Annotated in this window: 51 protein-coding genes and 1 other annotated feature (2 of these 52 running past the window's edge); of the genes, 9 read left to right on the top strand and 42 right to left on the bottom strand. The window is 52.2% G+C overall.

Annotated elements, in window-relative coordinates:
* The 9 genes from priA to BN3277_RS14420 all read right to left on the bottom strand — a co-directional run.
* Window positions 1-797 carry the beginning of a primosomal protein N' gene (priA, locus tag BN3277_RS14380; protein WP_059043746.1) on the bottom strand. The gene continues 1762 nt to the left of window position 1, outside the view, so 797 of the gene's 2559 nt are visible here — the first part of the coding sequence; the start codon lies at window positions 795-797; its stop codon lies beyond the left edge, outside the window.
* Entirely contained in the window at window positions 794-2014 is a 1221-nt protein-coding gene (coaBC, locus tag BN3277_RS14385; RefSeq protein WP_059043747.1) for a bifunctional phosphopantothenoylcysteine decarboxylase/phosphopantothenate--cysteine ligase CoaBC, read from the bottom strand. The genes priA and coaBC overlap by 4 nt, the downstream gene beginning before the upstream one ends.
* Window positions 2015-2106: 92 nt before the next feature.
* Window positions 2107-2331 (bottom strand): DNA-directed RNA polymerase subunit omega, encoded by a 225-nt coding sequence (gene rpoZ, locus BN3277_RS14390; protein ID WP_059043749.1) that lies wholly within the window; start codon window positions 2329-2331, stop codon window positions 2107-2109.
* 51 nt (window positions 2332-2382) lie between these two features.
* Complete coding sequence (gene gmk / locus BN3277_RS14395; RefSeq protein WP_059043750.1) at window positions 2383-2961, bottom strand: guanylate kinase; 579 nt, start codon at window positions 2959-2961, stop codon at window positions 2383-2385.
* Window positions 2962-2974: 13 nt separating this feature from the next.
* Window positions 2975-3235, bottom strand: a complete 261-nt coding sequence (gene remA, locus BN3277_RS14400; RefSeq protein WP_018751582.1) for an extracellular matrix/biofilm regulator RemA — start codon at window positions 3233-3235, stop codon at window positions 2975-2977.
* Window positions 3236-3290: 55 nt separating this feature from the next.
* Complete coding sequence (locus tag BN3277_RS14405; RefSeq protein WP_059043752.1) at window positions 3291-4178, bottom strand: YicC/YloC family endoribonuclease; 888 nt, start codon at window positions 4176-4178, stop codon at window positions 3291-3293.
* A 32-nt stretch (window positions 4179-4210) separates the two neighbouring features.
* Complete coding sequence (locus BN3277_RS14410) at window positions 4211-6106, bottom strand: bifunctional homocysteine S-methyltransferase/methylenetetrahydrofolate reductase (protein WP_059043754.1); 1896 nt, start codon at window positions 6104-6106, stop codon at window positions 4211-4213.
* Between the two features lie 193 nt (window positions 6107-6299).
* Entirely contained in the window at window positions 6300-7136 is an 837-nt protein-coding gene (gene dapF, locus BN3277_RS14415; RefSeq protein WP_059043756.1) for a diaminopimelate epimerase, read from the bottom strand.
* A 71-nt stretch (window positions 7137-7207) separates the two neighbouring features.
* Entirely contained in the window at window positions 7208-10012 is a 2805-nt protein-coding gene (locus tag BN3277_RS14420) for a calcium-translocating P-type ATPase, SERCA-type (protein WP_059043758.1), read from the bottom strand.
* A 201-nt stretch (window positions 10013-10213) separates the two neighbouring features.
* On the opposite strand from BN3277_RS14420, the gene BN3277_RS14425 reads away from it, so the two are divergent.
* Complete coding sequence (locus tag BN3277_RS14425) at window positions 10214-11983, top strand: Rqc2 family fibronectin-binding protein (protein WP_059043760.1); 1770 nt, start codon at window positions 10214-10216, stop codon at window positions 11981-11983.
* A 1284-nt stretch (window positions 11984-13267) separates the two neighbouring features.
* On the opposite strand, the gene BN3277_RS14430 is transcribed toward BN3277_RS14425, so the two are convergent.
* The 9 genes from BN3277_RS14430 to BN3277_RS14470 form a co-directional block, all read right to left on the bottom strand.
* Window positions 13268-14152 (bottom strand): PHP domain-containing protein, encoded by an 885-nt coding sequence (locus BN3277_RS14430; RefSeq protein ID WP_059043762.1) that lies wholly within the window; start codon window positions 14150-14152, stop codon window positions 13268-13270.
* A gap of 31 nt (window positions 14153-14183) precedes the next feature.
* Window positions 14184-15089, bottom strand: a complete 906-nt coding sequence (locus BN3277_RS14435; RefSeq protein ID WP_059044827.1) for a selenium metabolism-associated LysR family transcriptional regulator — start codon at window positions 15087-15089, stop codon at window positions 14184-14186.
* 115 nt (window positions 15090-15204) lie between these two features.
* Window positions 15205-15642, bottom strand: a complete 438-nt coding sequence (locus tag BN3277_RS14440; protein ID WP_059043764.1) for a hypothetical protein — start codon at window positions 15640-15642, stop codon at window positions 15205-15207.
* Between the two features lie 276 nt (window positions 15643-15918).
* Window positions 15919-16182, bottom strand: a complete 264-nt coding sequence (locus BN3277_RS14445; RefSeq protein ID WP_059043766.1) for a YlbG family protein — start codon at window positions 16180-16182, stop codon at window positions 15919-15921.
* Between the two features lie 92 nt (window positions 16183-16274).
* Window positions 16275-16712 carry a YlbF/YmcA family competence regulator gene (locus BN3277_RS14450; protein ID WP_059043767.1) on the bottom strand — a complete coding sequence of 146 codons (438 nt, stop codon included), beginning with the start codon at window positions 16710-16712 and terminating at the stop codon, window positions 16275-16277.
* Between the two features lie 108 nt (window positions 16713-16820).
* On the bottom strand, window positions 16821-18713 hold the full coding sequence (locus tag BN3277_RS14455; protein ID WP_059043769.1) for a helicase-associated domain-containing protein: 1893 nt from the start codon (window positions 18711-18713) through the stop codon (window positions 16821-16823).
* The gene (locus BN3277_RS14460; RefSeq protein WP_059043771.1) at window positions 18710-20404 is read right to left on the bottom strand and encodes a DNA repair helicase XPB; all 1695 of its coding nucleotides are present in this window, start codon (window positions 20402-20404) and stop codon (window positions 18710-18712) included. Before BN3277_RS14460 ends, BN3277_RS14455 begins: the two co-directional genes overlap by 4 nt.
* A gap of 94 nt (window positions 20405-20498) precedes the next feature.
* On the bottom strand, window positions 20499-20921 hold the full coding sequence (locus BN3277_RS14465; RefSeq protein ID WP_059043773.1) for a CBS domain-containing protein: 423 nt from the start codon (window positions 20919-20921) through the stop codon (window positions 20499-20501).
* Between the two features lie 45 nt (window positions 20922-20966).
* Window positions 20967-22136, bottom strand: coding sequence for a M20 family metallopeptidase (locus tag BN3277_RS14470; protein ID WP_059043775.1), 1170 nt, complete (start codon window positions 22134-22136; stop codon window positions 20967-20969).
* Between the two features lie 225 nt (window positions 22137-22361).
* On the opposite strand from BN3277_RS14470, the gene BN3277_RS14475 reads away from it, so the two are divergent.
* Together BN3277_RS14475 and ftsW are read left to right on the top strand one after the other, a co-directional pair.
* Window positions 22362-22703 carry a YugN family protein gene (locus BN3277_RS14475; RefSeq protein ID WP_059043776.1) on the top strand — a complete coding sequence of 114 codons (342 nt, stop codon included), beginning with the start codon at window positions 22362-22364 and terminating at the stop codon, window positions 22701-22703.
* Between the two features lie 12 nt (window positions 22704-22715).
* The gene (gene ftsW / locus BN3277_RS14480; RefSeq protein ID WP_059043778.1) at window positions 22716-23969 is read left to right on the top strand and encodes a putative lipid II flippase FtsW; all 1254 of its coding nucleotides are present in this window, start codon (window positions 22716-22718) and stop codon (window positions 23967-23969) included.
* 127 nt (window positions 23970-24096) lie between these two features.
* Here the strand turns inward: ftsW and BN3277_RS14485 are convergent, their stop codons facing one another.
* Window positions 24097-24459, bottom strand: a complete 363-nt coding sequence (locus BN3277_RS14485; RefSeq protein ID WP_016311598.1) for an Asp23/Gls24 family envelope stress response protein — start codon at window positions 24457-24459, stop codon at window positions 24097-24099.
* Window positions 24460-24596: 137 nt separating this feature from the next.
* Here BN3277_RS14485 and cax point away from each other — a divergent pair, with 137 nt between their 5' ends.
* Window positions 24597-25667, top strand: coding sequence for a calcium/proton exchanger (cax, locus tag BN3277_RS14490; protein WP_059043779.1), 1071 nt, complete (start codon window positions 24597-24599; stop codon window positions 25665-25667).
* Window positions 25668-25755: 88 nt separating this feature from the next.
* On the opposite strand, the gene BN3277_RS14495 is transcribed toward cax, so the two are convergent.
* The 5 genes from BN3277_RS14495 to BN3277_RS14515 all read right to left on the bottom strand — a co-directional run bounded on the left by BN3277_RS14495 (window position 25756) and on the right by BN3277_RS14515 (window position 30868).
* On the bottom strand, window positions 25756-26046 hold the full coding sequence (locus tag BN3277_RS14495; protein ID WP_059043781.1) for an Fpa/YlaN family protein: 291 nt from the start codon (window positions 26044-26046) through the stop codon (window positions 25756-25758).
* Window positions 26047-26228: 182 nt separating this feature from the next.
* Window positions 26229-26474: an HPr family phosphocarrier protein gene (locus BN3277_RS14500; protein ID WP_059043783.1), complete on the bottom strand. Its 246-nt coding sequence runs from the start codon at window positions 26472-26474 to the stop codon at window positions 26229-26231.
* Between the two features lie 82 nt (window positions 26475-26556).
* A complete protein-coding gene (locus BN3277_RS14505; protein ID WP_059043786.1) occupies window positions 26557-27672 on the bottom strand; it encodes an aminopeptidase in 1116 nt (371 codons plus the stop codon).
* A 148-nt stretch (window positions 27673-27820) separates the two neighbouring features.
* Window positions 27821-28723, bottom strand: a complete 903-nt coding sequence (locus BN3277_RS14510) for a hypothetical protein (protein ID WP_232436428.1) — start codon at window positions 28721-28723, stop codon at window positions 27821-27823.
* A gap of 147 nt (window positions 28724-28870) precedes the next feature.
* Window positions 28871-30868 (bottom strand): sensor domain-containing diguanylate cyclase, encoded by a 1998-nt coding sequence (locus BN3277_RS14515; RefSeq protein WP_059043787.1) that lies wholly within the window; start codon window positions 30866-30868, stop codon window positions 28871-28873.
* A gap of 473 nt (window positions 30869-31341) precedes the next feature.
* Between BN3277_RS14515 and rpsD the strand changes: the two genes are divergently transcribed.
* The gene (gene rpsD / locus BN3277_RS14520; RefSeq protein ID WP_059043789.1) at window positions 31342-31941 is read left to right on the top strand and encodes a 30S ribosomal protein S4; all 600 of its coding nucleotides are present in this window, start codon (window positions 31342-31344) and stop codon (window positions 31939-31941) included.
* 111 nt (window positions 31942-32052) lie between these two features.
* Here the strand turns inward: rpsD and tyrS are convergent, their stop codons facing one another.
* Window positions 32053-33306, bottom strand: a complete 1254-nt coding sequence (gene tyrS, locus BN3277_RS14525; protein ID WP_059043792.1) for a tyrosine--tRNA ligase — start codon at window positions 33304-33306, stop codon at window positions 32053-32055.
* A 68-nt stretch (window positions 33307-33374) separates the two neighbouring features.
* Window positions 33375-33651: a binding site (T-box leader), on the bottom strand.
* A gap of 172 nt (window positions 33652-33823) precedes the next feature.
* Between tyrS and BN3277_RS14530 the strand changes: the two genes are divergently transcribed.
* The gene (locus BN3277_RS14530) at window positions 33824-36943 is read left to right on the top strand and encodes a transglycosylase domain-containing protein (protein WP_082691458.1); all 3120 of its coding nucleotides are present in this window, start codon (window positions 33824-33826) and stop codon (window positions 36941-36943) included.
* 52 nt (window positions 36944-36995) lie between these two features.
* Here the strand turns inward: BN3277_RS14530 and BN3277_RS14535 are convergent, their stop codons facing one another.
* The 11 genes from BN3277_RS14535 to acsA form a co-directional block, all read right to left on the bottom strand.
* Window positions 36996-37187, bottom strand: a complete 192-nt coding sequence (locus BN3277_RS14535; protein WP_059043793.1) for a DUF4926 domain-containing protein — start codon at window positions 37185-37187, stop codon at window positions 36996-36998.
* An 11-nt stretch (window positions 37188-37198) separates the two neighbouring features.
* Window positions 37199-38281: an outer membrane protein assembly factor BamB family protein gene (locus BN3277_RS14540; protein WP_059043795.1), complete on the bottom strand. Its 1083-nt coding sequence runs from the start codon at window positions 38279-38281 to the stop codon at window positions 37199-37201.
* Window positions 38282-38292: 11 nt separating this feature from the next.
* On the bottom strand, window positions 38293-38652 hold the full coding sequence (locus tag BN3277_RS14545) for a tetratricopeptide repeat protein (protein ID WP_059043796.1): 360 nt from the start codon (window positions 38650-38652) through the stop codon (window positions 38293-38295).
* Between the two features lie 773 nt (window positions 38653-39425).
* Complete coding sequence (locus tag BN3277_RS14550; protein WP_059043798.1) at window positions 39426-40199, bottom strand: tetratricopeptide repeat protein; 774 nt, start codon at window positions 40197-40199, stop codon at window positions 39426-39428.
* A 407-nt stretch (window positions 40200-40606) separates the two neighbouring features.
* The gene (locus BN3277_RS14555) at window positions 40607-41215 is read right to left on the bottom strand and encodes a hypothetical protein (RefSeq protein WP_059043800.1); all 609 of its coding nucleotides are present in this window, start codon (window positions 41213-41215) and stop codon (window positions 40607-40609) included.
* Window positions 41216-41487: 272 nt separating this feature from the next.
* Window positions 41488-41877: a YxiG family protein gene (locus tag BN3277_RS14560; RefSeq protein ID WP_059043801.1), complete on the bottom strand. Its 390-nt coding sequence runs from the start codon at window positions 41875-41877 to the stop codon at window positions 41488-41490.
* A gap of 5 nt (window positions 41878-41882) precedes the next feature.
* Window positions 41883-42746, bottom strand: coding sequence for an RHS repeat-associated core domain-containing protein (locus tag BN3277_RS14565; protein ID WP_059043802.1), 864 nt, complete (start codon window positions 42744-42746; stop codon window positions 41883-41885).
* On the bottom strand, window positions 42686-43522 hold the full coding sequence (locus BN3277_RS14570) for an RHS repeat domain-containing protein (RefSeq protein WP_187380079.1): 837 nt from the start codon (window positions 43520-43522) through the stop codon (window positions 42686-42688). The genes BN3277_RS14565 and BN3277_RS14570 overlap by 61 nt, the downstream gene beginning before the upstream one ends.
* A gap of 398 nt (window positions 43523-43920) precedes the next feature.
* Window positions 43921-44415: a hypothetical protein gene (locus BN3277_RS14575; protein WP_059043804.1), complete on the bottom strand. Its 495-nt coding sequence runs from the start codon at window positions 44413-44415 to the stop codon at window positions 43921-43923.
* 554 nt (window positions 44416-44969) lie between these two features.
* Complete coding sequence (ltrA, locus tag BN3277_RS14585; protein WP_059041683.1) at window positions 44970-46388, bottom strand: group II intron reverse transcriptase/maturase; 1419 nt, start codon at window positions 46386-46388, stop codon at window positions 44970-44972.
* A 460-nt stretch (window positions 46389-46848) separates the two neighbouring features.
* On the bottom strand, window positions 46849-48573 hold the full coding sequence (gene acsA / locus BN3277_RS14590) for an acetate--CoA ligase (protein ID WP_059043806.1): 1725 nt from the start codon (window positions 48571-48573) through the stop codon (window positions 46849-46851).
* A 317-nt stretch (window positions 48574-48890) separates the two neighbouring features.
* Between acsA and BN3277_RS14595 the strand changes: the two genes are divergently transcribed.
* Together BN3277_RS14595 and BN3277_RS14600 are read left to right on the top strand one after the other, a co-directional pair.
* Window positions 48891-49523 (top strand): GNAT family N-acetyltransferase, encoded by a 633-nt coding sequence (locus BN3277_RS14595; protein ID WP_059043807.1) that lies wholly within the window; start codon window positions 48891-48893, stop codon window positions 49521-49523.
* Between the two features lie 27 nt (window positions 49524-49550).
* Entirely contained in the window at window positions 49551-50729 is a 1179-nt protein-coding gene (locus tag BN3277_RS14600; protein ID WP_059043808.1) for an acetoin utilization protein AcuC, read from the top strand.
* Window positions 50730-50753: 24 nt separating this feature from the next.
* Here BN3277_RS14600 and BN3277_RS14605 read toward each other — a convergent pair whose 3' ends face one another.
* The 4 genes from BN3277_RS14605 to BN3277_RS14620 form a co-directional block, all read right to left on the bottom strand.
* Window positions 50754-51482, bottom strand: coding sequence for a 5'-methylthioadenosine/adenosylhomocysteine nucleosidase (locus tag BN3277_RS14605; RefSeq protein WP_059043809.1), 729 nt, complete (start codon window positions 51480-51482; stop codon window positions 50754-50756).
* Between the two features lie 174 nt (window positions 51483-51656).
* Window positions 51657-52661 (bottom strand): catabolite control protein A, encoded by a 1005-nt coding sequence (gene ccpA / locus BN3277_RS14610; protein ID WP_059043810.1) that lies wholly within the window; start codon window positions 52659-52661, stop codon window positions 51657-51659.
* Window positions 52662-52774: 113 nt separating this feature from the next.
* Window positions 52775-53116 carry a bacillithiol system redox-active protein YtxJ gene (ytxJ, locus tag BN3277_RS14615; protein ID WP_059043811.1) on the bottom strand — a complete coding sequence of 114 codons (342 nt, stop codon included), beginning with the start codon at window positions 53114-53116 and terminating at the stop codon, window positions 52775-52777.
* 121 nt (window positions 53117-53237) lie between these two features.
* Window positions 53238-53681 (bottom strand): hypothetical protein, encoded by a 444-nt coding sequence (locus tag BN3277_RS14620; protein ID WP_059043812.1) that lies wholly within the window; start codon window positions 53679-53681, stop codon window positions 53238-53240.
* 347 nt (window positions 53682-54028) lie between these two features.
* Here BN3277_RS14620 and BN3277_RS14625 point away from each other — a divergent pair, with 347 nt between their 5' ends.
* Complete coding sequence (locus BN3277_RS14625; RefSeq protein ID WP_059043813.1) at window positions 54029-54556, top strand: type 1 glutamine amidotransferase domain-containing protein; 528 nt, start codon at window positions 54029-54031, stop codon at window positions 54554-54556.
* Window positions 54557-55663: 1107 nt separating this feature from the next.
* Here BN3277_RS14625 and ptsP read toward each other — a convergent pair.
* Window positions 55664-57406: a phosphoenolpyruvate--protein phosphotransferase gene (ptsP, locus tag BN3277_RS14630; protein ID WP_059043825.1), complete on the bottom strand. Its 1743-nt coding sequence runs from the start codon at window positions 57404-57406 to the stop codon at window positions 55664-55666.
* 205 nt (window positions 57407-57611) lie between these two features.
* On the bottom strand, window positions 57612-57671 hold the 3' portion of the coding sequence (locus BN3277_RS14635) for a CoA-binding protein (protein WP_059043826.1). Its footprint extends 369 nt past the window's final position; the window shows 60 of its 429 coding nt (coding positions 370-429); the start codon falls outside the window, past its right edge; it ends in the stop codon at window positions 57612-57614.

Below are 57671 nucleotides of genomic sequence, written 5' to 3' on the forward strand. Positions count from 1 at the left end.
TCCGCCAGCTTCTTCACCGTTCCGGCCGTCACCTGCAGCGTCGACAACAGCTCCTGCAATGACAGCGGCAGCCCCACCTCTAGCAAGTATTCCAGCACTTCCTTCTGCCTGCGCGCCTGCGGACCAAAAGAAGCCAGCGCCTCCTGCGCCGCCTGACCGCTCACGGCAGCCGCAACAGTTTTGACCGTCTTCTTGCGTACCTTGTCCTTGATCGCCTGGCTTTCCGTCAGCACGCCCCGAGCCAGCATATCTTTAATCAAGCCGGCGGCTTCCGGATACCTAGTGCCTAGCTGGTTCATCGTAACGGAGTCGGAAGCCCGGACGAACCTCAGGATCTCCTCTTCCTCCGGGGTGAACAGGCGCGGCAGCGCAAACAGATGACCCTCGCCATCCATTCCGGACGACGAGGCCTCTTCTGCCGCAGCTTCTGTATCCGCCACGCGTATGTATCGCTCGGCCTTACCTTTCAACGCCGCCGGAATCATCGCTTGCAGCGCTGCGATCAGGCTGCAGGCATACTTACGGCTCATCCATTCCGCCAATTCCACCAAGTCCGGCGGCAGCGGCGGCATCATGTCAAGCAGCTCCTGAATCGGCTTCATCCGCGCCCGATCCATCTCCGGCTGCTCATGCAGGGAAACAACAAACCCCTGAACCGTCCGGCGCCCAAACGGAACGCCCACCCGGCTGCCCACCTCGATCCAGCCGGCCATCGATTCAGGGATTAAATAGTCAAAGGGCCGATCGGTTTCCCGGCTCGGCACATCGACGATTACTTTGGCCATGCGGTAAGTCATCGGTTCATTCCCGCCAAACGCTCGCCAGCCAGCTCCAGGATCTGCAGCGCGACCTCATCCTTGGTCATCTGCGGCACGGATCGAACTAAACCGGACGCATCGTAGATGTTTACGATGTTGGTTTCGGAACCAAACCCCGCCCCCGGCGCGGTCACATCGTTCGCCACCAGAAGATCGCAGTTTTTGCGTTTTAGCTTATCTAGGGCGTGCTGCTCCACGTTTTCCGTTTCGGCCGCAAAGCCGATCAGGAACTGCGTTGTTTTTTGCTGGCCCAGCGTTTCCAGGATATCGATATTTTTCACAAGCTCCAGCACAAACGAATCCTCATGCTTTTTGATTTTCTGCACAGCCGCTTCCTTCGGCCGATAGTCCGCCACGGCGGCAGCCTTCACCAGTATGTCGGTATCCGCCCATACCGCCTGCACTGCTTCAAACATGTCCTGAGCCGAATTCACGCGGGTGACCGGAATGCCAACCGGGGGCTCCACCTGCGTATGCCCGGCGATCAGTACGACCTCTGCACCGAGGCGCTGCGCCGCTTTGGCGATGGCGAAGCCCATTTTTCCCGAGGAATCGTTGGTGATATAGCGCACCGGGTCAATCCGCTCCACAGTACCTCCGGCGGTGACGACAACCTTCTTGCCGGCCAAAGGCTTTTGCGAAATGCGGGCTTCCCGTTCAAAATAATCCTTCACCACCTGGACGATCGACTCCGGCTCCTCCATCCGTCCTTTCCCAACATATCCGCACGCCAAGAGGCCTTCGCCAGGCTCGATCATCATGACGCCGCGCGCCGTCAGCTCCGCCATATTGCGAACCACCGCCGGGTGCTCATACATGTGCACATTCATCGCCGGTGCCAGCATGATCGGTGCCTGGGTTGCCAGCAGCGTCGTGGAGAGCATCTCATCCGCGATGCCCGCCGCCATTTTGCCGATGATGTTCGCTGTAGTCGGAGCAACCAGCACCAGATCGGCCCAATCGGCCAGGTTGATGTGCGCAATCGATTCGGCATGCTTCTCGTCAAAGGTGTCGGTGTATACGAAATTTTTCGATAACGCCTGCATCGTCAATTCCGTGATGAATTTGGTTGCGGATTGGGTCATGATGACGCGGACCTCCGCGCCTTCCTTTACCAGTTTGCTGCACAAAGCTGCTGCCTTAAACGCGGCAATGCCGCCAGTCACACCTAAAAGAACCTTTTTCCCCTTTAACATCGCTACCCCTCCCTTTCCCTAAACGAAAAAAATAACAACCTCGCGGTTGTCGTAAAAAGAAGCCCGGAGGCCTTTCGTATATGTGATGTTCTCTAGTCTTTGAGGTTCTCTTCTGGCTCTACGTCCTGCGGCTTCAGCTTGACATAGTCGCCGTAGATCTCTTCGAGGGCAATGCCCACTTGTTTATGCGATTTCGGCTGTTTCAAATCGCTTTTATCCCCTTCGCGCAGCTGTCTGGCACGACGGGAAGCCGCAACAACCAAAGAATATTTGCTGCCGACTTTTCCGAGCATTTTGTCAATCGATGGATACAGCATGTTCAAAAACACCTCTTCTTATTTAGACTCATCGCTCCAGGAAGCGTGTCATTAGCACGACTTTCTGATTTTGCAGTGTTCGGCGATGATAATGGATTGTATTCTTTGGCAGGCCAAATCGATTTCGTCATTGACGACGGCGTAATCATAATTCTCCATCAGTCCGATCTCGTGGGCCGCTACGCTCATGCGGTGATCGATCGTCGCCTGGTTCTCCGTTCCCCGGCCTTGGATCCGGCCCTTCAGCTCATCGAGCGACGGCGGAAGCAGGAACACGAACACGCCTTGTGGGAATTTCTCCTTGACCTTGAGCGCCCCCTGAACCTCGATTTCCAAAATAATATCTTTCCCGCCATCCAGCGTCTCCTCCACGAAATCGCGGGGAGTTCCGTAATAATTGCCGACGTATTCCGCATATTCCAGGAGCTGGTCTTTCTCAATCATCTCCAGGAACTGCTCGCGGCTTTTGAAAAAATAGTTAACGCCGTTCTCTTCCCCCATCCGAGGTTGCCGTGTGGTGGCTGAAACGGAATAAACCAGCTCCGGCATCCGCTTGCGCAGCTCGGTGCATACCGTGCCTTTGCCAACGCCGGATGGTCCGGACAATACGATAAGTAACCCTTTAGACATATCTCTCTCCATTTTATTCGTCGTTGTCTTCATCTTTGGTGGACAAACGATGAGCGACCGTCTCCGGCTGCACCGCCGACAAAATCACGTGATCGCTGTCCGTGATAATCACGGCGCGCGTCCGCCGCCCATAGGTAGCGTCGATCAACATGTGGCGATCTCTCGCCTCCTGAATGATCCGCTTGATCGGCGCGGATTCCGGGCTGACGATCGAAATGATCCGGTTGGCCGATACGATATTTCCGAAGCCGATGTTAATAAGTTTAATTGCCATGTTCAGGTAGTTCCCCCTAATTTGCTTGACTCACCCGGTGCCGATTCAGGATAGCTTACTCGAGATTCGCCGCTTGCTCGCGGATCTTCTCCAGCTCTGCCTTCATCTCGACGACCAGGTTGACGAGAGCCAAATGATTGGCTTTAGATCCGATCGTATTGGTTTCCCGGTTCATTTCCTGTATTAGAAAATCCAGCTTGCGGCCTACCGGTTCATATGCCTGCAGCAGGCTGCGACACTGCTCGAAGTGGCTCTTCAGGCGAATCAGCTCCTCATCGATGTTGGACCGGTCGGCAAACACAGCCACTTCCATCGCAAATCGCTGCTCGTCATAGTTCCCGTCCAGCAGTTCGGCCAACCGCCCTTTCAGACGGTTCCGGTATTCGGTTACGACCTCCGGAGCCAATCGGACCAACTCGCCGTGAATTGCCTCGAGCCGTTGCAGCCGCTGACCCAAATCGTCGGCCAAATGCTTTCCTTCCCGCTCCCGCATCCCGAGAAGCCCAATCAAGGCTTCCTCCAGGCCTTCGCTCAATACCTGCTCCCAATCGGGTTCGGCAGTACCTGTGGACGTCATCTCCGCGGGCGCCGATAAGGCGTCCGGCAGGGACAGCAGATCCCTGGCACTTAACTTCGCGTCGACCCCGTAATGCTGGGCAAGCTCTCCGGCTGCCTTCAGGTACGCCTCGACGACCGGCCGGTTCAATACGTAAGGAAGGGCACCGGATTCATCGCGTTCTTTGCTGATGTATACATCAATGCGTCCCCGTTTGATATGGCGCTGAACCAGACGCCTCAATCCGTCCTCATAGCACGTCCATTCCCGCGGCATCCGCAGGACGACTTCGGCGTACCGATGATTGACGGACTTGATTTCAAATTGGACGACGTAACCGCCATATGATCTGACGGCCCCACCGTACCCTGTCATACTGTGCGACATAGGCATCACATCCGTTACCCTATTGTAATTGATTATGTGAACCGAGACAAGTGGGCCGAGCCCCGTTTGGACTTCTCTCGGACATAATTCATCAAGGCGACATTCATCTCGTAGAACATAAACGGCGTCATGAGATAAATCCCGTTAAAATGCTCCATCGCCGTATCCAGAAGTTCTTTCGCGATCTCAACGCCCATCGCCCTTCCCTCTTCGCCCTGCAGTCCTTCCATCCGCTTGCGGACGCCATCGGACAGCTGGATTCCAGGGACCTCGTTGTGCAGGTACTCGGCGTTTTTGCCGCTGGCCAGCGGCATAATACCGATGAAGATCGGCACGTCCAAGTGCGCCGTCGCTTGCTTGATCGCTACGATCAGCTCAGGATCGTACACCGGCTGGGTCATGATGTAATCCGCACCGGAGGCGATTTTCTTCTCCAGCCGCTCCACCGCTTTATGCAGATGCTTTACATTGGGATTAAACGCGGCACCAACAACGAACTTGGCTTTCTGCTTCAAGGGCTTGCCGGAAAAAGAAACCCCGTCGTTCAACTGCTTAATCATGCGAATGATCTCAAACGACGTCAAGTCGTAAACCGAGCTGGCTCCCGGCAGGTCGCCGAAGCGCGCCGGGTCGCCCGTCACGGCGAGTACGTGGTCGATGCCCAGCGCATCAAAGCCCATCATATGCGACTGCGTGCCGATCAGGTTGCGGTCCCGGCAGGCGATATGCACAAGCGGTCTCAAGCCGATTTGAGACTGGACGAGATGGCCGAGCGCCATATTGCTCATGCGCGTCACGGCAAGCGAGTTATCCGCCAGCGTAAGCGCATCGACGCCCGCCTCTTTCAAAGCGGCTGCGCCTTCCATGAATTTGCCGATGTCCAGGTCACGCGGAGGATCCAGCTCGACGATGACGGTATGCCGCTCTTTCACGAGCTCGGTTAAGGTCGGCAGCTCGCGGCCCCCTTCGCCGACATCTCCCGCCATCGGGCGTTCGGTCAGGGACACGGCTACGGACGAACGAGGCTCGGGCAGCTTAGACTCCTTCGCCAAAGGCGTCATGGTATATCCTTCAAACGCCTTCGCCATGGCTGCGATATGCTCCGGCGTCGTGCCGCAGCATCCGCCGATGATTCTGGCCCCCAAGTCGGCGAAAGCGCGGGCGCATTCACCGAAATATTCCGGAGTTGCTCCATATACATATTCCCCATCGACATAGTCTGCCAAACCTGCATTCGGGAAGACGGACATCGGTACGTCCAGGGGTCCACCTACGCCGTCCATGACCCCCATGATCCCTTTTGGACCGGAATGACAGTTGAAGCCAAGCACGTCCGCCCCTTCCTGGGCCAGGATCCCAAAGGCTTCCGGGATTGTAAATCCGTCTAGCGTGCGTCCGATTTGATCCACGGCGAACTGGCAGATGACCGGAACGTCCGACAGCTTACGGGCTCGTCCCAGAGCAATGCGCATTTCCTCGAGGTCGTAGAACGTCTCGAACAGCAGCGCGTCCACCCCTTCGGTCAGCATGGCGGCGATCTGTTGCTCGAAATAGCTCCCCAGCTCTTGGGCGGTCACATTCGCCCGCTTCCCGCCGCGGATGGAACCCACCGCTCCCGCTACGTATGCGCGTTCCCCCGCCGCTTGCTTGGCGATCCGCACCGCGGTACGGTTAATGTCCTCTACCTTGGCCTCTAGTCCAAATTTGGACAATTTATAGTAATTTGCCGAAAACGTATTGGTTTCCAACAACCGAGCTCCGGCATCGAGATAACGGCGGTGGATGTCGCCGATCACGTCCGGGCGCAGCAAATTAAATTCTTCATAAGAAATGCCGACTGGGAAACCCAACTGGTACAGGTATGTCCCCATGGCTCCGTCGCCGACGATGATTTCGCGTTCCCAAGTCGTACGCAAATCCGGTTTCATGCTTCTGCCCCCTGACTGCCGTGATGTCTTATCGCCTGATGTTGAACCCGGCGAAACTATTATCATATTAATTTATCATAAATCGCTCAGAATGATAAGGTATCGTTCTTCCCCCTGTTCGATAACGCTAATAAGCCGGAACCCGCTGCGGGGTTCCGGCTTATTGCAGATCTGAATGACGAGGACGAACCGTTTAAATTTCGATGGAACCTTCGTAGACCGCTTCTGCCGGGCCGGTCATGTACACGTGATTGTCGCGTTCATCCCATTCGATGAACAGATCGCCGCCCTTCAAGCCGATCCAGGCAGCCCGATCTGTCAAACCGTTCAGCACGGAGGAGACCAGCGTGGCACAGGCGCCTGTGCCGCAAGCCAGCGTTGGGCCCGCTCCGCGTTCCCATACGCGCATCTCCACCCGCTGACGATTTGTCACAGTGGCGAATTCCACGTTAATCTTGCGCGGGAAATACGGGTGTACCTCCAGCTTCGGCCCCCACGTCGCCAAATCGAAATTCGGTGCATCGTCGACGTAAATCACACAGTGTGGATTGCCCATGGAGACGGCCGTAAACGTAAATTCTTGGCCGTTCGTCTCGATTGGTTGACCCAGCACCGGATTTTGGTCCAAGGTCGTCGGCACGGTTAAACCATCCAAAATCGGTTCCCCCATATCCACCCGAACCGTCTTGACGGTCCCATTTTCAACCTGCAAAGTAACCTGCTGAACCCCCGCCCCCAACGTTTCAATCGTCACGTGCTCTTTGTTGATCAAACCGCGGTCATAGACGTATTTGGATACGCAACGGATCGCATTGCCGCATTGCTCGGCTTCCGTTCCGTCCGAATTGATGATGCGCATTTTGAAATCCGCTTTGTCCGACGGGAGGATAAACACCAATCCGTCCCCGCCGACCCCAAAATAACGGTCACACCACCGAATCGCCAGCTCGGAGACGTTATCCGGCAGCACATGTTCGCCATAAAATACTAGAAAGTCGTTGCCTAGTCCGTGCATTTTCGTAAATTCCATACTAACCCATCTCCTGCGTTGTTAAATGATAGGGTTAGTCTAGCTTTTGCCCGGTGCAAAAGCTATTGATTTTATGCACGAATATTTGTACTTTTCGCGGTGACGAACGGACGGGGTCCGCTTGTACGCCGGTTCCGCTTGCCCGACCAGACGCTGCCCGCACCCATCAGGAAGGTCGGAATACCTGCGGCCACCAGCGTGATTGCCCACTCCCGCGTGCCCAGCGGTACCGTTTTGAAAATCGGCTGCAGCGGTTCGATATACATTACGCCAAGCAGCAGCACGATGGACGAGAGAACGGCCGCGACCAGATACTTATTTTGCAAAATGTTGCGGTGGAAAATCGAACGCGAGCTGCGGCAATCAAACACATGGATCAGCTGCGCCATCACCAGCGTGGCGAAGGCGACCGATTGCGCCTTGACCAACTGGGCCGGATCGCTTGGCGCAACCCGCAGCGTCAGCCAGAAAGCGCCCAGTGTACATAAACCGATCAACACCCCGCGGCTGATGATCTTCCAGCCTAACCGCCGAGCAAAAATGTTCTCGTTCGCGCCGCGCGGCTTGTGCTCCATCAGATCCTTCTCCGGCTGATCGACGCCCAGCGCCATCGCCGGCAACCCGTCGGTCACCAGGTTGACCCACAGAATCTGAATCGGCAGCAGCGGCAGCGGTAATCCGGCCAGCATGGCGAAGAACATCGTCAAAATCTCGCCGACATTGGAGGCCAGCAAATAACGGATGAATTTGCGGATGTTCTCATAAATGCTGCGGCCTTCCTCAATGGCGGCGACGATCGACGTGAAGTTGTCGTCGCTTAAGATCAGCGAGGACGCTTCCTTGGACACGTCCGTCCCGGTCATGCCCATGGCGATGCCGATATCGGCCGCCTTGATGGCCGGCGCATCGTTTACCCCGTCTCCGGTCATCGCCACGACGTGCCCGTTCCGCTGCAGCGCCTTCACGATCCGCAGCTTATGCTCTGGAGACACCCGGGAATAGACATAGACGTTCTCTACCTGCTTCTCCAGTTCCTCGTCACTCAGCACCTCCAGCTGTTGCCCCGACATCGAGGAGCCACCCCGCGGCAATATGCCGAGATCGGCAGCGATCGCTTCGGCGGTCAGCCCATGGTCGCCGGTAATCATCACCGTTTTGATGCCCGCGCGGCGGCAGACGGTAATCGCGTCCCGCGCTTCGCGGCGCGGCGGATCGATCATCCCGGTCAAGCCAACGAAGATCAGTTGCGATTCCACGTGATCCTCATCGTCTGCGCCGTCCTTCGGCTTCAGGTCGCGGTAGGCCATGCCCAGCACACGCAGCGCGCTGCGTGCCATTTGCTCATTGGCCGCTTGCACCTTCTGCCGGAACGTCCCGGTGAAGGGAACGACTTTACCTTCCCACAAAATATACGAGCAGCGCTCGAGCAGCATGTCCGGCGCGCCTTTGACGAGCGCCATTTTGCCGCCTTGGTTGGAGACGATCACGGACATTCGCTTGCGTTTGGAATCAAAAGGAAACTCTTGGTCGCGAACGTAAATCCCGCTTAAGGTTGCCGGCGACAAGCCCATTTTGGAGGCCAGCGTAACCAGCGCGCCCTCGGTTGGGTCGCCCTTCAGCTTCCAAACCGGTCCGGTTACGGCGGCTTCTTCCTTCGTCTTGCGGCGCCCGCGCTTCTCCGGATCATCGTCATAAATCACCGCGTTGCTGCACAAGGCGCTGATCTGCAGCAGCCGGCGCAAGCTTTGATCCTTGCGCAAATCGACAGGCATGCCTTGGTCCAGAATGTTGCCAACCGGCTCGTATCCTTCGCCCGTTACTTCCAGTGATCGGCCCTCCAACCACAGCCGGGTAACGGTCATTTTGTTCTGGGTCAACGTGCCTGTTTTGTCCGAGCAAATGACCGTGGCACAGCCCAACGTCTCCACCGACGGCAGCTTCCGGACGATCGCCTTGCGTTTGATCATACGCTGCACGCCGAGCGCCAACGCGATCGTCACGATCGCCGGCAAGCCTTCCGGAATCGCGGCTACCGCCAGGCTGACGCCCGCGAAGAACATGCTGTTCGCCGGCTGCCCTTGCAGGATCCCCAGCAGCACCACAACGACGGTTAAGCCCAACGCCATATAAATCAAAATTTTGCCAAGTTGCTCCAGACGCCGTTGCAGCGGCGTATCCTGGACCTCGGTATTTTGGATCAGGTCGGCGATTTTGCCCATCTCGGTGTCCATACCCGTGCGAATGACAATCCCCCGGCCCGTTCCGCGGGTAATCATCGTGCCCATGAAGCCGACATTCTTCTGGTCGCCCAGCGGAACATCGCTTTCGCTTAACACTCCCGCATGTTTGCCTACCGGGTGCGATTCGCCTGTCAAAGCGGATTCTTCCACGTCCAGGCTGTTCGTGGACAACCAGCGGATATCGGCCGGAATCCGGTCCCCGCTCTCCAGCAGGACGATATCCCCCGGAACCAATTCCCTGGCCTGAATGTTCTTGACGACACCTTGGCGCAGCACGTTGGCATGGGGCGCGGACAGCTCTTTCAGCGCCCGCAGGGAACGTTCCGCGCGGAATTCCTGGATGAATCCAAGCACCCCGTTCAGAATAATGATGGCGATGATCGTGATGGCATCCAGATATTCGCCGAGAAAACCGGAAATGAGCGTGGCGCCCATCAGCACCAGCATCATAAAATCCTTGAACTGGTTCAGAAACAGCAGGATCGGGGAGATACGCTCTCCTTCCTGCAGCTCGTTCCAGCCGGTCTCCTCGCGTCTCTTCTGCGCTTCTTCATCGGTCAGGCCCTGTTCACGCGTGACGCCGAAGCGTTCCAGAAGCGCCTCGCTGCTCCACTGGTGCCAGTTTTTTTGTTCCATCCTCCTTATTCCCCTTCCGTTTATTATGCAGTATCGGCGTGAAGGCTTTTCCACCTAGGGTAAATGTATTCCGGCCCGTCCTAAATTATCACAAGGAGAGCCCTTAAGTTTTTGCTCGAAGTATGGCATCATAGAGGGGGGCTTCCTAGCGGAACAACCTCTTTCATTCCATAGAGAAGAAGAACAGGAGAATATCATAAAATGGCACTCGACGGCATCGTAACTAGAGCGATCGTACATGAGCTTCAAGCCTGCATTGGCGGTCGAATCAATAAAATACATCAACCCGCAGCAAGCGATCTCGTCTTTCACCTGCGCACGCAGGCCGGCAATAAGCGGCTCCTGCTGTCGGCCAACCCAACGTATCCGCGGGTTCATTTCACGGAGGCGTTGTTCCCGAATCCGCTGGAGGCGCCGATGTTCTGCATGCTGCTGCGCAAGCATTGCGAGGGCGGGACGATCGAAGCCGTAGCGCAGGTCGGCATGGAGCGCATTATCCATATCGACGTCCGCACGCGCGACGAACTGGGGGATTTGTCCATCAAGCGGATTATTATCGAATTGATGGGACGGCACAGCAACATCATTCTGGTTGACCCGGCTACCGGCACCCAGCTGGACGGAATTCACCATGTGACACCGGCGATTTCCGGCTATCGGGTCGTCATGCCCGGCTTTGCCTATACGGCACCTCCGGAGCAGCATAAGCTCGATCCGCTTGAGGTGGATCGAGCTGCTTTTCTGGCTGCCTGGCAAGCGGCGGCAGCCGAGGGCAATGGCACCGGCAGCGGCTGGCTGGTCGGCGCCTTCGGCGGGCTGAGCCCGCTGATCGCCGGCGAAATCTATGCCCGCGCCGGGGGAAGCGGCGTGGCGATAGAGATTGGGCTGAACCCGGAGGAAGCGGGACGGGTGTGGGTGGCTTTTGACGGATTGATGCAAGAGGTTCGCGACCAGAAGTACACACCTATGACCGGTGAGAACGCCAAAGGGAAAAGCATCTTCTCCGCCGTCCGGCTCACGACCGCCCACGGGGAGATTCGCACCTATCCTTCGATCAGCGAATGTATGGAGGATTACTACGGGGATAAGGCGCTGCGGGATACAGTCAAGCAAAAGACGAGCGACCTGCTGCGCTTCCTGCAAAACGAGCGCAACAAGAACCTGAAGAAGCTGACCAATCTAGAGCAGGATTTAAACGAAGCCGAGGATGCCGAGCGCTACCGCATCTGGGGCGAGTTGCTGCTTCCTTCGCTGCATGCGATCCGCAAGGGCGACGCTAGTGTGGAGCTGGTCAACTACTACGATGAGGAGCAAGGGATGGAGACGATCCCGCTGGATCCCCTGCTGACGCCGTCGGAGAACGCCCAGCGTTATTTTAAGAAATACAACAAATTTAAGAACAGCCTCGCCGTCATCGACGAGCAGATGGAGTTGGCTAAAGGGGAAATCACTTATCTCGAAGGCTTGCTGCAGCAACTGAACGATGCGACGTTAAGCGATATCGACGAGATTCGCGAGGAACTGACCCAGCAGGGATACTTGCGGGATCGGGCCAAACGGGGCAAGAAGAAGAAAAAAACCGACCGTCCGACGCTGCACGTCTATACTTCGTCGGAGGGCATCGAAATTTACGTTGGCAAAAACAACCTGCAAAACGAATACGTCACGAATCGCCTTGGCAAACCGAACGATACCTGGCTCCATACGAAGGATATCCCGGGTTCGCACGTGCTGATTCGCAGCGAGTCGTACGGCGATGCAACATTAAACGAAGCTGCGCAGCTGGCCGCCTACTTCAGCCAGGCGAAGCAATCCAGCAGCGTCCCGGTCGACTGCACGCTGATCCGTCACGTCCGCAAGCCCAGCGGCGCCAAACCCGGCTTCGTCATTTACGATCACCAGCGGACGTTGTACGTCACGCCGGATGAGCAGCTGATCAAGGCGTTGCCGAACACGGTGAAGAACGGTTGATTTGTGATTTTGATTTGTGATTTTGATTTGTGATTTTGATTTGTGATTTTGATTTGTGATTTTGATTTGTGATTTTGATTTTGATTTGCGATTTGTGATTTGTGATTTGCGATTTGCGATTTGTGATTTTGATTTGTGATTGAGGATTGGTTGTTGATTGTTGGTTGTTGGTTGGTGCGTGATTGGTGCTTGGTTGACATCTGACTGATTCTAGTAACTGACTATAGACTGTTACTGGGACTAGTGAATGTTGGTATTACCGGAGGGCTGGTGACTGTTGACTGGTGAATGTTGAAGGTTACTGGTGACTGCTGGGTACGGGTATTGGGTGCTAACTAATTACTGGCGAATGTAGAATGTTGGTGATAACCGCTCGGCGCGGGTGTTGGTGCTGACTAATTACTGGTGAATGTTGAACATTACTGATAACCGCTCGGCGCGGGTGTTGGTGCTGACTAGTTACTGTGGCTGATTACTATTAACTTACGGCTTGGTGGCTGTTAGTGGTTAACTGATGTCTGATCGCCGATAGTTCATTATCAATGGCTGCAGCTTGCAGCTTGCGGGAAATCCACCCGCAGTAGAAGGCCAAAATGTAAAAGTGCAGTTGAAACCCATCCAAAACCGCCAAATTGGGTCAACCAAATGTAAAAGTACAGTTGATTCTCGGCGGAACATGGGTTTTGAACGGTTTAACCTATAACGGACTGCACTTTTACACTTCATTCTCCAAAATACCTGCTTTTTCGTAAATTGAACTGCACTTTTACATTTCATCCCCCAAAAACCCACACCTTTCCGCCGCTCAATAATAAAAAACGGTGCTCCACAAGGGTTCATCGATTCACAGACCCTTTGGACCACCGTTTTTTTCAGTTCTTACTAATGACTCAGACTGCTTGGTGGCTGTTAGTGGTTAACTGATGTCCGATCGCCGATAGTTCATTATCAATGGCTGCAGCTTGCAGCTTGCGGGAAATCCACCCGCAGTAGAAGGCCAAAATGTAAAAGTGCAGTTGAAACCCATCCAAAACCGCCAAATTGGGTCAATCAAATGTAAAAGTACAGTTGATTCTCGGCGTAACATGGGACTTGAACGGTTTAACGTCTACCGGACTGCACTTTTACACTTCATTCTCCAAAACACCTGCTTTTCCGCGAATTGAACTGCACTTTTACATTTCATCCCCCAAAAACCCCACCTTTCCGCCGCCCAATAATAAAAAACGGTGCTCCATAAGGGTTTATCGATTCATAAACCCTTTGGACCACCGTTACGTTTTATTAATTCTTCTCCACCCGTCTGGCCGCTGCCGCCGCCTGTTTCAGCCGTTCCACCGTCCCCGGCGGAGCCGTACGTCCGCCCAAATCGCCGTGAAAAACAACGCCCTGCCGCTCACCGTGATAATCGGACCCGCCGGTTACGATCAGCCCGTACTGCTCGGCCATCGCGGCATAACGGAGCTCCTCCTCCGGCCCATGGTCGGAGTGATACACTTCAATCCCGTCCGGCTTCCCGCCTTCCAGGATGGACCGCACCAGCTCGTCGTCCCCGTACAACCCCGGGTGAGCCAGCACCGACGCGCCGCCTCCCTCGCGGATCCACGCGATCGCTTCCTCCGGCGCAATGCGCGGCAGCGAGGCGTATCCCGGTTTGCCTTCGGCCAAATACCGCTCAAACGCCTCCCGCATATCAGCCACATACCCCTTGTGGACGAGCACATCGGCGATATGGGGCCGGCCCAGGCTTTCCTCTGGACGCAGCGGCCGGGCCAGCCCGGCCTTCACTTCCTCCAGCGTAATTTCAAGGCCTAATTGCTGCAGCTTGGCGATGATCAGCTCATTCCGCTCCTCCCGAACCGAACGAAGCCGGGACAAGCGTTCCTGCAGCCGTTGATCCTCGAGATTCAGGAAGTACCCCAGCACGTGAATGTCTTTGCCTCCGGCACGGGTGCTGATCTCGATCCCGGGGACAACGTCTACGCCAAACTCCTTCCCAGCCTTCAGAGCCTCTTCGATCCCGGCGACGGTATCGTGATCCGTAATGGCTAAGCCCGTTAGCCCTTTCTCCTTCGCCAACCTCACATTTTCCGCCGGCTTATTCATCCCGTCCGAAGCTTGGGTATGTGAATGCAGGTCATACCGATCGCTTGCCGATTGTGGTTCCATGCTATCCCATCCTTTGTGTTCACCATCATTTTTAAGTGGTTTGCGGAAACTCCCGCAGGAACGTCAAAAATGTCACCGCAGTTACCGGCAGCAACGTAGATTTCAAATGGATCGAATAAAACATCCGCTTGAACGACAGCCCTTCGATATCCAGCACCTCCAGCAGTCCGAGCGCTTTCTCATGCTTAACGGAGCTCGGTGAAATAATCGTGATGCCAATCCCGGCCTCGACCGCGGATTTTACCGCCCCGGTGCTGCCGAGCTCCATTACGGTGCGGATTTGGCCAATATCGACGCCCCGCCTCCGCATTTCGTCCTCCATCACCTGCCGGGTGCCGGAGCCCTTCTCCCGCAGCACATACGGATACTGAATCGCTTCCTCCACCGTAACGGTCCTTCTCCCGGACAACGGGTGACCGGCGGGAACGATTAGCTTCAGCTCATCCTCCATGACGGGCTCGGATACCATGTCCGGATGCTGAACCGGCGCTTCAACCAAACCGAAGTTCAACTGGTGGTTCATGATCTCCTCAATAATTTGCGTCGTATTGATCACCTTCATAACGACCGAGATATGCGGATACCGCTGTCCGAATGGGCCCAACAAACGGGGCAGGACGTATTCCCCGATCGTCAGGCTGGAGCCAAGCTGCAGCCGCCCCTCCAGCATGGACGTATGCCGCGACATGGCCTGCTCCGTTTCGCGAATGAGTTCCACACTTTGGCGCGCAAACGGAAGCAAGGTTTGACCGGCTTCCGTGAGTTCGATTTTTTTCGTGGATCGGATCAGCAACTTGGTGCCAAAATAGTCCTCCAGCGATTGGATTTGCATCGTGACCGCAGGCTGTGTCATGTGCAGCGACTGGGCCGCTGCCGAGAAGCTGCCCCGCTGCGCCACCGTATAGAAGATATGAAGCTGGTGGTAGTTCAACGCCATCGTCCGGCACTCCCCTTTCTTTCCCTTACAATAGCATGCCCGGGCCAACAAAAAAAGCATGCCGCTTCCCGGCATGCTGGATTCCATATCGTCTGTATCTTCTTCCTTTGGCACCCTAGCGGCGCTTACGACTGTTCTTCATCAGCGTCATCCGACGGGAATGGCGAAGCCAGGAATAATAGGATTTCAAATCGCGCAGTTCGATGGTCTCCGACATCCGCCCCAGAAAGGTTACGATGATCATGCGATGCATCGGGCGACCGGAAAGATCGAACTCGCCGGGAATTTCCGCGAATTCAGCCACCATCACAAGATCGTCATCAATCAGATAGACATCCTCTTCCTTCCGGTAGTACGGCGTAATCCGTCCCTGTTTCAAGCATTCCCAAGCCCATCCGGCAATCTGTTCAAAACCGATGTTGTCCCGATCGATCCGGTCCTGATATCGGAGCTTAGCATGATTGGTCACTACGATGTCGGCAACTCTCTTGTCCCCTAGCGTAATATGGAAGGATTCATAGGTTCTCCAGCGTTCCGTTGCCCTGTCTCTCATGCCGCACCTCACATTAAATAGGTCTGTAAAAATAGAAGATTTACGAATTAGGTCTTTTTAACTAAGCACTTTCGCCTATTATATTACATCAGTCCCTAATTTTCCACAAGATCAAAGCGCTATTTTTCCAAGAAAAAGGAGTTTCTTGGAACCTTTGGCCTATTCACTGACCCGAGTCATTTGTCCTATAAGTGTTTTTCTCGCAAAAAAAAGCCGCGCAACGAATGAATCGCTGCGCGGCCTCGACGTTCCGGTTGCTTTGTGGTCCTCCGATTTCTACAATCCGTAGAAGCGGGTTTTGTCCGGGACATCCTTGCTGTATTCGGTTTTGATCTCCCCACGGTACGACCGCTCGATTTTGCGCACGTAGGAAAGCTTGCGAATGTTCCGCATCGTTTCCTCCGCCCGGTCGGCGTTCACATACATCACGACATAATGCATGCGTCGGGACAGATAATGCACGCTTCCGTATTTATCCAAGTTCCTTGCTGCTTTTAAGTCGCTTACCCAAATGATATAGCCTGTACGCTCCGGAAACATGACTTTCCCCCTCCCGTTCCTCAACTATTGAAAATTCCGGAAAGTCGCGGTACTGCCGCTTCTTCCGGAATTTTCGGCTACTGCCTATGCCATTAGCCGCAGCCGCAACTTCCGCCGCTGCCACATCCGCCTTTGGGGTTCGGATCATTGCTTGGCACCTTGATCGTATCGGAAACGGCATAAGCAATCATTTCCGACATCTGGTGGAGAATGTCATCCAGTTCGGCCTCCGCTGCTTTAAAGCTGCGGACCGCCTCGAAACGCTCTAATTCCCGCTCGACCTCAGCCACTTTATCCTTGGCCTCGTGATAGTTGGGGTGAAAGTGTCCAAAGCGCTCGGTCTCCCGGAACAGCTCCTTCTGAGCCTCCAGCTTCTTGACCCATGCCTGAATCTCGCTATCCTCCTCCACGCGCTGCTTCCAATACAAGTAATCGGAAACGGCGGCGGATTGATTTATCATATCGCCTAATTCATAGGCGTTTGTCAGCACTGCGGCCATGTCGACCGTGTTCTTTGCGATTACGCTCATGAATTTTTCATCTCGCTTTTGCGGTTATTGTTCTACCTTAGGTAGACGACATTATCATACCACAATCCTTTAGCGAGCAGAAGAGGTTCATCCTTCCTAATCTCCCGTTTAGCGTATTCCTGCCGGCAAGATCAAGCGAATCGCTTGCCAATCTTCGGGAGAGAGCACGGTTTCCTGCTCCGGATTCCCGGAAGAAGAAAGCAACCGCAACTTTACGCGCCAATCTGCATCCCCTTCCGCTACAAGTGGCACGCCAAGCACCGTCTCCCCGCCGATTTGCAGCATGAGCTTGGTTCGCCAAGCCAAGGCGCGTTCCACCAGCTCCCGGGCCGTCGAAGCGTGATATCTACGCAGCTCCTTCCACCACATAGCGGGGATTTCGGACAATCCCGGAAACAATTCCTCAACGCTTGGCGAACCGAGCTCCGGCTCGTAAAAATGCAAATCCGCACCTTGATAGATCCACCCCTGGCCGTCCTGCCGCGTAAACGCCTCGCCATCCTCCGTCAGCACTTCCGCCAGCTTCGGATATGTCGGCTCGTCGGGATCTGACGTTCGCCGATGAACCGGCGCCAATCGCTCACCGTCCAGGATCTTCAAGACCTCCGCCTCGCGATCCGGATTCACGAGAAAATGAAGCGGCCCGATTCGCTTCACCTGGTCTGCCAGCTGCGACAGGCTGGCGATACGATCCGCGGCGTCCGCATCCGCACAGCTGAGTAGCTTCGCATCGGCCAGCGTCGTCCGGCCGATTTCCCGCCCCCACTGGAGCAAGGCATCGCGAACAGGTTCCGGTACGAAGGCGGAATGCGCCTCTAGCAGCTGCAGAATCTCCTGCGCCGTACGTCCGAGCCGGCAAGCTTGCTCCAAGCCCGAGCGCGTCAAGCGGTAGACGCTCATCACGCCAGAGGAGACCAGCTCAGCGCAGGCCTCTAGCTCGAACCGGACGGCAAACGGAACGTCCGGCGGGACGAACAGCTCGAAATCGGGCTGTACGATCAGCTTCCCCTTCGTCGTAGCGGAGGCCACCGAAGCGGATGTATCCCGTTCGATCAGCCAACGGAACATCGCGCCGTCCTCCGGATGGCGGCCAAGCTCCAGCCAACCGCAGCCGCAAAGGGCTTCCAGCCACCCTTCGATCCAGGCTGCGCGCTCCGGCGTCGGTTCGCCCTCCAATCCCAGCAGACCCTGATCCTGGAGCGAACCAAGCAGCTCCTCCAGCGCATACCAGACACCGGGTTTGAGGTCCGGGGCTGCCAATCGCAAGGCGACATGCTGCAGTCCGGCGTCAGCCGGGACATAACGCTGCAGCAGCTCACGCAGCAGGACGAGATTCATCGCCGACAGGTCCAAGGACAGCCAGGCTGCCAATCCCGGAGGATGAATCCGCCAGATTGCCCGCTCTTTAGCGATTAGCCCCAAGGCCTGCAGCAGGTCCAGCACGACGGCAAGGGCGGGTGAATAGACGTCCGCATGCGGAAACTTCAGCCGCAGACCGACGAGGTCCTCAGCTTTTATCGCCAACCGATCTTCCAACTTACTGCATTCCTTCTGATGGATTGTCCCCTTCGCTGTCATTCGCAACCCGTTGCCGGAAATCCAGGTTAGTGCGCGGAACAGATCCAGCGCCAGGCCGGGTTTCGCTTCCCGGCTCAGCTCAACACGCGCCGGATCCTGCTCTCGCAGCTCCACATACCCCCATGCGTTCACCATGCTTAGCAGCCGGTCCAGCGGTAAATAATACAGCTTCTCGCCCCAGGCTTTGCGCACTGCGGAGATAGCTCCGGAGCGCAGCAGCGCAGGGAGCGCCGCGCGAAGCTCCGCCCCGCTGACGCTTCCGGCCGCTGCGGCGTTGACCTGCTCCAGCTTAAACGGCTGGCCCGCATATCGATGAAACAGGAGCCGGAGCGCCTCGATCTCCGCTCTGTCCATAAGGGGCTCGTCCACCCTCTCCAACGGAGAATAACCTTCAAAGGCCGGCGTTCCCGATCCCCAGCTCATGCTTCCACCCCCTCAGATTCCCGCTGTACCGCATATTCGTATCCTTGCTCCAGCAGGAATAACTGTCGCCGCAGCGCAAATTCCTGCTCCCGAGTATTCTCCGATACGATCGTATAAAAATAAGCCCGTCCGCCGTCCCGCTTCGGCCGGAGAATCCGGCCCAGACGCTGCGCCTCCTCTTGCCGCGAGCCAAAGCTCCCGGAAATTTGGATCGCCACGGACGCATCCGGCAAATCCACCGCGAAATTGGCGACTTTGGACACCGCCAACACCGGCAGTTCCCCTTCGCGGAACGCTTGGAACAATCGGCCTCGTTCCGCTTGCGGCGTACTGCCGGTGATGAGCGGAACCTGAAGATCCCTGGCGATGCTTTGCAACTGGTCCAAATACTGCCCGATAATCAGCACCTGACGGCCCCGATGCCGGTCCAGGAGCCGCCGCACGATCTCGTTCTTGTACGGATTCTCCGCAGCGATGCGAAACTTCTCCCGCCCTTCGGCCATAACGTATCGATCCAGATGAGGTTCGGGCATCGACACCCTAATTTCCTGGCAATCCACCTGGGCGATAAACCCGCTCTCTTCGAGGGTTCGCCACGGGACATCGTACCGTTTTGGCCCGATCAGGGAGAAGACGTCCCGCTCGCAGCCGTCCTCGCGAATCAGAGTGGCGGTCAAGCCCAGGCGTCTCGTCGCCTGAATGTCGGCCGTCGCGCGGAAGATCGGCGCCGGAAGCAAATGTACTTCATCATAAATAATCAGGCCCCAGTCGCGTTCGTTAAACAAAGACATATGCTTAAAGCCTTCCTCTTTGCGCGTGCGATGGGTCAGAATTTGATAGGTGGACACGGTAACCGGCTTTACCTGCTTCTTCTCGCCCGAATATTCCCCGATCGCCTCCGCGGGCAGCGTGGTCTTGGAGGTTAGCTCGGAAATCCATTGGCGGACCGAAGTCACGTTGGAGGTTAGGATCAGCGTCTCGCACTGAAACTGCTCCATCGCCGCCAAACCAACCACAGTTTTTCCCGCGCCGCAGGGGAGCACGACCACACCGCTGCCGCCGTCGTCCGCCTTGCCGGCAAATGCGGAAACTGCCTCCTGTTGATAAGGTCTAAGCCGGAACGGCCGGCCTTCGGCCAACTCCTGCCGGAACGCAAACTCAAGGGTACGGCCTTGGTGATACCCGGCCTCGTCGAGCACGGGATAACCTAGCCGGGCAAGCTCCTGTTTTAAGTAGCCACGTTTAGAGGCGGGTAGACGAAGATGGCGCTCATCCGTTAAGTTCCATGTTCCTGCCGGCAAAACCAGTTGAGCCGCCACCCGCTCCAGCAGGCCGAACTCCCCGGCCCCGTTGTACTCCAATTCCAGTTGCTCCGGTTCACCGGGAACCGGACGCAGTTTGAACTGCCCATACCGGTCTATCCACCGGCGGATATCCTCGGCAGCACCGCTTGGCAGACCATACCGGGCCATGGACGTGAGTTCTTCCAGCACCCCGTCCGCGGTGAATCCGCAGGAAGCGGCATGCCATAACGTAAGCGGAGTAATACGATATGTATGGTAATAGGCCGGGCTCTTCACCAACTCAGCATAATGGGACAACTGCTCCCGTGCCGTTTCGAAGCCGGGATGTTCCTTCTCCAGCAGCACCGTCAAATCTCGCTGAACGATGCAAGCTCCCGTTTCATTCATCGGTTTGCCCTCCTTTAGGTCTTCCGGCCGCAGCCAGCAAAAAGAGAAGTCCGCCGCCACAGCCGCGAACCTCTCCCGCTTGTTCCTCTTCGTCCTAGTGCACCTGCTCCGAAATTTCGGACAAAGCTTCCCCCGCATTGTCGGCAAAAATATGACGAACGGCCATATCGCCGATCGATACGATCCCGATCAAGCGATCGCCTTCGCACACCGGAAGCCGGCGAACTTGCTGCTGGGCCATCAGTTCAGCCGCTTCATCCACCGACATCTCGCGAGAGGCGGTCTTGATCCCTTTGGTCATCACTTCAGCCACCGCCGTGGAGCCCGGGCGTTTCTCGGCGATGCCGCGGATCACCAAATCCCGGTCGGTGATGACGCCGATCAGTTTATCGCCGCCTTCGACCACCGGAATAAAACCCGTGTCGTTTTCTTTCATTTTAACCGCCACTTCGTAGACATTGTCCTTTGGCGTCACGGTCACGACATCATGGGTCATGATTTCGCTAACTTTTTTCAACGTGAATCCCTCCTTCGGACATAGCGTGCCAAAGAAAGATTCAGTTTATGCGTGCTCGTTCTGATAGGATTCCGCCATGGCGGCCAGCAGACCCGCCGCGTGCAGCATGGCGTCCTCGTCAATGTCGAATTTCGGGTGATGGTGCGGGTAAATGGCGCCCTTCTCAGGGTTTCCCGCCCCCACTAACATGAAGCATCCGGGCACCTGCTGCAAATAGTAAGCGAAATCCTCCGCCGGCATGATCTTTGGCGACAGCTCGGCCCGCAAGCCAAACACACCGGGAGCCACCTGCATAAATCGCCGGTATTCCCCCTCATCGTTCACCAGGCTGGGATAACCCATCATATAGTTGATGTGGGCTTCCGCGCCGTACGCCGCCGCGGTGTTTTGGGCCAAGCCATGGATGCGTTCGCGAATCAGCGCCCTCGTCTCCTCGCGGAAGCACCGGACCGTACCGGACAGCCGGCAGCGGTCGGCGATGATATTTTGCGCCGTACCGCCCTGGATGGAGCCAATTGTCACAACGGCCGGATCCAACGGATCCACCGATCGGCTGACCACGCTTTGCAGCTGAAGCACCAGAGCCGAGGCTGCAACGACGCTGTCCACCGTTTTGTGCGGCATCCCCCCATGCCCCCCGCGTCCTTGAACATCGATAAAAAATTCATCGGTCGAGGCCATCAGTGGTCCCGGCGCGCTCGCCACGGTGCCGACTGGAACGGGCGTCCACAGGTGTACCCCGTAAATGACGTCCACCCCGTCCAGCGCCCCTTCCTCAATCATCGATTTCGCCCCGCCGGGGCATACCTCTTCCGCCGGTTGGAAGATCAGGCGAATCTCCCCGCGCAGCTTCGCCTTAGTCCGGCTATAATATTCCGCCAGCGCCAGCAGCGTTGCGGTATGCCCGTCATGACCGCAGGCGTGCATCACGCCGGGCTGCTGCGAGGCGTATTCGCAGGTTTTCTCGTCCTGGATCGGCAGCGCGTCCATATCGGCCCGAAGCGCCACCGTTTTGCCGGGAAGCTCTCCCCGGATATGAGCCACGAGGCCAAATCCGCCGACATTGACGGTCGTTTCTATCCCCAACTTCTGCAAGATGCCGGCGATTTTCGCCGACGTCCCCTTTTCCATGAAGGAAAGCTCCGGATGGCGGTGAAAATGCCGCCGCCGCTCCACCATGGACGGAAACAACTCGCTCAACAGCTTCTCCTCCATTGTCCCACTCCTTTTTCTCCCACGATCTTATTTCACTTATTGTAGCAGAAAACGGGTTCGTAGATCAGATCAACCTTGCGAGAAATCATTGATTTGCGAGGTTTTCCCATGCTTGCACAACCGATGGAAACATAATATCATGGGGATAAGTGTGATAAGTTTGAGGAAAGTTCACAATTTGACTGCGAACTTTTGAACCAATATTTTAAGGGGGCACTCTTTACAATGATCGTGGAAAATACCGGATTGGACGGACTGCAAAGCGATTTGGCATTCTTGGACGAAGCAGCGGATAAGGTTGGTTTCGTACGCTGGCAATGGGAATATTACCGTGCTACATACGATTTCAAAATCGAATACAATAACAGCGACTATTACCTCCGCATCAACACGCGGGCGGTAGAAGGCAAACTGGAACGTCCGGATACGGTACTGGCAATCGAAGCGGTCTACATGGGGCGGGCCACTTTTCCGCATGGATTGGAGTATGAATCGGAAATTCCTGCGCTGGTGATGAAGACCGCCAATCATAAATTGACGGAATTAAAGGAACTTCTTGAGGCCTAAGCGGTAGCGGCGATGAAAGAAGGCACAGAGAAACCCAGACGCGGAGCCCCCGATTTTCAATTGCTCATTTTGACCTTGCTGATGGTCGGTTTCGGAATCGTCATGGTGTTCAGCTCCAGCTCCAGCATTACGCTGGTCAACGAAAATTTCGGCTATGACCCGATGTACTTTACCAAACGGCAAATTATATTTGGCTTGATTGGGCTTGTCGGCATGTTCGTGACGATGAATATCCCCTATGAGAAATATAAGAAGCTGTTTATTCCTATTTTTATTTTGGCCATCATCATGCTGGTTCTCGTCCCGTTCATCGGCGGACGGATTAATGGCGCAACCAGCTGGTTCACGATTGGTACGCTCGGGATCCAACCGACGGAGCTGGCCAAAATCACGACGATTTTGTATCTATCGGCCCTCATTTCCAAGAAAGGCGAGCGGTTTCGGGATTTAAGAACCGGGTACATCCCGGTGATGGTGATCGTTGGCTTTGTCGCCGGCTTGATCATGCTCCAGCCGGACCTGGGCTCCTGTCTCATTCTCGTCGCTACGGCCGGGCTGATTATTTTCGCCGGCGGCGCCAACCTAAAGCATATTCTTGGCTCCATCGGGCTGCTCGTGTTTGGCGCCAGCATCGTGCTTGGCGTCGGGGCGTTGTGGGACAAGATTAACCCGCCCGATCCCACCGTTGCAGCTGGCAGCGATTATCGGATGGGCCGGATCGAAGCCTTTTTGGACCCCTGGCATGATACCCAGGGAACCGGATACAACCTGATCCAATCGCTTACCGCGATCGGCCATGGGGGATTAACCGGGACTGGATTTGGACAAGGGATTCAGAAGCTGCACTATTTACCGAATGCGTACAATGATTTCATCTTCTCCGTTATCGGCGAGGAATTCGGATTTATCGGGACTCTGATCTTCCTGTTATTCTATATTTACTTCATTTGGCGAGGACTGCTGGTTTCGCTGCGCTGCCATAGCACGTTTGGCACGCTGGCCGGGGTTGGTATCATGGGGTTGATCGCCATTCAGGCGTTTGTCAACATCGGCGGCGTCACCAACACGATTCCGGTGACCGGCGTCACCCTGCCCTTCATCAGTTACGGCGGCTCATCGCTGCTCGTCACGATGGTCTCGATGGGCATCGTGCTTAGTATCTCTCGCGAATCGTCCCTGCCGGTGAAACAGGAACGCACCAAATCGGTGGTCATCCGCGAATCAACACCATTCGAAATGCGCAGCCAAGCCCGACGCGGACTGTAAGGAAACCCAAACAAAGAAGACTACGAGCCGTAAGGTTCGTAGTCTTCTTTGCGTTTATACCTGCCGTCCGGTCATTCGAGGCCGAAAGCGAAACTCTATATGCTGCAGAAGGTCAAGGATGGATCGATTAGATCTCATCGTCCTTAAACGCTACGCCCTCAACTTTCACGTTCACTTCTACAATTTTAAGCCCCGTCATGCTTTCTACCGCTTCTCGAACATTTTGCTGAAGCATCCGGCAAACCTCGTGGATCGGCGTCTCATATAGCACGATAATTCGCAGGTCAATCGCCGCCTCCAATTGACCGACCTCAACCGTCACACCTTTTTGCACATTTTTGCCGCTTAACCGTTTTGCCCAGCCCTCAGACAGCCCGCCGGACATTGCGGCAATCCCCGGTGTCTCCAGAGCGGCCATTCCGGCGATTTTCGCGACGACATCGTCTGAAATCCGAATCAGCCCATTATCCAACTGCAGTTGTTCGGTCATGGTCATTCCTCCTTCAACCTCATTAATTTCATTGTAAATCGGAAGTCGATTTAAAGCAAATGTGGACCTTTCACAACTTTTTGAGTAAAATTGTTACATTCGGCTTTTGCCAAAAAATGACTAACTCGAGGTGTTCCATGAAAAAGTATATCTCTCCCGCCTTGTTGCTGATTTTCTTTGCACTTAGTGCCATCGGGCATTATGCGCATTGGCCGGCAACTTTGGAATTCATCATCTCCGCGATCGCCGTGATCTTGGTGGCGGGCTTTCTCGGCCGGGCAACGGAAAGCGTGGCGCATTTCGCAGGCCAACGGCTGGGCGGCTTCCTAAATGCCACTTTCGGCAATGCCGCCGAATTAATCATTGCGATCATGCTGGTCCGTGAAGGGCTGTTCGATATGGTGAAGGCCAGCATCACCGGTTCCATCATCGGCAACCTGCTGCTCGTGCTTGGACTTAGCTTGTTTGCCGGCGGTCTCAAGTATAAGGTGCAGAAATACAACGTGACCCTGGCCGGCATGAACGGCTCGCTGATGATCGTGGCGATAATCGCTTTGTTCGTTCCGGCGATTTTCCTGCAAACCCACGTGCTGCACGAAGAGGATCGCTCCTCGCTCAGCTTGGTTGTCGCCGGGATTTTGATCGTCGCCTACATCCTCTGGCTGGTCTTCTCCATGATCACGCACAAGAACTATCTTGCGGATATCAGCGAGAAGGAAGCCGAAGAGCTTCCGCATGAACATGCTCCAACCTGGTCGAAAGGACGTTCGATCCTGTACCTGGTGCTCGCCACCGTCATGGTTGCGTTCGTCAGTGAATGGCTTGTACATACGTTGGATACGCTGACCGCTGATTTCGGGCTGAGCGAGCTGTTTGTTGGGGCTTTTGTCGTCGCGATTGTCGGCAATGCCGCCGAGCACAGCGCTGCCATCATGCTGGCGATGAAGAACAAGATCGGCGCGGCCGTGGAAATCGCTGTCGGTTCCAGCTTGCAGATCGCGCTGTTTGTTGCGCCGGTGTTGATCTTCGTCAGCCACCTGTTTGGCAAGCCGATGGATATCGTCTTCACCGTCATCGAGCTGGCCGCGATTGGCGTTTCGGTGTTTATCGCCAAATCGATTACCCAGGACGGGCAAACCAACTGGTATGAAGGCTTGCTGCTCTTAGCGGTGTATGCCATTCTCGGCGTCTCGTTCTATCTCGTCTAAAACCTACGAACGGGAAAACAAAACAAGCGTATGCTTTCGGAGGCTTCCGAAAACATACGCTTGTATTATTTAGCGGCAACAGCAACGTTTACTGTTGTTTATTGTTCATGGCTTCATACAGCGAAGCCAAATTCCGTTCCAATCTGCTGAGGATTTGCTTGCCTATCGTCTCTTGAATAAGTCCGACGCGAATCGCGTAATCTACTTGCCTCGAGAATCCATACATCTGGGTATCCAGCACTTCCTCATAGAGAGGGCAGTAACGTGTGGCCAAGTTCTCCATCTGTACTTCGATCAGCTTCTCAATTTTATCTGCATCTTCTTTCAGAAGATTAAGTGCTTTCAGGTTTAGTTGCTCCTGCAACTCAGATGAAGTCATGCTTCTTCCCCCCTATGTCCAAAATCGCCTACCATTCTGCTCTAATCTTAATATTAGACGAAATCGAGGGCCAATACAAGAACCTCTGCAAATTAAACCATTTGCCGGAAACCGCCAACCACCGCTGTTTGCGGTCATTAAAAAACGCCCCCGCCTCGAGCGGGAGCGTTTCTTTCAGTTCATTATTCAGCGACGACTTTGACATCCAAACCGTGTTTGGCGAAAACTTCGGTGACGGCTTTCTTCGCTTCCTCCGCATCCGGTCCGTGAACGTGAAGTTCATAGCTCTTCGTGTTTACGAGTGTGGTGAAGAGGCCGAGGATACTTTTTACGTCGATGTACTTGTTGTCCGCTTGGAGCACAATGGAAGAAGTGAATTTGCCGGCTGTTTGGGCAATTTCGACTACCGCTTCATTGTTCGTGGCCATAGGGATCCCTCCGTCTTTAACATTGGAAATAACATACTTCAATCATACATTGAATCCGCTTTCCTAGCAAGGAAATTTCTTCTTATTTCAAGTTTTCCGGGTTCAATGCCGCCAGCTCGGGGATGACGAAAATCCCGTCTTTGCGGATCAGGACGTCGTCGAAATAGATTTCTCCGCCGCCGTAATCCGGACGCTGGATGAGCACCAGATCCCAGTGAATCGAGGAGCGGTTGCCGTTGTCGGCTTCCTCGTACGCTTGGCCTGGGGTAAAGTGCAGGCTGCCGGCGATCTTCTCATCGAACAAAATGTCCTTCATCGGATGCAGGATGTACGGGTTAAAGCCGATCGCAAACTCCCCGATGTAACGGGCCCCTTCGTCCGAATCCAGGATATCGTTGATCCGCTCCGTATCATTGCTTGTGGCTTCAACGATTTTGCCGTTTTCGAAACGGAATTTGATGTTCTCGAACGTAACCCCGTTATACAGGGTAGCCGCATTGTAGCTGATCGTGCCGTTGACGGAATCGCGAACCGGAGCGGTATACACTTCGCCGTCCGGAATGTTTTTCTGACCGGAGCATTTGATCGCCGGAATATCTTTGATCGAGAAGCTCAGGTCGGTGCCCGGCGCAACGATCCGGACTTTGTCCGTCTTGTTCATCAGATCGGCCAAGGCGTCCTGCGCCCGGTCCATTTTGGCATAATCCAGATTACATACGTCAAAATAGAAATCCTCGAAGGCTTCCGTGCTTGTGTTGGCCAATTGGGCCATGCTGGCATTTGGATAACGGAGCACGACCCATTTCGTGCGCTTCACCCGTTGTTCGCTATGTACGGGATGGGAATACAGCGAGTTATATAGCTTCATTTTGTCCTCAGGTACGTCGGACAGATCGTTCACATTGGAACCTGCACGAATACCGATGTAGCAGTCCATCATTTGCATCCGTTTCAAATCGTATTCGGCCCAGGTCTTCATCCCTTCTTCGGTGGCATACTTCAATTGCGCACGTTGGACGGTGCGATCGGTAATCTCAACGAAGGCATTGCCGCCTTTCTTCCCGACCTCTTCGACGACCGCTTTCAGCAAATCGCGTTCATCGCCGATCATCTCGACCAGGACGTTCTCTCCCGGCTGTACATTAACGGAATAACCCACCAGGTTTTCCGCTAGCTTCTGAATTCTAGGATCTCGCATCTGGCTCACTCTCCTCCAAAATTCGCAGCGGGACTTTCGTAGGCAACTCCTGCCACCCTAGTGTCCCGCTTGTTTAACCATTGGTTAATTCTTCTTTGCTATTGTAGCACGGGAGGGTTGGAAAGTCAGCCTAACCCGCGATGTTAAGCTACTTATAGCCTTCGAACCGATTATCGGTATGCAGCACCTCTCGTTGAGGTACGCCTTGGGTCGACAGGTAATCCAGCGTCGTCTCGGAGGTCAGCCGGGCGGGAAGTCCCGATTTGCGGTCGATCGTCAAATGGTAGACCACCTTCGCATTCATCTGCTCGAGCATAGCGTTCAATTGATCGTTGCCCGCCGCCCATATCTTGGATAACTCGCCGCGCAGTTGCTCCCGATGCTCGGCCGGAACACGCTCCAGCCGCGTGAACCCACCCTCGCGCGTCAGTTCCATTTCGGACAGTAGGCGATCCTTTAATCTCATGGTGGCTTCAGCCGGATCCATCTCAATTCGGAGCACCTTCGTCCCCCGCGCTGCACCGCTCTCGGACGTGATCGTTTTCTTTGCCGCCATGCGAATTTCCTCTAGTTGATCCAGCGGATTCAGCCGGACAACGCCTTGAAGCAACGCATCCGGGTCATCCGACTGCACCAACCAATTCCCGTTCTCGAAACGCAGCTTGGCTTCCCATCCCTTGGGCTCCGATAATCCCGCCGTCTGCAAGCGGCCGCTCAGATTTCCCGCGTGATTTTGCGCCGGTTCGGCTCGAATGCTTAATTCCCGGTGCTCCTGAAGGCGTCCCGTATAGCTGAGACTCTCTTCCAAGCCACGTTCATTCCCGCGCTGCAGGGCGGCCAAGCCACGGAACGTCAAAGTATCACAACCCGCGAGGCCCGACCAAGTGAACTCGAACCACTGCTCCGGCGTTTTCGCCTCGTTCATCCCGCAGGACACTAACATTAGCGTGACCAGCAGCCCGTTAATCATGACAGCCACCCGGTATTTCAGCCCTCTCTGTGCGATTCCCCTCATGCGTAAGCCCCCGCCTTCAAAAATGCACCGGCTCATCCTCCGATGATCCTCCTGCATGTTTCTAGCAGTATCCTGCCACAGGGGCGGCCGCTCTATTCGCCAAAACGGTCGGGTATAAATAGAACGCCCCCGCCGTCCAAAAATTCGGCCAGGAGCGTTCCGTGCAGCTTAAACCGACACGACTTACGGATCAGGGACATCCTCGTCTCTTAATCCGATTTGCGTTTGGTTCCTTCCGTTGTTCTTAGCTTTATATAAGGCCATATCCGCCTGATAGAACAGCGACTCAACACTTAGCTTATCGTCGCCGCGTACCCACTCGGCGATACCGCAGGACACCGTAACCGCCGGATCGGTATCCATCGCCACACGCAGCCGGATCGTTTCCGCGATTTGGTAGCTGTTCTCGGCACTCGCGCCAGGCAAGTATACGGCCAGCTCCTCGCCTCCCCAACGGGCGGCGATGTCGGTTTTGCGAATCGAGCTCTTGACGATCGCACAGACCTGCTTCAGGATTTTATCCCCGGTTTGGTGGCCGTACGTATCATTCACCTGCTTGAACTGGTCAATATCGACGATAATCAGGGAACCGTTCGTGTCTTTCTTCTGGAACTCCTGGATGGCATCGTCAACATAGTGGCGAGCATATAGCCCGGTCAACATGTCGCGGTTAGCCATACGGCGGACCTCCGCATGCAGCGATGCGTTGGCAATGGCAAGGCCGATATGGGAAGAGAGAACCTGAAGCAGCTTATAATTGTCATACGAGAAAAAGCGTGCCTTACGGTGAGCCAGCATGATCACCCCGTTCACTTCCCCCCGGACAATCAAGGGTGCGGTGATCAGCGAGCGGGAATCCGTCACCTCCATAAATTTGGAGGATACTTTACCATATGCCTGGAAGTCCGACAGAATGATGGGCTCCTGCGTGTTATATACCAGTCCGCTAAACCCGTAGTTCTTCGGAAAATGCTCCTTCGACAGCCCCGGCACATTGCTGGACATAATCTCGAACGTCTCCCGCTCTTTGTTCAATTGGGAGATGCAGCAATATTCTGCTTTGAATATCGACAGCAGCTCATCCGTAGCAAATTGAAACACTTCCTTGAGCCGCAAGCTCTGATTCAGCCGTTTGGTTAACTCATTAATCAGCCTCAGCTCGTCGATTAGCAAATTGGACTGCTCATACAGCTTGGCGTTCTCGAATGCCGTGCCGGCCGTATCGGCCAGCATGCCGATGAGCTGTAAATCGACATCATCGATCTCTTTACTCAGAATCTGTAAGTGGAAAACGCCGTACACCCCTTGTTTGCCGCTCAGAGGCACAGCGATTTCCAGTCGTCTTTCGCCGCCTTGTTCCGGAGCCTCGGCTTCCCTGACTTGCATCCGCCCCTCCATGAAAGCTCTGACGAACAACTCATCGCCCTGCCCGTGCAGCTGCAGCGATTTAACCCGGGGATCACGGCTTAATTGGTCCTGAGACATCAACAGCTCCAGCCGGGCAGCCGGATACATCCCGGAAACCCGTTCGAACACCTCGGTCAGCACCGAATCCACGTCGATTTTGTCATGGAGCTTCTGTACCATTTGAAAGAGCTTGGAGCGGCGTTGTTCTTCGCGCTTAGCCTGCTGCTGGACGCGCATCAGGTCGGCGACAAACAAGCCTTCGAAGCATTGATAAAAGCAGGTTCGAAACAGCTGCGCCGCCGTTTTGGCAAACAGGAGAGCTGTCGAAGCCCCGATATTCCGCAAAAAGCAACCGAAGGCCGCGAATAGCTCGCCATGGATACGGGTAAACACCGGCACGGCAACATAAGCTCCGTCCTCGGTTTCGGCTGCGCTCGCTTTATGCTCGCGAAGGCACTGTGCGATCGCCTCTTCCATAGGCTTAGGCCAGTTCAGGTTAGGCGACCTCCGCGATTCTAGCGAATCGGCAAGCAACGACTCGCCGCAGCTGCCAGCAAGGAAAAAATCCGCCTCACCCAGTTCCGGCATATCGCTTACCAGCTTGCCCCACTGCAGATATCCTTGCCGTAAGAGGGAATCAATATAGGGGAAATCGTGAACGGTAATATCAAGCTGCCGCAGCCAATCCGTATAATTGTCGCCATCATCAAGCCGCGGCAGGCCAGAAGCGTTATTCAGGTTCAGCATTGGCTGACCCAAGGATTGATCGGCCATACAAAAGCTCCTTTATATGCTGCGTTGGATTTTAGCCCTTCAACTTACGATAAATATCAAACGGACAAGCTGCCTTCTCTGAAGCTCAAGCTTGTCCATCTCCGTCGGATCCGATCTTGTCTGTTGTCTCTATTTTACTATCTTCCTTGGGGTTTTGCATTATAATTCCTAAGGTTTGAGACATTTTTTTAGGTCGAAAGCCCTATCGACAAAAAACCGCCTTTCCCAACAAAAACACTTATTGACTTTATCTCCTCAAATCATATAATATATATTGTTGATGAAGACTGGATAGAGTCTTGCTTAGGGCGTAACGCATGCGAGCACCCTCTCGGTTTTTGTTGCTGATGGGACAGCGGCTGAACTTTCCTGTCAGGGAGCGTATATTTCATCTATCCTTCGCTCATCCAAACAAAACCCGCGCAAGTAGAACCCTACACGAAATTTAACTAACAAAGGAGTCTACCTATACAATGGCACGTTACACTGGTCCTAAATTTAAACTCAGCCGCCGTCTTGGCATTTCCTTGAGCGGCACTGGCAAAGATTTGAAGCGTCCGTTCCCTCCGGGGCAACACGGTGCTAACCAACGCAGAAAAGTAAGTAACTACGGAGCACAGTTGCTCGAGAAACAAAAATTGCGCCACATGTACGGCTTGGGCGAGAAGCAATTCCGCACCCTGTTCGAAAAAGCGCAACACATGCCTGGTATCGCGGGCGAAACGTTCATGATCCTGCTTGAAAGCCGTTTGGACAACCTCGTTTACCGTCTGGGCTTCGCGAACTCCCGCGCCGGTGCGCGTCAGCTCGTATCCCATGGCCACGTAACCGTTAACGGCAAGAAAGTGGACATCGCTTCTTACCGCGTGAACATCGGCGACGTAATTGGTCTTCGCGAAAGAAGCCGCGGCCTTTCCTCGGTGAAAGAAGCTATCGAGAATCGCTCGCATCTTCCAGCTTACCTGGAATTCAACGACACCGCTTTGGAAGGCAAATACATCCGTTTGCCAGAACGTTCCGAGCTGTCGCAAGACATCGACGAGAAGCAAATCGTCGAATTCTACAACCGTTAAGATGCATCAAAGCCAAACCGGCCAAGTCGTTATCGACTTTGGCCGGTTTTTTTGTGTCTAGATACAAAGATCGGAACGAAGGATTCCTCCGTTCCGATCTTGGATGACTTCTTATTTTACTAACAGCTTGGCGAATTTACGCTTACCCACTTGGATGATCTCTCCGCCCGTCAGCTCGACCTCGGCGTTCGGATCGCTGACCTTCTCTTCATTCAGCTTCACCGCTCCCTGTTGGATGCTTCGTTTGGCTTCCCCGTTGGAGGCTGCAAAACCGATTAGCGTCAGCAGCTTGATCAGGCGGATTTTCCCGTTCTCCAGCTCAGCAGCAGGAATCTCCTTCTCTTCGATATCCTCCGGCAGCGCCCGTTGCTGGAACACGGTGACGAAATGCTCCTGCGCCGCATCGGCTGCTTCTTGGCCGTGGTACATCCGGACGAAGGTGTGAGCAAGTCTCATCTTCGCATCGCGTGGATGAACCGCTCCCGATTTGAGGCCTTCGGTAAGAGCCGTTAATTCTTCCAACGACAAGTCTGTTGCCAGTTCGTAGTATTTGGCCATCAGCTCGTCCGGTACGGACATCGCTTTGCCGTAAATTTCATTTGGCGCCTCATCGATGCCGATGTAGTTGCCTAGGCTCTTACTCATCTTCTGTACGCCGTCCAGGCCTTCGATAATGGGGGTCATGATCGCGACTTGCGTCTCTTTGCCGTATTCTTTTTGCAGCGTACGGCCCATGAGCAGGTTAAACTTCTGGTCCGTCCCCCCAAGCTCGATGTCGCTTTCCAACGCCACCGAATCCATCCCCTGCATCAACGGGTAGAAAAACTCATGGATGCTGATCGGCTGCCCGCTCGTATACCGCTTCGTAAAATCGTCGCGCTCAAGCATGCGAGCTACAGTAACCTTGGCCGAGAGCTTCACCACATCGGCAAACGTCATTGGGGCCAGCCATTCGGAGTTAAAATTGACCTGGGTTTGGGCTGGATCCAAAATTTTGAATATTTGCTGACGGTACGTTTCCGCGTTCCGCTGTACGTCTTCTTCAGTCAATTGCTTGCGGGTTTCCGATTTCCCGGTTGGGTCGCCGATCCGCCCTGTGAAGTCGCCGATAATCAGCTGTACCTGATGCCCCAGCTCTTGAAACTGGCGGAGTTTCTGCATCACGACCGTATGGCCGACGTGAATGTCCGGCGCAGAAGGGTCCAACCCCAGCTTCACTTTCAGCGGCTTGCCGGTTACGACCGACTTGATCACTTTCTGCTTCAGTTCGTCCTCCGGCACGATCTCCACCACACCGCGGGAAATCACCTGAAGCTGGCGTTCCACTTCGGCTTGTTGTGCCGCGCTTAATTCTTCCCACTTCATTGTTCTTACCTCCATCCAAATTGTTAACAACCACCTATAAAATGAACGCAAAAAAGCTCCTTCTCATCCCAAGGGACGAGAAGGAGCGCTCGCGTTACCACCCTAATTAAAACCGATACCCGATCGTTCAGCGAAGCTGCCTAACGGACCATTCACGGTTTTCACTTCATTAACATAACGGGGATCCCCGGTACCGGACTACTGGCGTATGGGTATCTCCCTGCGCGTTCCCCCGGACGGCTCCAGACGGTATTTCAAAAGGGATCCGCCCATTCGGTTCGCAGCAACCACCGATTCTCTGAGCGACGGGATTCCGCCTTCTACTAAGTCTTTCTAAGCCTTTTGTCGATATGCGATTTAAAATTATTTATAACATAGATGCATTCGCAAAGTCAAACCTACGAAAGCTAGGACATAAGCAGGAATAAGGCTCCAAAACGCGCCAAATTACGCTGAAAAAACATCCAAATCCCCTTTTTTATGCTATAATGTTGCTGTTTATAAAGGAGGATCATGCATGGATCATGAGAACGACAAAAACTCCGGCAAGCTGCGGCGCAATACCCGGAGCGAAAAACCCGCGAAACCTGCTCGAAAACGCTCAAAGGGCCGGGTTGCCTGGGCGATTGTGGGTTGGCTCGTTCTGTTTGGATTAGCCGGTGCTTTATTTGCCGGGGGAGCCGTATTCGGATACGTATCCTCCGTCGTCAAGGACGATCCAGTACGGTCGCGTGCCGACATTGAAGCGAAAATCAACCATAATGAAATGACGGGCTTCGCCTATTTCCGTGACGGCCAGCCGATTGGCCAGCTCCGCTCGGAGGAGGACCGCCGCCCCGTCACTTACAAGGAAATCCCGCAAACCGTGCTCGATGCGGTGATCGCCATCGAGGACAACCATTTTGAGGAGCACATCGGCATCGACTTTAAGGGGACGTTGCGGGCGGTTAAGCAGCGGTTGCTCAAGGAGGATGTGCAAACCGGCGGCAGTACGCTAACGCAGCAGCTGGCCCGGCGTGTGTTCCTGAACCTGGATAAGACTGAAGACCGGAAGATCAAGGAGATGCTGCTGGCGCTTCGGCTGGAGCGTTTTTTATCCAAGGAAGAAATTATGACGGCTTATCTGAATAAGGTCCCTTTCGGCAACGGATCGAACGGGTATCAGGTCTACGGCATCAAAGCCGCAGCCAAAGGCCTGTTTAACGTCAGCAATCTGGCGGATCTGAATATCGCTCAAGCGGCGTATTTGGCTGGTTTGCCGCAGTTGCCTTCTACGTATTCTGCTTTTAACGGGAAAGGCGAATTTAACGAGGAGGCCTTCGAGCGGGCGATCAAACGTCAGCAGCTCGTGCTGCAGCGGATGCTCGAGGAGAGCAAAATCACGCAGGCACAATATAATGAAGCGATGGCCTTCGATATCAAAGGATCGCTGGCTAAACCAACGAAAAAAGCTTACGACACCTTCCCGTACCTGATGCTGGAGACGGAACGTCAAGGCGCGATCGTCATTGGCATGTTAAACAATCCGGAGATGACCAAAGAGGAAGTTGCCGCGAATACGCAAATCCTCGAGGAAGCCCGGCGGGAGCTGCTGACCGGGGGGTACCGGGTTTATACGACCATCGACAAGAAGGTTTATAACTCCATGCATAAGGTCTCGGACAATGCCGAGAATTTCTCGCCGATCAGCGAGAAGAAGGGCTTGGAGCAGGTCGCTTCGATGATGATCGACAACAAGACCGGGGCGATCCTTGGGATGATCGAAGGACGCGACTTCTACACCGAGCAAATGAACTATGCTACACAAATGAAACGGCAGCCGGGTTCAACGATGAAGCCGATTGCCGCTTATTTGCCGGCCCTTGACGCCGGGCTTGTTCAACCGGCCAGCATTATCGATGATTCGCCGATTATCCTGAAGGACTATCAGAAGGGCTTCCACATCCCGGTGAACTCCAGCGGCGGTTATAAAGGCCTGGTGACGGCGCGGACTGCGCTGAACGAATCACGGAACATCCCGGCGCTGCGGGTGTTCAACAACATCGTAGGCATCGACAAAGCCTGGGACTTCGCCAAGAAGCTGGGGATCACAACGCTGGAAGAGGAAGATTACCACGCTCAAACCGGTGTGCTTGGCGGCTTGAAATACGGCGTAACGGTCGAGGAACTGACCAACGCGTACAGCGCAATCGCCAATGGCGGGAAGTTTACCGATGCTTATATGATCGAGAAGATCACCGACGCCAAAGGCAATATCGTTTACAAGCATGAGGTCGAGCCACAGCAGGTCTTCTCCGAGCAAACGGCTTACCTGATGACCGATATGCTGCGCACCGTCATCACCAACGGGACGGGGACCTCGATCCGAAGCGATTTCAAGAACTACGGCAAAATCCCGGTTGTCGGCAAAACCGGTACAACGCAAAACTACGCCGACGTTTGGTTTATGGGCTACTCGCCGGACGTTACGCTGGGCGTATGGATCGGGTATCGCGAGCCGGTGAACACGTTGTCGGATGCCGGCAAATCGCGGGCGCGCAAAATTTGGGCGCTCGTCATGAATGAAGTGACCGAAAACGAACCGGACTTGTTTCAAACCAAGGAGTTTACCAAGCCGGATGGCATCGTGAAGAAGACGGTGTCCGGTTACAGCGGCAAGCTGCCCACCCAATTAACGCAGCAGGCTGGCAAGCTGGTTACGGATATTTTTAACGCCAAGTATGTGCCGACGGAGTCGGACGATGTGCTGATCCGTGCCAAATACGTGACGTATGAAGGAATCAACTATGTCCCGCTGGAAACGACGCCTTCCGATATGCTTCGCGAGAAGGTTGTGGTGAAACGCGAAACGCCGATCGAATTGCTCAAGGAGCAGCTGGAGCAGGCGTTCGCCGGAATGTCTGGCAGCCATAAGCCGCTGAGCTTCTATATGCCGAAGGATGCCGGTGAAGATGCACCGTACAAACCGGATCCGCGGGTTGACGACGGCCAAGCGCCGGCAGCGCCGGCCAATGTCGCCTTGTCTGGCGGCAGCGGAGCGGCTACGATCACGTTTAGCGAAAATACGGAGAAAGACGTTGTCGGTTACCGCTTGTATCGTGCGGATGACGGTGTAACCTTCCAGTATACCGGGAAAGCGGCGCTGGTTGGCGATCCGGCCTCGATCTCCGACGGTGGTTCGGCCGGCTTCACCACCGCGTACTACGTCACGGCCGTCGACGTAGCCGGGAAGGAATCGGCGCCTAGCGATATCGTCAGCGCCTTTGGCGGCGGAGTATTCCCGGACGGCGGCTCGACGCCGGACACGAACGGCGGAATGCCGGACGGCAGCGATGGCGGGATTATTGGCGGCAACGGCAACGACGGCCCGCTTCCCGCTTCGCCCGCGAGCGTGAGTGTCAAGAAAGACGAACGCGGGTTCACGGTCAGCTGGGAGGCGAACGGCGCACTAGACCTCGTGACGAGCTACAACGTCTACGTGTCCGATGCCCAAGGCGGCTCCTACACGAAGGTGGGCTCCACCTCGGACTCGCATTTCTCGTTCAAAACCGATTCCAGCTCCGTCTGGATCCAGGTCACCGCCGTGAACGTGCTGGGCGAATCCCCGCCGTCAGCAGCGGTGCAGTATAGTAAGTAAGGACAAAGCAGCAGGCTCACGCCTGCTGCTTTTTTTGGATATATGCGATTCCTCACTCCATTACTTCGAAATCCTCTTGCCTTGCTACAATCTGCGCATTGGTGATCCCAGTTTTCGGATCCGAGAATTCGATCTCGTATTCACCCCCGGGATAGAATTCAATAATATAGCCTACGTCGAATTTTTGGGCTCCCTGGTTTGAATACGTGTCGGTTAAGAGCCTCACTTTGTTGTATAATTCCATTGGCGTGCCTCCTATTTCATTTCATAGGCTACTAAGTCCACATCAAATCGATCCGCATCAACGAATTTGGTTAAGAGCAAGCCTTCTAGACTCAGGTTGAACCAAGTCATCGCACCGCGAAAACGACGTTTCCATAAAGGCTGTCCGTGTTGATTAAGGCACCAGATATACGATTCCGGCTTTCTTTTTTTGACTACAGTAAACAGATATACCTGGTTTCTGTGATCCAAAATCGGACTAAACTGTGTAATATGCCCTAGGTCTGTCTCCCAAAGTAACTGCCCCGAAGTATCCACAGCACATACCCTAAAATAAGTTGTTCCCAAAACCAGGTAACCCTCATTACTCAATGCGGGCGAACTAATGAATCCGCGATCCCCGGGCGTATACTTCCAGTTCATATTTCCGTCTGTGTCTATGGAGTATAGGGAATGTAGACTTTGTTCATCGGCAAAAGCAAAATACAGATGATCTTCCTTATCAACAATAGGTGCAAACTCAAGGTAGCATTTGCCATACTCTTTTTTCCAACGGAGATCCCCGTCCTTTGTTAAAGAAATCAATACTCCCGGCTCCTCTCGAGCAGAAAAATAGACATTCCCTTTGGAATCAAAGACGGGATACGAGCTGATATTACGACAGGAAAAACTCCATAAATGGTATCCTGCTGAATTAATTTTGACTAGATCATGCCAAGTAACAATATAGATGTTCCCATCTTGGTCTAGAATAGGTTCAAAATGCTTATTATGCTCCAGTCGAGTCGCCCAAAGCAGATTGCCTGCACCGTCAACTTTATATAGTGAATTCCGATCTCCGTGATTGACAACCAAATATAAGTATTGTTCATGATCAAGCGTTGGGCTCGATTGAGCCCCTTTCCCGATATTCACTCTCCAATTCGTTGTACCCTCTTTTGAGATCGAAAACACATCCCCATTGTTCGCACCAAAAAGGATATTTCCCTGGGCATCAATAACGGGTTCCGAGGTGGAGACTACGTCCTGCAAAGAGAACTTCCAATTCATCTTTCCGATCATATCGGGACCGTTTTTAGATATCTGCTTCGACCAGTGTATGTTTGTGTGAAACAAGGGAACACCTCCTAGATCTGAATCTGTTCACGAATCCTTCCGTAAAGAGTTTTTGTTCGTTTGTTTTCGCTATCCACCTTCAAACCGGCTTCTGCCCATAAGTACGCCTCAAGGGCAAGTGATTTTATATAATAGGCTTTAGCTTGAGTAAAATCCTCATTTTGTAAAAAGAAAACCCCTAGATAGAAATGAGTATCTTCATTCTCCGGATTTAGTTCATGGGCGCGATAAAGATAGTCCAGGGCTTTCTCCCTCTCCCCAAGCTTCAAATATACTCGGCCTAAATTAAAAACCGGGCGTTCCCAATCAGGCTTTATTCGATGAACTTCATTAAAAATGGTTATCGCCTTTTCATAAATTCCGAGTGCCAAATGACAACACCCGATATAATTCATACTGTCCCTGAAGGGTAAAGAGCATTTTCTTTTTCAAAATAGGATAATGCATCCGTGAATTTATTACTGGCATAGGCTTCTTCACCAAGTTGATAGTAATTTATCATTTCTGTCACATCCAGTTCATTATGGAATGCGAACAAAATTGCGTGGAGGAACGCGTACAGTTAATGTTTCAGAGTAGAACAAAAAATCAAAATTCCAATAAGCGCGGCTATCTAAAAATTTATCTCAACATACAATTATATCTCCATTTGTAACTTTTTTGGATTCAAACAGTTCAAATTTACTCCCGAGATAAACAAGATTTTTAGGTGCTTGATCCTGATATAAAAAGCTGAGACTACAAAAACTTCATAGTTTTCAAAATAGGAGATATCTTTCAAAACTATACTTCAATCCTGTCCCCATCTACATCGGAGTAAAAGTGTGCAGCAGTTGAATACTCTGTCAAAGGGAAGCTTCCCATACTTACATTTTAAAGCAACAAAAATTTGATACATTTCTTCCTACAGACAATGACCAAATACAAGAAATGGTGTGCATTCATTTAGATTACACCTCCAGTTATTTGATAATAACCAATAACTGGAGGTATACCCGAATGACAAGTTTAGCTTATAAAGATATTACATTCTAAAACATTAAATTTAGTCAATCATATGTTGTATTTGAGTCATACACTAGACAAAATACCTTGTAAAGTAAGAACTCCCTTATTAACTATTTCCTCGAAGAATTAACAAAATTCAGCCATTGCATAGACCCAAATCAATGTTAATTTGTTCGTAAAACTTTTTAACAGTGGTATGATTAGGGTCAATCCTTAGAGCTTCAATTGCCCATTTTAATGCAATATTAAACTGCTTCAATTTACAATTGCAGTATATAATATCAACCATACATTCGATATCCGTGGGGCATAATTTGATAGCTAAATACAATTCTTCCAGTGCATCAGAATATTTTTTTAGTTCAATGAATACAAGTCCTTTGTTTCTAACCGCATCAGCGTTAGGAGTAATTTGATAAGATCGCTCAAACTCTTGGATAGCTAGACTATATAAAGATTTTCTGAAATAGCATAAACCTAAATTTAAATGAGGTTCTGATTGCTGCTCCACTATCTGGATTGATTGAGAAAAATACTTTATCGCAGGTTCATAATTTTGAGAATTTAAATAGTATACCCCCATATAGAATAGTGAATCTGGATTTTGAACATTCATTTTAAGACCCTTATCAAGATACTTAAATGCACTTTTGAATTGTTGCATTCTTATATATACTCTACCTATATTGACAACAGGTTGTTCCCAATTAGGTTCAATAGCGATTACCTCATTAAAAGTCTGTAATGCCAAGAAATATTCCTCAAGACCCAAGTAACAACATCCAACATAATTCAAACAACTTGATGAAGCTTCTATGTCCATCTGTTTCTTAAAATTGTCCAGGGCTTCTCGATATTTCTTTTCTAAGTAGGCCTGTTCGCCATTTTTATAATATACTTTAGAGTCCATATATACCTATTTTCTCCTTTATTATTTCGAAACATTCCACATGAACCTATTATTAAAATCTTCAAAGCAGCTTGGACAAACCCAATAGTATAAATCCTCAGTTGCGTAGCCCTTGCTGCATTCCTCAGGGAACTTTTTCCGGCAGAATTCACAGTGGTCATGATCCCATGACTGATTCATAGGAAGGAATCTGTTTGGTTTCTTAACCGCCAATCATTTTTGTCCATTTTCATCACGACCCACTTGTGGTTTCTATTATTCTATTCGGAATCAGCCTATAACTTTTACCCGTCAGAAAAATAACCATCTGCAGCCTCTGAATGGCAGAGTAAAGATTCATCTATTTCGTTTTTTGATATATAGGAGAAAATGACACCAAAATTCCGGTGCCATAATAAAATTAATTTTCAAGCAAAAACCTTAGACTTATATTGAAATTCAGGACACCAATAAAACGAACTCATATTAGGGTTAGCCTTTTCATACTTATCTATCCGTTCATACCAAGGCTTAGTCATGTCTACATCGATAACATCTCTGAAACAAAACCATCCATGTCTCACATCCTCCCCACCGTTTGACATAAAGTCACTCTTAGAGCAATAGGCACATGTTTCAATGCTTCTGTTAAGTTTCAAATTCAGAGCCTTTAGAGCTATACCGAAATCATCGTAACCTGTCACACAAATTTCCTCTTCGTCAGAAACACAAAGGGTAAACTTAATTAGTGTCTCACCGGAATTTTCAATATAACTCGTTTCTACTATTTCATTAATTAATTTGATTTCTCCGTGATCTAGAAAAATGTCATGTTTAAAGGTTATTCTTGTCTTAGGGGGTAATTGGAGTAATAGTTTTTCTAATGCTGTGGTGTAATTATTGGATATCACAGTAATGTGTTCATTAAAATCTAATACTAATTTACAGTAATCTTTGTCGAAAAATATAGATAAGCGTGAATCTCTTTCTAATCCCCTAGACAAGATTTTCACAAATTTCAACATTTCCTTTTGCAATATTTATCACACCTCTTGTTTATTATTTTATTCTGATTGAAATGCTTATCTCGTCTCTTATACCGCAATCAACCGGTTAGGAACGTACTGGATAAGTTCACGCCGTCGGCTCCGATACAGTATAATAAGTAATGTAAAAGCAGCAGATATGAGCCTGCTGCTTTTACGACTTTCTACCAAACGGCCAAATAAACAAAATTGGTATTCATTAGATTACACCTCCAATTGTTTATTGGTAAGTAACAACTGAAGGTGTACCTAAAATGATTAGTTTAGCTTTTAATTTCGAAGGAAATCCCATCAACTTCAACTAATGAAGATTCTATAAATATTTCTCTATTCCAAATCTCAATCATGAAATTAGCTTTAGTATGACGGTACAGATCAGCCTCTAATCCATAGTTCGCTATTACTCCGACTTTTTCATCCAAATAGCTTACAGATGTTAATTCTAAATAATCATCTGTTTCTGGTTCGTAAAGATCCTGACCATTTAAATAATAAAACGATTTAACATTCTTGAACTTCAAAGAATGGTATGTGATCTCTCCCCTACAGACAGCTTTTAAATTAAAAAAAATGAATTGGTTAAATAAATCAATATCATGATCTTCTATCACACATGTCCATAATTTATTCAAGTAATTTTGTAATTCTAACATGGTTCTCACTTCCCTCTTGTTTTAATATATTGGTTAATCATATGTTGTATTTGAGCTTCATAATTGTCAGTTAATAGAATATGTGTATCCGCCATATCATTAGATAATTTACCTTGTAAGGTAAGAGCACTTTTATTACCGACTGTGCCTCTAAAATACGAATCGGCTCTTCCACCTGAACCTGCATCCATTACCCTAATCATAATTGGTTGATTTCTCGAAATTGGGTTAGCAATTTCAGTAACTTTCCAACCGTTCCCAGTTGCCTGCATCACTTTCCCAGAATACTTATTGGCCAATAGAGTTGCAACTGTCTTCGTGCCTAATATCGCTCCTGAAGTTGCCGTACTTACAGTTGTCCCCATTGTAGCAACATCAGTTGTTGCAGCTACAGTCGGAGCTATAACAGGTGCATAATATATTCCCGCAGCAACTGCAGGGACTGCTATTGCAGTTGATAGCCAATCCTCACGCACTCCACCTTTCCCAGTGGAAATAGATGTGGTTTTACCGGTTGAATAGTCGGTTCTGTTAATAATTTCAAATCCGTTTGCTTCTCTTAGTGCATTTGCTTTATCATGTGCAACTTGCATAGCAGCTTTATTGCCGGCAGCCTTAGCCTTATTAAAATCAGCTGTATATTGATCCATCAGCTTTTGATCATTTTTACTTAAATATTTATCCTGTTCAATTCTGTGTCCTGAAAGATCAAAGTATCTTAATGAATTATTAGCTACATACGTATACAAATTCAAGCTCAGCGGATTTGTAACACTGCCTTCATACGTATCCTTGCTAATAAACCGCTCTACCGCCGGATCATAGTACCTTGCCCGCAGGTAATACAGTCCGGTCTCATCATCCTGCATTTCACCGGCATATTAAAGGCGTTCCGGATTTGTTCTTCCTGTTGGAGAATATTTCCCCATTCGTCGTATTGGTAGCGGTTAACCGTGCTGCCTGCTTCATCGACGATTTGCACCACGTCACCGTGGCCGTTGTATACATAATAATACTTTTGGTTGGTTGCGGCATCCCTCTTAGCCAACAGGCGGCCCGGCCCCCAAACATAGTTCGCCAACGCCTGGTTATTCGCATTTGCTTCAGTAATCACCTTGTCGCTGTTATTGTAAGCGTAACGAACCTTCTCAGTTACGGGCGGCGGTGTTTGACCAGAAGTATCCGCAGGCGCTATTGTCGTGGTTGTCTTGGATAAGCGTAGCCCCTGCATTTCATATTCGAATTCGGTCGTGACATTTGCTTGGGTCACGATCTTCAGCTGATCCCACACATTAAAGGTGTAGTTTTGCTCCTTCGTGTCCTCGATGAGGCTGTCGCCTTGCAGTGTTTTGCGGTTGCCACGTGCGTCGTACACGTATACGATCGTTTGATCCGAAGGGCGTTTCACCTGGGTTAACCGATCCAGCTTGTCGTATTGGTAACTGGTTGTCCCTGTCGCATCCGTCACAGAGATGATATTCCCGTTTGCATCGTAGCCATACTGGTATTCGGATAGCAGCGCGGTGCCTTTTTTGTTCGTTACCTTTAAAATCTTCGAAGCAGCTTGGACAAACCCAATAGTATTTATCTTCCGTTGCGTAACCTTTATCACATTCTTCAGGTAATTTTTTCCAATAGAACTCACAATGGTCATGACCCCATGATTGATTCATAGAAAGGTAATTTTGAAATAACATTTTCTTACCCAATTAGTACTTTGTTTGATTTCTTAAGCGCCAATCATTTTTTTCAATCATTTTCATCACGATCCTCATTTGCTTTCTATTTCTTCCTTCTGGATACTGCTTATGATAACTGATGTTAATCCTGAATTGTCATCTGTTTCTGGTTCATAGAAATCCTAATCCAGGGTTTCTTGATAAATTAAATCCTCCACCGCAACCGATACAAAATAGTTGAAAAAAGCAGCAGACTCTAAGAAATTTTGCTGTTTTTTTGTTTGGAAACTCTATCTCATTACTAACTTTTAAGAATCCAAGTGCCAACTTACGTTATTTGAGATGCGATCCTTGCAAACAATGTTCATAATTCATTAACCTTTTTAATGGAAATATTCTTATCGTAAAAATGTATTAATATCACTGCCCCGGAAGCAAAGAGTATCTCATGTGATAAGGTCTTATTATCTATAACCAAAAACTCGTCATAACCCCAATCATCGAAGCCTCTTTTTATCTCATAAGGTGAGTCTCCTATTAAGAAATTCAGCGACAACTTCGTAACTTTTTTGTAAGCAATATTCCATTTATCATCGGCACTTTTAACTATGATATCAACAGAAACTGGATACGACACTCCATATGCATCCTGTGTTATCTTTATATCAGTAACTTGATAATCGTGAAAATCATTACAACTAAAAAATTTATACACCCTAGATGGTAACCTACCAACCAACTGTTTATAATGATTAGAATATTCTTCTGAATTAGCTTTCCACTCAGCTTTAGCCATAGTTCTTTCGTTCAAGTTCTCACTGTTTATCAAATTCCATAGCTCATTGGTAAAATACTTCATTGTTAGTCTCCTTCCCTCTAAAAAACGGAATGAGTTATCGTGTATATTATATACTTTTGGAGTATTTAACAGATAAATAGATACTTTGGAACTTGACGATTAAACAGAAATCGCGACATAGCGAAATATGTTTGATTTTTCGAACATAATCCACGTCGAACCGCCCGTTTGGTGGCAATATATTCGATTTATCATATATATTCTCGAGGTTTGGGCTACAACGGCACGATTATATATGAAATTTCATATATAATGGGCCAAATCCGCATGAGTTGAGCGAATGTATATGATTTTTCGAATATAATTCGCTGTGAACCGCCCGGTTGGAGGTAATATATTCGGTTTTTCATATACATTCCCGAGGTTTGGGCTTCAATGGCACGATTATATATGAAATTTCGTATATATTGAGCCAAATCCGCATGACTAAAGCGAATGTATATGATTTTTCGAATATATTTCGCCGCGAACCACCAATCGGGTAGGAGGCTACCCATTAATTGAGTAGCCGACCTCCCACACCACCGTACGTACCGTTCGGTATACGGCGGTTCCTAAGTTTTCGCAGTTACTTGTCGATAATAATCCGAGAAGAAGAGAAATCCTAAGCCCTTGAGGGTGTTATTTCCGAGGGACTTCGAGAGGACGGGGCTATTGGAGATTCTCCAGTAGCCCTTTCTCGTGTTTGCGTATTCCCATGCTTTTTGTCCTTGGATTCCGAGCGATTGCAGTTTCTCGAATTTCGTCCTCACTCGTTTCCACTGCTTCCAGAAGATCATGCGAATCCGCCTTCTCATCCATTCATCCGTGGATTGGAGCATACTTTTCATATCCGCTATTTTGTAGTAGTTGATCCACCCCATGATGTAGCGTCTAAGCTTTTCGGCTCGTTCTTCATTTCCCATCCCGTTGCTTCTGGACGTGAGCTCCTTTACTTTGGCTTTCATCTTGGCAGCGGATTTCGGATGAATGCGGACTCGTGTCTCTCCTTTCCTTTTGTAGAAGGAGAACCCAAGAAATTTAACCTTCCACGCCTCGTCCACCACTGTCTTTTCCCGGTTCACTTTGAGAAACAACTTCTTTTCAATGAAGGGAAGAATGTTCTCCAGTGTCCGTTCCGCGCTCCTTTTGCTTTTGCTGAAGATCAGGAGATCGTCCGCATAGCGCACGAAGCGGTGCCCGCGGCTTTCCAGTTCCTTGTCCAGTTCGTTCAGCATAATGTTGCTGAGAATTGGACTCAGATTGCCCCCTTGCGGTACGCCGATTTCCGTATCCTCGAAGCGGTGCTTCACGACAACGCCGGCTTTCAGGTACTTGTGGATGAGCGAGATGACCCGCCCGTCTTTAATGGTTCGGGATAAGACTTCCACCAATTTGCTTTGGTTAACGGTGTCAAAGAATTTCTCCAAGTCCATATCGACCACGTATTTGTACCCTTCTTCGATGTTTGATTGGCTTCTCTGAATAGCGTTATGTGCGCTTCTCTTGGGTCGGAATCCGAAACTGTTCTCCGAAAACTGTTTTTCGTAGATCGGGGTAAGCACTTGAGCGATCGCCTGTTGGATAACTCGGTCAACAACCGTAGGAATTCCCAGGTTTCTCTTCTTTCCGTTCTCTTTCGGGATTTCTACCCTTCGAACAGGATTCGGACGGTAGGTTCCGTCCAGAATGGATTCCTTGATGGTTTCTCCGTTCTCTCGGAGATATTGTAGAAGTTCATCTACTCCCATCCCGTCGATTCCGTGAGATCCTTTGTTAGTTTTGACCCGCTTGAACGCTTCGTTCATGTTGTCTCTGCTAACGATTTTCTCAAGCAACTCGTCCTTCGACTCGGTTGCGTCGGTGCTGTCGGTTTCAGGTATCCGCTCAGGACTGTGCGCTCCCGCATATTCTCCATGTTCCGCATGTACGTTTTGCGTCGAGCCTTCTCTTCGAAGTTGGCTGCACTTGACTCCTGTTTCGGTACCATTCATTAACCCACACCTCCTTAGGTTCAGCCCTTCCCTCAAGTTGTCGACTAACCGAGGTACTATGGCGTCTGCTGACTTCTCATGATAAATCTTGTTTCAACCATGATTTGAAATTCATCTCCTCACGTCCATGAGACCTCCCACGGTAAGACGCGTAACTTTCATCCCGTATACCCGCCGCATTTACATCCGCGTGTCCGTGCAGTTTATTGGATTTCGTCTTGTTTAGCAGACTCATCCCACTTTGGATGCCTGATGCGATTCGTGTTCCTCAGGCCGGGACTTTGCCTCCAGCTTCCTTCAGATTCCACCTCACGATGGACACCCTTGCTCTTGGCTAATGGTTGGCAACTGCCAGCCCCCATAGCGGACTTTCACCGCCTAGCTACGCGCCATGCGTGGCGCACTAATAAAAAGTCCCCTCAAGCATCCGCTTGAAGGGACTTTCCTATTATGGCTACGCTCAATCCTCGATCGTCGACAAGTCGCCGGCCGGGAGGTTGAGCTCCCAGGCTTTGAGTACGCGGCGCATAATTTTGCCGGAGCGGGTCTTGGGCAGTTTGTCTTTGAACTCGATTTCGCGTGGGGCGGCGTGGGCGGACAGCCCTTCCTTGACGAACTTGGCGATCTCCGCCTTCAGCTCATCAGATGGCGTAAAGCCTTCACGCAGCGAGATGAACGCTTTGATGATCTCCCCGCGCACCGGATCCGGCTTGCCGATCACCCCCGCTTCCGCGACGGCCGGATGCTCGACGAGCTTGCTCTCGACCTCAAACGGTCCAATCCGCTCGCCGGAGGAGTTGATCACGTCGTCGATCCGGCCCTGGAACCAGAAGTAGCCGTCTTCGTCCATGTAAGCCGTATCGCCGGAAATGTACCAGCCGGGGATACGGAAATATTCCTCGTATTTCGGCGCATTGTTCCAGATCAGCCGCATCACGGACGGCCACGGCGTTCGGATGGCCAAGTTGCCCATCCGGTACGGCGGCAGCTCTTTGCCATTCTCGTCGATAATGGCGGCCTCGATGCCCGGCACCGGCTTACCCATGGAGCCGGGTTTGATCGGCATCGACGGATAGTTGCAGATGAGCTGTCCACCCGTTTCCGTCATCCACCACGTGTCGTGAATCCGATGATTGTACACCTTCATCCCCCAGCGTACTACCTCAGGGTTCAGCGGTTCACCAACGGACATGACATGGCGGAGTGACGACAGATCATATTGCTTAATGACGTCCTGCCCCGCCCCCATGAGCATGCGGAATGCCGTTGGCGCGCTGTACCAGACGGTCACCTGGTTCTTCTGAATCGTCTCATACCAGTCGGCCGGACTAAAGCGCCCGCCGCGGACGACGTTAGTCACACCGTGCAGCCATGGGGCAAAAATGCCGTAGGACGTGCCGGTAACCCATCCCGGGTCCGCCGTACACCAATAGACGTCCCCTTCCTTCAGGTCCAGCACGACGTTGCCGGTATGATAATGCTGGATCATGGCGTTATGCACATGGTAAACGCCTTTTGGTTTGCCGGTCGAACCCGACGTATAATGCAAAATCAGGCCGTCCTCGCGGTTCACCCACTCGATCTCGGCTTGAGGGGATGCAGCTTCCATTTCCGCCTTATAATCGACGATCCCGTTCCCAGCCGCCACATCATCGCCTACAACAATGATGGTCCGCAGCGTCGGCAGCTCCTCGCGTTTTACCCGTGGCAGCAACGCCGGCGTCGTAACCAGCGCAACCGCCCCGCTGTCCTCCAAGCGATCCTTAACCGCCGTTTCCATAAACGCCTCGAACAGCGGCCCGACGACCGCACCGACCTTAACCGTCCCCAATACACTCACATAGAGCTCCGGCGTCCGCGGCATAAAGACGAAAACTCGGTCCCCCTTTGTGATGCCGTACTTGCGCAACACGTTAGCGAACTGGTTCGTCAGCCCCTGCATGTCTTCATACGTATACGACTCCTCCCGGGTAGGATCGCTAAAACGGAGCGCCACGCGCTCACCCTTGCCCGCATCGACGTGACGGTCGATCGCCTCGTAAGCCATGTTGACTTTACCCGTGACGTACCAAGAGAACTGCTTCTCGACATCCTCCCATCGGAAATTGCTATATGCCTCTTCGTAGCTGCCCATGTTGGACGACGGAACGCCCGGTGAAATCACTTCTCCTTGCAGTTGACTCATCGTTTCATCCTCCCTTAATCTTTGGAAATCCCCAAGCAATAGATCAAAGTTTTATGAAAACGGATACATAGCTGCGTAAGTTGAAAGCTTGATTCAGCATCATTCATGGGTGTGGGCATCCGTTTTGATCGAAAAGCAACGATAAACTCTAGCGACTGAGGCGATTTTTTCGAGAACAACGATCACACAAACGGCCAGAAAATGTGAATATTTTATGTCGGAGAACATTATAGCACACGTTTTCGCGCACAGGCTACACTTTTCAATTTTTCATTTTTCTGTTATAAGTGAGGGGAACGAGCAAAGGAGGCGGTTCCATGGAACACCAAAAAACGTATATCCGCCACACCCTGCCCCATCAGCATCGTGAAATTGTCGTGGAGGGGCCGGTCCCCCCTTCGCATCTCCAAACCTTAAAAATGCATCCCGATCTGGACGCGTTCCGCAAGCCGGTCGACCAGCACGCCGCTTTGGTGGAGATCGCCGGTCTTCCAGAGGGGCGCATTATCCTGGCCCGGGAGGAGTCAACCATCGTGGGTTATGTGACTTTTCACTATCCGGACGAAATGGAGCGGTGGTCCCAGGGCCAGATGCCCGATCTCATCGAGCTGGGAGCCATCGAAGTCGCCGACGACTACCGGTCGCTCGGATTGGGGTCGAAGATGATCCGTACGGCGTTTGAGGACGGCCAGATGGAGAAGTACATCGTCTTTACGACCGAATATTATTGGCATTGGGATTTGAAAAATAGCGGCCTCTCCGTCTGGGAATATCGCAGCATGATGGAGCGGTTGATGAAGACGGTCGATATGGTCTGGTATGCCACCGACGACCCGGAGATTTGCTCCCATCCGGCCAATTGCCTGATGGTCCGGATTGGCAAGGAGGTTCCTTTGTCCTCCGAGGAGCAGTTTGACCGGATTCGTTTTCAGCAGCGTTTTATGTACTGACAGTAAAAAGGAAGGCGTGATGCATCCATGCCTGGAAGCGCTTTATTTGTCCACCATGAGCAGGCCATGAACTACCGGTTTCACGACGGCCATCCGTTCCATCCGATCCGGCTGGAACTAACGATGGATTTGCTTCGGGAGCTCGGTGCACTAACGCCACAGCAAATGCACCTGTCGCGCCCTGCGACCGACGAGGAACTGTTATGGATCCATCAGCCAGCGTACGTTGAAGCCGTCAAACAATTAAGCCGCCCGCGTCCTGAGGCGGATTGGATTACCCGCGGTGAGCAGTTTGGGTTGCTGGACGAGGATACGCCGTATTTTCCCGGCATGCACGAATCGGCGGCATGGGTCACCGGAGGGACGATTACAGCTGTGGAGGCTGTGCTCTCCGGCTCCACGACCCACGCCCTGCATCTCGGCGGTGGCCTGCATCACGCGCTGTCGGCCAAAGCCGCCGGCTTCTGCGTCTACAACGATGCCGCGGTGGCCATCGATTATGCCCGCCGCAATTACGGCGCCCGCGTCCTGTACGTCGACACGGACGTACACCACGGAGACGGGGTCCAGTGGAGCTTTTATTCCGACCCCGATGTGTGCACGTATTCGATCCACGAGACGGGCAAATACCTGTTCCCGGGCACCGGCTTCCTGCCGGAACGCGGTGAACATCAAGGTTACGGCGCTTGCATGAACCTGCCGCTTCAGCCTTACACGGAAGACGCCTCGTGGATGGAATGCTTCGAGGAATCTATCCGGCGTCTGGCGGCCCATTTCCAGCCGGATTTGATTGTCAGCCTGCACGGCTGCGACGCGCATGCGCTGGACCCGCTGTCGCATATGCACTGCAGCATGTCGATCTACCGGGACATGCCGGCGATCCTGCACGAGCTGGCTCATACGTATTGCGAGGGTCGCTGGGTCGCCATGGGAGGCGGCGGCTACGACTTCTGGCGGGTCGTCCCCCGCGCCTGGAGCTTACTGTGGCTGGAGATGAGCGATCATCCGCTGATCGCCTCCCTGCGCGACACCCCGCTGCTCCCGCTGCCACAGCCCTGGATGGACCGCTGGCAGCCGCAAACCCCGTTCCAACTGCCTGCCGCTTGGCTGGATGATCTATCCCATTGGGAGGGCATCCCCCGGCGAGCAGAAATCACGACAAAAAACCGCGAGACTCTCGCGGTCGCTTTGCAGGATTATCCCTAAGACTCAGGTGAGGCTCAAATGGCCTCACCTGGGTTTATTTTTTGCCTCGTCGGCATGTTTAACCATATCGTTCAGAATAGCAAAGGACCGACGCGCGGCCAATTCAGTAAACTCAGCAAAATTCACATCAGCGGAGCCGTCCGCCTTGTCCGAGATGGAGCGGAGCACAATAAACGGTACCCCGTTTCGATAGCATACTTGGGCAAGGGCCGCCCCTTCCATTTCGACACAAGCGCCGTCCAGCTCCCGGTACAGAACGGAGGCCACGAATTCCGGATCCGCGATAAATTGATCCCCGGACAATACCCGCCCCACCCGGTATTGATGATCCGTACACTGGCGAGTGCAAGCGTCTTGGGCCAATCGAATCAACGCTGGATCTGCCGGAAAGTCAGAGACATCCTGGTACGGCGTAATCCCTCGCGCATAGCCCAGCGGACGCACGTCCATATCGTGCTGTAAGCAAGTTGACGAGATCACGATGTCGCCTACATTCAACTCGCGATGTACCGCTCCAGCCACTCCCGTAAACCAAATCGTATCGGCCCCAAAGCGGTCGATCAGGACTTGAGTGGTAGCCGCGGCGTTCACTTTGCCAACACCGGATTTACACACGACGACGTTCCGCCCATGCAGCACGCCCTTGACAAAACGTGCCCCTGCCGCTTCAACCGCCTCCTGATGCTCCACCTTTTCGAGCAGCAATGCAATTTCTTCATCCATGGCCCCCATCAGGCCAATCATTTTGTACATCTCCGTCTCTCCCTCCTGTTTCTCCCGTCGATCGGTGCGGGCACGAATTATTGTCCCCGAATGCTCAAAAAAGCTCCTTATGCAAGGAGCTTTTTCCGTTGTTAACCTTTTTCATATATATTCTCTTTGTGTTGCTTATCTCTCTAAACGTCTGCCTGAGGCAAGCCCCAGCCCTTAAACGTGGCTAACGGACAACCGCAAGATCGTCTCGTGCGGCAAAATCACCCGCGGGTTCTCAACCGTTTCCTTCTTCATCAGCTTCGTTAATAAACGCATCGCAACCGCACCAAGGTCGTACATCGGCTGAGCGACCGTCGTCAGTTGAGGACGCACCATCGAAGCCATGCGGATATTGTCAACGCTGATAATTGAGAAGTCGTCCGGCACCTTCAAGCCTTCATCCTGAATGCTGTGGATCGCGCCGATCGCCATTTCGTCCGTCGCTGCGAAGATCGCCGTCGGGCGCTTCTTCAGCCCCAGGAAATACTTCATCGCTTCCACACCGGATTCATAACGATAGTTGCCGATCCGCACCAGATCCTCTTGGTACTGGATGCCCGCTGTTTCCAGCGCGCGTTTGTACCCTTGGAATCTCGCATAGCCGTTCGCCGGATCCTGCAGTGTTCCGCTGATCATCGCAATCTCGCGATGTCCATGGCGGATCAGTGTGCTGACCGCGTCAAAAGCCGCCGCTTCATGATCGATATCCACAGAAGGATACAATCCGTTCTCGTCGCTGGTTGCGCAAAGTACGATCGGCACCGCGGACGTCTGGAACGCTTGAATATGTTCCTCCGTTACGGTTCCGCCCATGAACAGGAGCCCGTCCACTTGCTTCTCGAGCAACGTGTTGATGACGCGAATCTCCTTCTCTTTGCGTTTGTCAGCATTACACAAAATAATGTTATAGTGATACATGTTTGCAATATCTTCGATGCCCCGTGCGATTTCCGCAAAGATCGAATTCGAAATATCGGGGATGACCACACCCACTGTGGTGGTCTTCTTGCTGGCAAGACCCCTGGCTACGGCATTCGGCCGGTAGCCTAACCGTTCTATCGCTTCGTAAACCTTTTTCCGGGTCTGCGGCTTCACATTCGGATTGTTGTTGACAACCCGGGAAACCGTGGCCATCGAGACGCCTGCTTCACGTGCCACATCGTAAATGGTAACCGTCACATTCTTCTCTCCATTGCCAATAGATTTTCACTCGTTCATCCGGTAAAGTTCCAGAGCTTCAATTAAATTTATGATACGACAAAATACTACTTTATGCAATGATAACGCTTCACTCAGCGTAAAATCTCCTGTAACGCAGCCTTTGTGATCTTGGAATGGGACGTGTTCCAGACGGCTTGTCCTTCCTTGATCAGGATCGCTTGAGGGGATTCATGCTTAACGCCAAGCCGCTCGGCCGCCTCGTTGGATACGTCCCGGTTCTCAATGACGTAAATCAGCCCGTATGTAACGTCTTCGCGCGGAGTCCCGTTCAAATAAGCCTCCGCTTCCTTATGTGCCCCGGCACTGATCGGGCAGCGGGTACTGTGCTTAAATAGCAATAACGGCTGGCTTGAGGAGCGTTCCAATGCATCATTCAGCTCCTGGATCGATTGTATTCTCATCCATTTGGACATGACGTTTCATCCCCTTTTGTTCGAATAAGAATCTCCAGATGTTCTGTTGATATCTTAACAAAAAGAGAAATGAAAATACAACATGATTTACAAAATGATTTGCAAAAATCGAGTAAAATCGTCAATTGGCCCTAGAAAGCTGTCGATTTTTGACATATTTAGACAATTGGGAGAGACGTTTGGAGATCTCGTTCATCCATTCTAGATCATTGATGTTCTTGGCCCCTCCGTACAGGTCGAGCAGCAGGTTGATGCGTTCTTCGCATTGCTGCTCCAGCAAACCCTCAAAGGAGGCGTTCTCTGTCCGGTTCCATTGGCGATAGATGCTGAAGATCAGGTCAGCCAACTCGTTCCGCTCGGTAAAATAAACGCGGCCGTTCGGCTGCTCCTTCTTGAGCTCAGCCAGCATGTCCGTCAGATCCGACTTTACCTCGGGAAGCACCTCGTAGAAGCTGCAGTCCTCGCACTCGTAAATTGGAACACGGTCGATTTCATAGATTCCTTCAAAAATGACCAGCCTGAAGCCTAGGTTCATCATTTGCCCGCAATGACAGTGCTTACGCACGGTACCACCTCATCTTAGTCCTCTACATTTTTAATTTCGATGATTTTGTTAGAAATTAGATATAAGAAAGCATTCATCATGAGTCAAACTACCGCTCATCGCGGTCTGGCTGCTTGGAAAGTGTGTCGATCGACTTTTTTCTTATGAATATCGTGAATATAGATCTTATTAGATCTTATTCGACCCCTCTGCGAGAATCTCCTTCTACTGGCGAACTGTACTTAAAATTGCCATATTTGGAAAGCTTTCAGAAACCGCCGGGCATAGAAATAGTCATCATTTTTGATACAATTAAAATATTGAAACGAGTTTTCGTCAAGTACCATAAAAGTCAGGAGGAGTTGGAATTGAGATTAACTGGCAAAAAGATCATTGCTCTCGTGGATGAGGAGTTTGAGGATTTGGAGTTGTGGTACCCGATCTACCGCGTTCGCGAAGAGGGGGCTGAGGTGCATTTAGCTGGCCCGGTGAAAGGCAAAAAATACATCGGCAAATACGGCGTCCCCGCCGAAGCGGAATTTGCCTTTGAGGAAATTGATGCCAGCGCGTATGACGGGATTCTGGTTCCCGGCGGTTGGGCACCGGACAAGCTTCGTCGTTACGACAAGGTGCTTCAGCTCGTTCGCGAGTTGCACGCTGCGAAGAAGCCGATCGGGCAGATCTGCCACGCCGGCTGGGTGCTCATCTCCGCCGGGATCCTGAAAGGCGTGACCGTAACGTCCACGCCGGGCATCCGCGACGATATGACAAACGCCGGCGCAACCTGGCTCGATGAAGCCGTCGTCGTGGACGGGAACATCATCTCGGCCCGCCGTCCGCCGGACCTTCCGGCTTACGGTAAAGCGTTTGTGGAAGCGGTGGCCGTCCAGCGGTAGAGGTGTGTGAGCGGGGTGTGTGGCGGGGTGCGGTAGCGAGTTCTTGGCTACCGCACCCCGCTATTATTATGGGGGCATCTGCTAGCTGGACAGCACCTGGCGTGGTCGGATCAACGTCCGCTCCCAGTACCTATGTATGCACCTGAGTCAGGGGACTAACTTCAACAGCAGCTACGTCTGCATCATCACCAACGTCTTCGCTCAGTGTCTATGTATGCACTTGAGTCAGGCGACTAACTCACCAATATCTACGTCTGCATCAGCACCAACGTCTTCGCTCAGTGTCTATGTATGCACTTCAGTCAGGCGACTAACTTCAACAACATCTACGTCTGCATCAGTACTAACGTCTGCGCTCAGTGTCTATGTATGCACTTCAGTCAGGCGACTAACTTCAACAACATCTACGTCTGCATCAGTACTAACGTCTGCGCCTAGGTCGCGTCTGTGCTACCAACCAAATTCCTCTACATTTAGCTCCACTTGCTTCTGCCAACTGTAAAAGTGCAGTTCAATCTTCCCGAAATCTCCGAAATTCGGATTTTAAATGTAAAAGTGCAGTTCAGATCGGCCTTAAAACCCTAAATCGGCCCGATCCTCCCAATTTCAAATGCACTTTTACATTTCAACAAACGGTATGCGACGGTTTCGACAAAAACCGCCTGCACTTTTACATCTCAGCACGGTAAGTAGGGTAAAGTTAATTCCCCTGTATCTACCGTTTGCATCAGAGCTAAAGTCTGCGCCTAGGCCGCGTCTGTGCTGCCGACCAACTACTTCTGCATTCAGCTCCACTTGCTTCCGCCAACTGTAAAAGTGCAGTTCAATCCTCCCGAAATCTCTGAAATTCGAATTTTAAATGTAAAAGTGCAGTTCAGATCGGCCTTAAAGCTCTAAATCGGCCCGATCCCCCAATTTCAAATGCACTTTTACATTTCAACAAGCGTTTTGCGACGGTTTCGACAATAACCGCCTGCACTTTTACATCTCAGCTTCGGTAGCTGGTGCGAAAGCTAGTACAAACAGGCGCAACATAGTACAAACAGGCGCAACATAACACAAACAGGCCGCCCCCAGTGTCGATCCTGACACCGGGAACGGCCTATTTTATTTCCCCAACCGCTCCTGCTCCAGCTCATGCGCATAGCGGATCAGCTCGGATTCGACCTGATCGCTGGTCGGCAAGCGGTAGCAGGCTGCACCCACTTCCTTGCTCTCCCGCGAGTCGGAGTTGAGGACGCGATGCTTCACTCGCAGCAGCGCTTGCGGCGACATGCTCAGATCCGTGACGCCGAGGTGCAACCAGAGCGGCACCGCCTTCTCGTCCCCGGCCATCTCGCCGCAGACGCTGACGGTGATGCCCGCCGCTTTGGCCGCTTGCACCGTTTGGCGCAGCAGCCGCAGTACGGCCGGGTGGAACGGATGATACATATGGGCGATCTTCTCGTTCATCCGGTCGACGGCTAGCACGTATTGCACCAGATCGTTGGTGCCGATGCTGAAGAAGTCCACTTCCTGGGCCAGCAGATCGGCAATCGCCGCCGCGGCCGGAATTTCAATCATAATGCCTACATGAATATCCGGGTCGTAGGCGAGTCCCCGCCGGGTCAAATCCTGCTTGGCTTCCTCCAAAATCGCATTCGCCGCGCGGATTTCCTCCAACGAAGAGATCATCGGATACAGGATCTTCATTTTGCCATAGGCGCTGGCGCGCAAAACGGCTGCCAGCTGCGTCTGGAACAGCTCGCGGCTGTCCAGGCTGATACGGATCCCGCGATAGCCAAGCACCGGGTTCTCCTCTTCCTGCAGCTCAAAATACTCCAGCTGCTTGTCGCCGCCGATGTCCAGTGTCCGAATGGTAACCGGGTGTGGCCCAGCCTTCTCCGCGACCTGACGGTACACCTCAAACTGCTCATCTTCCCCTGGAAAAGTGGACCGGTCCATATACAAAAATTCCGTGCGGAACAAACCAACGCCCTCCGCGCCGTGCTTCAAAGCCAGCTCCAAATCCTTAACGGAGCTGATATTCCCGGCGAGCCGCATACGTACGCCGTCTTTGGTTATCGCTTCCACCGCAGCCAGCAGTTGCAGTTGCTCTTTGCGGCGACGCTGCTTCTCCGCCAGTTCCGTATAACGCGTTACGACCGGCGGTTCGGGATTGAGATACATCACTCCCTCGTCCCCGTCGATGACCAGCAGATCTCCGGTTTGCAGTGGCTCGGTCAGCTTGTTCTCGAGTCCCGACACGAGTGGAATCCCCAGTGCCCTTGCCATGATCGCCGAATGCGAGGTTTTGCCGCCGGCCATCGTGACCATGCCCAGCACATTGTCCGGATTCAAATGGACCAGCTGGGAAGGGGAAAGCTCCTTCGCCACCAAAATATACGGCTGCGTATCCGCCGGCAAAGTGATGTCCGGCGTCCCAAGCAGATGCTTAAGCAAGCGATTGCCGACATCCTTGATGTCCAGCGCCCGTTCTTTCATGTATTCATCATCCAGCAGGTCAAACATCGTGACAAAATGGTCGATCGCTTCCTTGACGGCCACCTCCGCCGCCTTGTATTGGCGTTCGATGATCCCTCGGATCTCACTCATAAACACCGGATCCTCCAGGATCGCCAGATGGGCGTCAAAGATGCCGGATTCCTCCGCACCCACCGTCTCCTTAATCTCGTTCTTCATCACTTCGATTTCGGTTTTGGACGTGCGAATACCTTCGTACAACCGCTCGAATTCTTTGGCGAGATCCACCTTCTCCATCCGGCGATCCGGTACGTCCCATTCCCAGGCGGGCAGCACAAAAGCTTTGCCGATGGCGACGCCCGCTGCTGCTCCGATCCCCTGTATCATGTAGTGACCCCCTAGTCCTGCTTGTAAGTTCCTGTTCCAAGGCTCTCTTGAATAAGAGTTCAAAAATCAGCTTTTCAGCACCTCTTTAGGATGCCCTCTATCTATTTCATTATGGTAATCCTAGCCCCTCAAATTTGTCAAAGGAAAAACGAGAAGCCAAAAAAGGGCCCTCCGATGCGGACGGGTCCTATTGGCCTCGCTTCATTTAGCTGCGTTTTCCGATCAAAATGCTGTCCTCGACCTTGATGCAGCGGTCCATGATCAC

Source organism: Paenibacillus rubinfantis, assembly GCF_001486505.1.
Taxonomy (GTDB): domain Bacteria; phylum Bacillota; class Bacilli; order Paenibacillales; family Paenibacillaceae; genus Fontibacillus; species Fontibacillus rubinfantis.

Excerpts from the sequence above, each read along its gene's own strand:
- coaBC (WP_059043747.1), bottom strand. The coding sequence starts at position 2,014 with ATGTTAAAGGGGAAAAAGGTTCTTTTAGGTGTGACTGGCGGCATTGCC.
- rpoZ (WP_059043749.1), bottom strand. The coding sequence starts at position 2,331 with ATGCTGTATCCATCGATTGACAAAATGCTCGGAAAAGTCGGCAGCAAA.
- gmk (WP_059043750.1), bottom strand. The coding sequence starts at position 2,961 with ATGTCTAAAGGGTTACTTATCGTATTGTCCGGACCATCCGGCGTTGGC.
- remA (WP_018751582.1), bottom strand. The coding sequence starts at position 3,235 with ATGGCAATTAAACTTATTAACATCGGCTTCGGAAATATCGTATCGGCC.
- BN3277_RS14405 (WP_059043752.1), bottom strand. The coding sequence starts at position 4,178 with ATGTCGCACAGTATGACAGGGTACGGTGGGGCCGTCAGATCATATGGC.
- BN3277_RS14410 (WP_059043754.1), bottom strand. The coding sequence starts at position 6,106 with ATGAAACCGGATTTGCGTACGACTTGGGAACGCGAAATCATCGTCGGC.
- dapF (WP_059043756.1), bottom strand. The coding sequence starts at position 7,136 with ATGGAATTTACGAAAATGCACGGACTAGGCAACGACTTTCTAGTATTT.
- BN3277_RS14420 (WP_059043758.1), bottom strand. The coding sequence starts at position 10,012 with ATGGAACAAAAAAACTGGCACCAGTGGAGCAGCGAGGCGCTTCTGGAA.
- BN3277_RS14425 (WP_059043760.1), top strand. The coding sequence starts at position 10,214 with ATGGCACTCGACGGCATCGTAACTAGAGCGATCGTACATGAGCTTCAA.
- BN3277_RS14430 (WP_059043762.1), bottom strand. The coding sequence starts at position 14,152 with ATGGAACCACAATCGGCAAGCGATCGGTATGACCTGCATTCACATACC.
- BN3277_RS14435 (WP_059044827.1), bottom strand. The coding sequence starts at position 15,089 with ATGGCGTTGAACTACCACCAGCTTCATATCTTCTATACGGTGGCGCAG.
- BN3277_RS14440 (WP_059043764.1), bottom strand. The coding sequence starts at position 15,642 with ATGAGAGACAGGGCAACGGAACGCTGGAGAACCTATGAATCCTTCCAT.
- BN3277_RS14445 (WP_059043766.1), bottom strand. The coding sequence starts at position 16,182 with ATGTTTCCGGAGCGTACAGGCTATATCATTTGGGTAAGCGACTTAAAA.
- BN3277_RS14450 (WP_059043767.1), bottom strand. The coding sequence starts at position 16,712 with ATGAGCGTAATCGCAAAGAACACGGTCGACATGGCCGCAGTGCTGACA.
- BN3277_RS14455 (WP_059043769.1), bottom strand. The coding sequence starts at position 18,713 with ATGAGCTGGGGATCGGGAACGCCGGCCTTTGAAGGTTATTCTCCGTTG.
- BN3277_RS14460 (WP_059043771.1), bottom strand. The coding sequence starts at position 20,404 with ATGAATGAAACGGGAGCTTGCATCGTTCAGCGAGATTTGACGGTGCTG.
- BN3277_RS14470 (WP_059043775.1), bottom strand. The coding sequence starts at position 22,136 with ATGGAGGAGAAGCTGTTGAGCGAGTTGTTTCCGTCCATGGTGGAGCGG.
- BN3277_RS14475 (WP_059043776.1), top strand. The coding sequence starts at position 22,362 with ATGATCGTGGAAAATACCGGATTGGACGGACTGCAAAGCGATTTGGCA.
- ftsW (WP_059043778.1), top strand. The coding sequence starts at position 22,716 with ATGAAAGAAGGCACAGAGAAACCCAGACGCGGAGCCCCCGATTTTCAA.
- BN3277_RS14485 (WP_016311598.1), bottom strand. The coding sequence starts at position 24,459 with ATGACCGAACAACTGCAGTTGGATAATGGGCTGATTCGGATTTCAGAC.
- cax (WP_059043779.1), top strand. The coding sequence starts at position 24,597 with ATGAAAAAGTATATCTCTCCCGCCTTGTTGCTGATTTTCTTTGCACTT.
- BN3277_RS14495 (WP_059043781.1), bottom strand. The coding sequence starts at position 26,046 with ATGACTTCATCTGAGTTGCAGGAGCAACTAAACCTGAAAGCACTTAAT.
- BN3277_RS14500 (WP_059043783.1), bottom strand. The coding sequence starts at position 26,474 with ATGGCCACGAACAATGAAGCGGTAGTCGAAATTGCCCAAACAGCCGGC.
- BN3277_RS14505 (WP_059043786.1), bottom strand. The coding sequence starts at position 27,672 with ATGCGAGATCCTAGAATTCAGAAGCTAGCGGAAAACCTGGTGGGTTAT.
- BN3277_RS14510 (WP_232436428.1), bottom strand. The coding sequence starts at position 28,723 with ATGAGCCGGTGCATTTTTGAAGGCGGGGGCTTACGCATGAGGGGAATC.
- BN3277_RS14515 (WP_059043787.1), bottom strand. The coding sequence starts at position 30,868 with ATGGCCGATCAATCCTTGGGTCAGCCAATGCTGAACCTGAATAACGCT.
- rpsD (WP_059043789.1), top strand. The coding sequence starts at position 31,342 with ATGGCACGTTACACTGGTCCTAAATTTAAACTCAGCCGCCGTCTTGGC.
- tyrS (WP_059043792.1), bottom strand. The coding sequence starts at position 33,306 with ATGAAGTGGGAAGAATTAAGCGCGGCACAACAAGCCGAAGTGGAACGC.
- BN3277_RS14530 (WP_082691458.1), top strand. The coding sequence starts at position 33,824 with ATGGATCATGAGAACGACAAAAACTCCGGCAAGCTGCGGCGCAATACC.
- BN3277_RS14535 (WP_059043793.1), bottom strand. The coding sequence starts at position 37,187 with ATGGAATTATACAACAAAGTGAGGCTCTTAACCGACACGTATTCAAAC.
- BN3277_RS14550 (WP_059043798.1), bottom strand. The coding sequence starts at position 40,199 with ATGGACTCTAAAGTATATTATAAAAATGGCGAACAGGCCTACTTAGAA.
- BN3277_RS14560 (WP_059043801.1), bottom strand. The coding sequence starts at position 41,877 with ATGTTAGAATTACAAAATTACTTGAATAAATTATGGACATGTGTGATA.
- BN3277_RS14565 (WP_059043802.1), bottom strand. The coding sequence starts at position 42,746 with ATGCAGGATGATGAGACCGGACTGTATTACCTGCGGGCAAGGTACTAT.
- BN3277_RS14575 (WP_059043804.1), bottom strand. The coding sequence starts at position 44,415 with ATGAAGTATTTTACCAATGAGCTATGGAATTTGATAAACAGTGAGAAC.
- ltrA (WP_059041683.1), bottom strand. The coding sequence starts at position 46,388 with ATGAATGGTACCGAAACAGGAGTCAAGTGCAGCCAACTTCGAAGAGAA.
- acsA (WP_059043806.1), bottom strand. The coding sequence starts at position 48,573 with ATGAGTCAACTGCAAGGAGAAGTGATTTCACCGGGCGTTCCGTCGTCC.
- BN3277_RS14595 (WP_059043807.1), top strand. The coding sequence starts at position 48,891 with ATGGAACACCAAAAAACGTATATCCGCCACACCCTGCCCCATCAGCAT.
- BN3277_RS14600 (WP_059043808.1), top strand. The coding sequence starts at position 49,551 with ATGCCTGGAAGCGCTTTATTTGTCCACCATGAGCAGGCCATGAACTAC.
- BN3277_RS14605 (WP_059043809.1), bottom strand. The coding sequence starts at position 51,482 with ATGTACAAAATGATTGGCCTGATGGGGGCCATGGATGAAGAAATTGCA.
- ytxJ (WP_059043811.1), bottom strand. The coding sequence starts at position 53,116 with ATGTCCAAATGGATGAGAATACAATCGATCCAGGAGCTGAATGATGCA.
- ptsP (WP_059043825.1), bottom strand. The coding sequence starts at position 57,406 with ATGATACAGGGGATCGGAGCAGCAGCGGGCGTCGCCATCGGCAAAGCT.